A 57,671-nucleotide genomic window follows, 5' to 3' on the forward strand; every position below is an offset into this window, starting at 1 on the left:
ATCGCGTCTTCCTCGGTGTCGAACGGGATCACCACGAGCACCGGCCCGAAGATCTCCTCCTGGGCGATGGTCATCGAGTTGTCGACGTCGGCGAAGACGGTCGGCTGCACGAACCAGCCCGAATCCAGGCCCTCGGGACGGCCACCGCCGGTGACGATGCGGGCGCCCTCCTCGACACCCTTCTTGATGTAGCCCTCGACCCGCTCGCGCTGCTTCTCGGAGATCAGCGGGCCGATCATCGAGGCCGGGTCGTCGGGCAGACCGACCGGCATGGCGGCGACGGCGGCCGAGAGCTTCTCGACGACCTCGTCGTACCGCGACCGCGGAGCCAGGATGCGGGTCTGGCCCACGCAGGCCTGGCCGCAGTTCATCAGGCCGGAGAACACCAGCATCGGCAGGGTGGAATCCACGTCGGCATCCTCGAGGATGATCGCCGCGGACTTGCCGCCCAGTTCCAGCGTGCAGGGCTTGAGCTTCTCGGCGGCGATCTTGCCGATCTCCTTGCCGACGCCGCTGGAGCCGGTGAAGGTGAACTTGTCCAGCTCGGGGTTGGCGGTCAGGGCGCGACCGGTCTCCGGGCCGCCCGGGACCACCGAGAGCACGCCCTCGGGCAGGCCGGCCTCGGTGAGCACCTCGGCGAACAGGTTGGTGGTCAGCGGGGTCTCACCGGCCGGCTTGAGCACCACGGTGCAGCCGGCGAGCAGGGCCGGGCCCAGCTTGTTACAGGCCAGGAAGAAGGGCACATTCCAGGCGATGACGGCGCCGACGACACCGATCGGCTCCTTGATGACCAGGGTCTGGCCGTAGATGCCGTCGCGGATGTCTTTCCAGTCGTACTTGTCGGCCGCACCGGCGTAGTACTGCAGGCTCGAGACGCCCGCGCCGAACTGCATCATGTCGACGATGGTCGGCGGCTGGCCGGTCTCCAGCTTCAGCAGGTGCTTGAAGTCCTCGGCCCGCTCGTTGATGAGCTCGACGGCCTTGGCCAGCACGGCCTGGCGCTCCTCGGGGGACATGTGGGGCCACGGGCCCTCGTCGAACGCTTTGCGGGCCGCGGCGCACGCGGCGTTGACGTCAGCCTCGGCAGCGAGTGGCACCTGGCCGACCTTCTCGCCGGTCGCGGGGGAGAACACCTCGATGACCTCGGAGGTAGCGGGTTCCACCCATTGGCCGCCGATGAACAGCTTGTCGAATTCCGTCCTGATGGCGGCTGAACTCTGTGTCATGAGCGTCACATTACCTAGATTTCCTAGAAAAACGAGAACCTGTTCCAGTGAACGGGTCAGGACGGCTGAAGAACCAGCACCAGATTGCTCACCAGGAACTCCCGCAACCCAGGTACCGAGGTCATCCACCACGCCCATCGTGGGTGGTAGCGGGGAAAAGCGGCGATGAGGGCGCCGGTGCTGGCGGCCCATTGCAGGCCGTCGCCCGCCGACACCGCGAACAACGACGAGCCGTAGTCGTTCTTGGGTCGATGCCCGTGTTTGCGGGTGTACCGTTCGGCCGCCCGGGCTCCGCCCAGATAGTGCGTCAACCCCATCTCATGGCCGCCGAACGGGCCCAGCCACACCGTGTAGGACAGCACCACCAGCCCGCCGGGCTTCGTCACCCGCAACATCTCGTTGCCCAACCGCCACGGGTGCGGGACATGCTCGGCGACATTGGACGACAGGCAGATGTCGACACTGTCGTCGGCGAACGGCAGGGCCATCCCTGAGGCTCGGACGAAGGTGCCCTCTGCCGCGCCGGCGGCCGGGCCCGCGTGCATTTCACGAGGATCCGGCTCTACCCCGATGTAACGCATGCCGGCGTGATCGAACGCCGACGCGAAGTAACCGGGCCCACCGCCCACGTCGAGCACCGTGCGTCCGGCGGCGGATTCGCCGGTGGCCGCCGTCCATAAATCGGTGGTCATGGCGACGGTATCGGCGGCCAGCGCCCCGTAGAAACGGGCCGGTTCGCTCTGCTCGAACCGGAACTGCGCCAGCAGACGCACCGATCGGCTCAGGGTCGCCCGGCGGGCGAAGCGCGCGGAGATGTCGCTGGGCTGCACCCGCCCAACCTACTGACCGGTACCCTCAACACGATGTCTGCCCGTACTGATCCACGCCTGCGGAGCGTCCTGCTCTTGTGCTGGCGCGACACCGGGCATCCCCAGGGCGGCGGCAGCGAGGCCTATCTGCAGCGGATCGGCGCGTGTCTGGCCGACGACGGCGTCAACGTCACGTTGCGCACCGCGCGTTACCCGGGGGCGGCCCGCCGCGAGGTGGTCGACGGTGTGCAGATCAACCGGGCCGGTGGTCCCTACAGCGTGTACATCTGGGCCGGGCTGGCCATGGTGGCCTCCCGCGTCGGCCTCGGGCCGTTGCGCGGGGTCCGGCCCGACGTGGTCGTCGACACCCAGAACGGGCTGCCGTTCCTGGCGCGGCTGGCGTTCGGCCGCCGGGTCGCGGTGCTCGTGCATCACTGCCACCGGGAACTGTGGCCGGTGGCCGGCCCGGTGCGCGGCCGGATCGGCTGGTTCGTCGAGTCCAAACTCTCCCCGCGACTGCACCGTCGCAACCAGTACGTCACCGTGTCACTGCCCTCGGCCCGCGATCTCAATGAGCTCGGGGTGGATTCCGGCCGGATTGCGGTGGTGCGCAACGGGCTTGACGAGGCTCCCGGTCCGACGCTGGAGCTGCCGCGGTCGACCAGCCCGCGGCTCGTTGTGCTGTCACGGTTGGTGCCGCACAAGCAGATCGAAGATGCCCTTGAGGCGGTCGCGGCACTGCGTGCCGAGGTCCCCGGGTTGCACCTGGACATCCTGGGCGGTGGATGGTGGCAGCGGCGGCTGGTCGAGCACGCCGAACTTCTCGGCATCTCCGATTCGGTGACGTTCCACGGTCACGTTGACGAAGAGACCAAACACCGTGTGCTGCAGAAGAGTTGGGTGCACGTTCTGCCGTCGCGCAAAGAAGGCTGGGGACTTGCCGTCACCGAGGCCGCCCAGCACGGGGTGCCCACCATCGGGTATCGCGCATCCGGCGGGCTGACCGACTCGATCGTCGACGGGGTCACCGGGTTGTTGGTCGAGGATCGCGACGCGCTGGTCGCGGGGATCCGTCAGCTGTTGAGTGACCCCGTGATGCGCGTCCAGCTGGGCAGCAAGGCTCAGACCCGCAGCGACGAATTCTCCTGGAGGCTCAGCGCGGACGCGATGCACGCCGTGCTGGGATCGGTGCACGAGGGCCAGTACGTCAGCGGGCTGGTGTAGTCAGCGCGGCCGCCAGTCGGCGTGGTGGTCACACCAGTCACAGCTTTCGGAGCGATATCCGATGTGCCCGGCTGTTAGCGACAATCCAGCGACAGGTGGCACTCCTGTAACGCTGGACCCACTAAACCCATTGCCGTTGCGCATTTTTGGCACTTGAGCATCATCGACCCCGTGAACCACAGGGGTCCAGTGTCCACCTATCAGCGACTCTGTCGCTGATAGCCGGGCAAGCCCAAATCCGTTACGTGCGAGCCGGTTGGGGCTTCAGTGACGTGAGTACTGATCGACCGTGTGACGAACAGTGCTCACGGTACGCATGAGGTGATTGTCGCTGAAAAGTCGCGCACAGCCGGGCAACTCGGCAGTTGCTTCCGCGCTGCGACACGCCGGGGTTAGCGCGTTTCTGATCCTCGGCGTCCTCGCCAGGCGCTGACCGCCATCCCGGCCGCCCCGCCCACCAACACCCCCAACCACACCAGGTGTGCGGCGATCATCACGCCGCGTTGTGAGGCGGTGGGGGCCGAACCACCGACTCGGTGCACCGAGACGTCTCGATCGGATTCGCGCACCACCCAGCCCACCCCGGCCTCGGCCAGTTGCTGATCGGAGGCTCCCGAGAGCACCAGGTCCTGTACGGCCCGTGCGCGTACCCCTTCACCGGGCACCGTCTGACCGCCGATGGACAGATCCCCGGTCGTCAGCACCTCGGCGCGCAGCCAGCGGGGCAGCGGATCGAGCACCGGACCGGCAGGCGCCCAAGAGAATTCACGCATGCTGTCCGGCGGCAGCGCCACCACGGGTCGGGGCTCGGCGTTGATCTGCGCCGCCGCGGCGGCCCAACTCTGCGGATAGTGCACGGCGCGCACCTGATTGCCCACACCCCACGCCAGGTCGGGCAACACCGCGATCAGTGCAGCACAGCTCACCGCGGCCGAAGCGGCCAACGGCACCCGCAGCCGTCGCAACGTGACCGGCGCGGCGGCCGCGGCCAGCACGTAGCCCGGCATGGCCAGGGCCACCCATTTCTGCCCGTCACGCACCACGCCGAGGCCGGGCACCGCCCGGATCGTCGCATCGACGAACGCGAGGCCGGGGCCGGTGGCCATGGCCGCCGGAATCAGTACCGCCGTCGCGGCCAGGATCAGCAGCGGTGCCGCCGTGCGGTTGCGCACCACCACAGGCAGGCCGAGCGCGACGATGCCGAGCAGCACAGCGGTGGCCACTACTGCGAAAAGCGTTGTACGCGAGCCGGGTACGGCGTCGCCGTTCCAGATACCGCCGAGGCCGGCCAGGCTGCCCAGGGTGGCCAGACCGGGCTCGGCCCTGGCTGCGAAGGCGTGAACCCCGGCCGGCGACTCCGGAGCTGCCACCGCGCCGCCGACAGCCGCGGCCACCAGCCACGGCGTCGCGGCAAGTACAGCGGATCCCAGTGCGAGGGCGGCGACCCGCAGGCGTCTCCAGCCGGTGCCAGGGGCCGCAACACATACGAGCGCGACCGTCGCGGCCAGCATCAGGCCCGTCGGCGTCAATCCGGCCAGCGCGGTCCAGAACGCCAGGCCCCACGCCGGCCCCATCCCGGAACCGGCCCGCAGGCGCAGCACGCACACCGCCACCCAGGGCAGGCAGCCGTACCCGACGAGCAGGCTCCAGTGCCCCTGCAGCAGCCGTTCGGCCACAAAGGGATTCCAGATGGCCAGCGTCGCCGCGATGAACTGGCCCGACAAACCCGATCCCAGGACGGTGGAGGCCAGCCGGGCGGCTCCCCAGCCGGCCACCCACAGACCGGCCACCAACAACACCTTGACCACCACCCCGCCGTCGAGCACGGCAGAGGTCAGGGCGATGAAGAAGTCCTGCGGCAACGCCCGTGGTGCGGCCTCGGACAGTCCGAGTGCGGCATCCGTCAGATACGACTGGGGGGTGGACACCGCGTCGCGTAAAAGCAGATAACCGGGCGCCAGCAGCGGCCCGGTTATCAGCAACGACAGTGCCAGCGAATACGCCGGCAGCAGAGCAGAGCGCAGGCTCAGATCGGCCGGTCCGGTGGTAGGTCGGACGGTCGTTGAGCGGGCAGTTTCTCGGTCTTGGCCTCGGCACCGGGAACCTGGAAGCCCTGGGTGTCGAAGAAGCCGTGATCGGCGGTGTCGAGTCCGGGATCGATCAGAGTGGACTCGGCGCGCACCGCGAACGAACCCACGACGGCGCCACCGACCAGTGCCAGCAGGCCCAGCGCGGTGAACGTGATCGGCAGGACACGGGTCCACAGTGACACCCGGTCACGCTCGTCCTGAGCGGCCGCGACCTGAGATTCCACGGTCTCCTCGTTGTAGGTGACCTTGTAGTCGACGTAGGTCACCTCGGGCTTGAGCGCGTCCCGTGCGTAGTACTGGTAGCCGTGATCCTGCGTCTTGACGATGGTGCCCGACACCGGGTCCACCCAGAAGGTGCGCTGCGCGGCGTAGAAGCGGTCCATCGTGATCCGCTCGTCGGGTTCGCCGGGCACACCCCACATCTCGGGGCTCGCCGTGACGGTGCTGTCGGCGTCGTCCTCGTAGAGCGAGGAGTACTTGATGGGCTCGGCCAGCTTGCCGTTGGAGTCGTAGCCCACGTTCTGGATGAACCGGTAGGCGGTCAGCCCGTTGACGTCTTCTTCACCGTCGTAGTTCGCGTCGAACGCCTTCTGGGCGATCGGGTCGAAGAACGGGTAGGTCTTCTTCTCGGTATCGAACGGGAACCGGTAGGTCAGGCCCTCGTGCGGAAGCGCGACGTTCGTCGGCGGCTTCTCGTCCTCGATGGCCCGCGGCTTCTGCAGCGCCCCGCCCGGGTTGTTGTCGCTGGACACGGCCAGCGCGGTGCTGCGGTTCATGGTGACGGTGTCCACCATCGCCAAGAGCAGGCCGGAGTCCTTCTGCTGGTCCGTCCGCCGCAGCGTGCTGCCCACCTGCAGCGTTACCACGTCGGCGTTCGACGGTGATTCCACGCTGACCTGTTGCTGAAGTGCCACCGGCACGTTGCGGTCCACGGAGAATTTCGGGGCCACCAGCGATTCCGGATCGAAAGCGGTCGCGGTCCCGTCGCTGACCAGGCTGGCATCCAGGTTGAGCGGGATCTTGGCGATCTTGCCCTTGGTGTACGTGGTCAGCAACAGTGCGGCAATGAGCAGGGCTGCACCCAGCCCCATCAGTCCGCATGCCGCGATACGCAGCGCCACTGCGCGGTTCAAACCGTGCCTCCTTCAGTGTGGGCCAACTCGTCGTGAGGCAAACCCGTTCGACCCTAACAGCACTATTTAAGGCCATCACTTACTCCGGTTGCACGTCGCGGGTGCGTTGACCCGCAGTTTGGCGGGGTTGCCATGGCGCGGCACACTGGTCGCCGTGGCGACCGGAGCATCGGACCCGGAAACCGGTCCGGAGGCGGTCGGGGGAACACGTGGTTTCCTTCCGGCCGTCGAAGGCATGCGCGCATGCGCGGCCATGGGTGTGGTGCTCACCCACGTTGCCTTCCAGACCGGTCACACCACCGGGGTGAGCGGCCGGTTCTTCGGCCGATTCGACCTTGCGGTCGCGGTGTTCTTCGCGCTCTCGGGGTTCCTGCTGTGGCGTGGTCATGCCGCAGCCGCGCGAGGTTTGCGCCCCCGCCCCCGCACGGGTCATTACCTGCGATCCCGCATCGTGCGCATCATGCCCGGCTATGTCGTGGCGGTCGTGGTGATCGTCCTGCTCCTTCCGGAGGCAAAGGCCGATCTGACGGTGTGGCTGGCGAACCTGACCCTGACCCAGATCTATGTGCCGCTGACCCTGACAGCGGGGCTGACCCAGATGTGGAGTCTGTCGGTCGAGGTCAGTTTCTATCTGGCGTTGCCGCTGCTGGCGCTGTTGGCGCGGCGGCTGCCGGTGCGGGCCCGTATCGGTGTGATCATCGCCCTCGCAGCGTTGAGCCTGTTGTGGGTGCGCATCCCGTTCTCCGGCACCACCGGGCTCAACCCGTGGAACTGGCCGCCGGCGTTCTTCTCCTGGTTCGCCGCGGGGATGGTGCTCGCTGAACTCACTGTGAGCCCATTCGGCTGGGTGCACCGGTTGGCCCGGCGCCGGATTCTGATGGGCGTCATCGCCGCGGTGGCGTTCGCGATCGCGGCCTCGCCGCTGGCCGGCCTGGAAGGGCTGCGCCCGGGCTCGGTCGGCCAGGTGACGCTGAAGACCGCGATGGGCGCGATCGTCGCGGGCGCGTTGCTGGCCCCGCTGGTCCTCGACCACCCCGGCACCAAACACCCGATTCTGGGCAACCGGGTGATGGTCACGCTGGGCCGCTGGTCTTACGGTCTGTTCGTCTGGCATCTGGCGGCGTTGGCCATGGTGTTCCCGATGATCGGGGAGTTCCTGTTCAACGGGCAGATGCTGGTGGTGTTGGTGCTGACCCTGGTGTTCGGCTTCGCGCTGGCCGCGGTGAGCTACGCGCTGGTGGAATCACCGTGCCGGGAGGCGTTGCGGCGCTGGGAGTACCGGAACGAGAGCCCGGTGCCGCCGCTGGACAGCTCGATCACCGACGAGCCCGAGCCTGCTCCAGCCGCGCGATGACCTCGTCCCGCACCGCGGTACGACGGGCCTTGCCTGCGTCGTCACGCAGCGGCGTGTCGACGAACTCCACGTCAGCGGGCACCTTGTAGCCCGACAGGCGCTCGCGCAGGAAGGCCTGCACCGCAGCGGCATCCAGGTCCGACGCACCTGTTGTCTGCACCAGAGCGTGTGGCACCTGGCCCAGGTCTTCGTGGGGTACGCCGACGACCAGACAGGACAGCACGTCGGGATGGTCGGCCAGCGCGGATTCGATCTCGGCCGGGTAGACGTTCTTCCCGCCGACGGTGAACATGTCCACCCGCCGGTCGTTGAGGTAGAAGAAGCGCTCGGGGCCGTCGTCGACGTAGTACCCCAGATCTCCGAGCGAGTCCCACCCGTCCCGGCTCTTGGCCGTACTGCCGACGTAGCGGTAGGTGGGCGCGCTGCCGGGTCCGGGCCGCATGTAGATCTCCCCGGTGACGCCGGGCGGGCATTCCCGGCCGTCGTCGTCGAGCACCTTCATCTCGCCGGCCACCACCACACCGATCGATCCGGGGTGGGCCAGCCACTGCTCACCGGAGATGAAGGTCAGCGCCTGCAGTTCGGTGCCGCCGTACAGTTCCCACAGCGCGTCCGGGCCGAGCAGATCGATCCACGCCTGTTTGACGGCCGGTGGGCAGGGTGCGCCGACGTGCCAGAACCGGCGAATGCTCGACAGGTCATAGGCTTTCGGGTCGGCCCGGTAGACCGGTAGCAGCCGCTGCATGATGGTGGGCACCGTGGTCAGGAACGTCACGCGGTGTTCGGTGACCAGCCGCAGGAACTCGGCCGGGTCGAAGCGGGGCATGAGTACCAGGTGGTGGCCTTGCAGCAGCGCGATCGCGAATGTGGTGAAACCGGTGTTGTGGCTCAACGGCACGGACATCAGCGTGACGTCGTCGGGTTGGGCGCCCAGCGGGACGCCGATCAGGGCCGGCACCCGGCTGTCGCCGCCCGCCTCGATCAGCTTCGGGCGTCCGGTACTGCCGCCCGAGGCCATCGACTTCCACGTCGGTGCGACCGCCTCGGGTAGCGGTGCATCGGACAGCGTGGCATCGGGGGTGAAACCGGTTGGCAACCATGGTGTTTCACCGGCTTGGCGGCCGACCACCAGGGCCCGGGGGCGCAACGCCAGGATTCCGGCGAACTCGGAATCGGGCAACCGGGGCGACAGGGGTTGCGGCACCGCGCCGAGCTTCCAGGTGGCCAGGGTGGCCTGCACCCATTCGATCGAGTTGGGCAGACTGATGGTGACGTAATCACCCTGTCGTACACCGTGTTCGGCGTAGGCACGGGCGAGTCGATTCGTGGAGCGGTCCAGCTCGGCTCGGGTGAGCGTGATGCCCTGGCACGTCACCGCAGGCCGGTCGGGGTCGGCCTCGGCCAACTGGGTGAACTGGGTCGGGATCGTCGGGATGGCGTCGGTCATCTCAGTACCCGCCCTTGCGGTCGAAGATCCGCCGCGGATTGTCCACCAGCATCGTGGTGATCTGCTCCTCGGTGACCCCGCGCTCACGTAGTGCCGGCAGGACGTCTTTGTGGATGTGCAGGTAGTGGCTGTTCGGAAGGGCCTGGGCGGTCAGTTCGTCGGGCAGCGCGTCGAAGTAGCACCAGGTGTCGTGCGAGAGCACCATCTGCTCGGCGTGACCGCGCTCGCACATGGTCGCGACGGTCGCGACCCGCTGCTCGAACGGAAGGTAGACATCGACGCCGAAGCGGTCCATGCCGATGTAGGAGCCGTTGGCGATCAACTCCTCGAGGTAGCCGATGTCGGTGGTGTCGCCACAGTGGCCGATGATCACCCGGGACAGGTCGACCCCCTCCTCGGCGAAGATGCGCTGCTGTTCCAGGCCGCGCCGGCTGGCCGCATGGGTGTGGGTGGAGATCGGCACACCGGTCTGCCGGTGGGCCTGGGACACGGCCCGCAGGACCCGTTCGACGCCCGGGGTGACGCCGGGTTCGTCGGTGGCGCACTTGAGGATCGCGGCCTTGATCCCGGTGTCGGCGATGCCGTGTTCGATGTCGCGGACGAACAACTCGGTCATCGGTTCGGGCAGGCCCACTGCGGGTCCGCTGAAGTGGAACGTCAGCGGCAGGTCGTTATAGGTGTAAAAGCCGGTGGCGACGACGATGTTGAGGTCAGTGGCCTCGGCGATCCGGGCGATACGCGGAATGTAGCGGCCGAGTCCGATCACCGTGAGATCGACGATGGTGTCGACGCCGTGGGACTTGAGTTCGGTGAGCCGCGCGATCGCGTCGGCTTCCCGGCTGGCGTCGTCGCCCCAGGACTCGGGGTAGTTCTGGGTCAGCTCGCTGCTCATGATGAAGACGTGCTCGTGCATGAGCGTGACGCCGAGGTCGGCGGTATCGATGGGTCCGTGGGCGGTGTTGACTGTCGGCACGAGCCCGATGCTAGGTGTGTCAATCCGTTGTGTTCGGGGATTCGGTCCAGTCACGGGCAGTGGTGCCGGCACCGTCGAGTCCCCAGCTGATGATCCGGCGCGGCACGATGCGGATGACGTCGCCGGACAACCCGCCGTCAGTGGTGCCCGCGTCGGGCAACGCCGTTGCCGTACCCCGAATCTCGATTCCGTGGGCCTGGGGTGGTGTCACCGAGGTCACCGTGTCGACGATAAATGCCACCTGCGGGTTGCGAAGTACGTTGCGCCACTTCTGTGTCGACGCCAGCGCGCGTCCGACGATGTCGATGCCGGCCTCGTCGGGACTGAGGTGGACGCCGACGGGGCGGATCTGCGGATCACCGTCGCGGCCGACGGTGCTCAACCGCCCGATCGATTGCTCGCGCAGGTAGGCCAGTTCGGCGGGGGTGAATGTCATGGGTTCTGCTTTCCGTCGTCATGTTGCAGGAGATCGGTCTGCAAGTGGGTGTGCAGCCTGGTGAATACTCGCTCGACACAGTCGAGTTCATCGGGCCGGATGTGGTCGAAGAACAGTTCGCGCACTGATTCGCTGTGGAGTGGCACGGCGACGCGCAGCGCGTCGGCACCGGTGGCGGTCAGCACCGCGCGGTAGCCCCTCCGGTCCTCGGGGACCGGTTCGCGCAGCACCAGGCCACGCTTGGTCATCGAGTTGATCTGATAGGTGATCCGGCTGCGGGAGAACACCATCTTCTCGGCGAGTTCGCTCATCCGCAGGCGGTGATCCGTGGCATCCGCCAACATCATCAGCAGGTGGTAATCGATCAGGCTGAGATCCGTGGCCTCCCGGAGACGCTCGTCCAGCATCGTCTCCAGGCGCAGGCTGGACTCGATGTAGGGCCGCCAGGCCCTCTCCTCGGCTGTGGACAGCTTGCGCGCCATCTTCCTCCAATCGGCCAACTGGTTCAGGTTTGAACAGTCTGAAGTATCGCCTTGTCACCGGGCCGATCTCGACCTACAGTCAATATAGTACAAATTTGAACTAAAGGAACGGAGACGGACGACATGACTCACCGGATCGATTGGGACGACGCCTACCGGCAGCAGCAGACCCCCGCCTGGAGCATCGGTGCACCGCAGCCGGAATACACCGCGATCATCGACACCGACGGTGCCGTACGTGGTGACGTGCTCGACGCCGGCTGCGGTCACGCCGAGCTCGCACTGGCACTGGCGGCGCGTGGCCACACCGTCGTCGGCATCGACCTGAGCCCGACGGCCGTCGCTGCCGCGGCTGCGGCCGCCGAGGAACGCGGGCTGACCAATGCCACGTTCGTGGCCGCCGACATCTCGTCGCTCACCGGGTACGACGGGCGGTTCACCACGATTTTCGACAGCGGGCTACTGCACGCCCTGCCGGACGAACTGCGCGACGGCTACCTGCGCTCGATGTACCACGCGGCAGCTCCCGGGGCGCGGTTCTACATTCTGGCGTTCGGCACCGGGGCATTCGGCGATCACGACGGGCCGGGCCCCACCCAATTCACCGAAGACCAATTGCGCGAAGAGGTTTCGCGGTACTGGCAGGTCGACGAGATCCGGCCGGCCCAGCTGCACGCCGCCCTGCCCGAAGGCCGCGCACAGATGCCGGGCTTCCTGGTGACCGCCACAAAGGTCTAGTTGGCGGCTTCGACCACGGCCAGCACCTCGGGGGTGACCGGGTCGAGGATGTCGTCGAAGTCGTGGTGGGTCTTGACGTACTTGGCGACATACGGGCACACGGCCACGATGCGCTTGCCGGCCGCGCGGGCATCGGCCAGCGCGGCCGACACCAGCTCGCCGGCCAGGCCGCGTCCGCCGAACTTGTCGTCGATCTCGGTGTGGTAGAAGATGCGCTGATCGCCCGAGTCGACATAGGCCTCGAGGCCGGCATGCTCACCGTCGACGGTGATCTCGTACTGGCGTGCTTCGGGAATGTTGCGGACTTCAGCCATGTCCTCACTATGCCGCAGTAGCGCTGGCACGATCGGGTAGATGGCCGTCACCGCAACGTCGACGTGGGCGCCGCTGGCGTCGCCGGTCTACCGGGCGCTGTGGATCGCGCAGTTCGTCTCCAACCTGGGTACGTGGATGCAGACGGTCGGCGCCCAATGGATGCTGGTCGGGGATCCGCGCGCCCCGGTGTTGGTGCCGTTGGTGCAGACCGCCACCACGCTGCCGGTGATGCTGCTGGCCCTGCCGTCGGGTGTGCTCGCCGACCTGGTCGACCGGCGCAGGCTGCTGCTCGCCACCCAGGGTGCGATGGCGGCCGGGGTCGCTGCGCTCGCGATGCTGACCGGTGCCGGGCTGGCCACCCCGGCGGTGCTGCTGACCCTGCTGTTCCTGATCGGCTGCGGGCAGGCGCTGACCGCGCCGGCCTGGCAGGCGATCCAGCCGGATCTCGTTCCACGCGAACAGATTCCAGCTGCTGCCGCACTGGGCAGTATGAGTCTGAACGGCGCCCGGGCGATCGGTCCGGCGATCGCCGGGGCGCTGGTATCCCTGTCGGGCCCGACGCTGGTGTTCGCGCTCAACGCGGTCTCGTTCGCCGGCATTGTCGTGGTCCTGCTGCTCTGGCGTCGCCCCGCCGCCGAGCATGTTTTGCCCGCCGAGCGACCATTGGCCGCGCTCAGCGCGGGTGGCCGGTTCATCCGCAGATCGCCGATCATCCGGCGGATCCTGCTGCGCGCGGTGCTGTTCATCGCGCCGGGCAGCGCGCTGTGGGGCCTGCTCGCCGTCGTCGCCGAACGTCAACTGGGCTTGTCATCGTCCGGGTACGGGCTGCTACTGGGTGCGCTGGGCGTAGGCGCGGTGCTCGGTGCCCTGGTCTTGGGGCGACTGCAGTCGGCCTTCGGCCTGAACATCCTGCTGATCGTCGCGGCTTTCGGATTCGCCGGAGCCACTGCGGTTCTGGCTCTGGTCCACAATTTCGGCATCGTTCTCGCGGCGCTCGTCGTCGGTGGTACGTCGTGGCTGCTGGCGCTGTCCACGCTCAACGCGTCCATGCAGTTGAGCCTGCCCGCCTGGGTGCGGGCTCGTGGGTTGTCGGTGTACCAGCTGACCTTCATGGGCGGCCAGGCGATCGGCTCGCTCGTATGGGGCCTGGTTGCGGGTGCGGCCAGCACCGTGACGGCCCTGCTGATCAGTGCCGGCCTGTTGGTGGTGTGTGCGCTCTCGGCCTGGTGGTGGCCGCTGCACGAGCGCACCGGCGATCTGGACATGACTCCGTCCGCGCACTGGCCTGAACCGGCCCTGGTGTTCGAGCCGGAGCCGCCCGATGGTCCCGTATTGGTGCTGACCTCCTATCGGGTGGAGCCCCGGCACGAGACCGAATTCTTCGCTGCGATGGGCGTGCTCGGCCGGTCCCGGCAGCGCACCGGGGCCACGCAATGGCGGCTGTTCCGTGCCGCGGAGCGCGAAGGCGTGTTTGTCGAGGCGTTCGTGGTGCGGTCCTGGGACGAGCATCTGCGACAGCACCGCACCCGGCTGACCGGCCACGACCTGCTCATCGAACAGTCGGTTGAGCGGTGGGTCGACGGCGAGCCGGTTTCGCACCACCTGATCGCGGTGAGAACTCCTTGACTGTGAGCGCCATCACAGTAATATGACCAGTGGTCATACAGGCTGGAGAGTCAGATGCCGACGGTCACCTGGGCACGTTTGGATCCCGCTCGCAGGGATGCGATAGTCGCGGCCGCCGAGGCGGAGTTCGGGGCCCACGGGTACTCCCGTGGCAGCCTCAACGTCATCGCCCGGCGGGCCGGCGTCGCGAAAGGCAGCCTGTTCCAATACTTTGCGGACAAGCGCGACCTGTATGCCTTCATCGCCGACATCGGCAGCCAGCGAGTGCGCACCTACATGGAGGAGCGCATCCGCTCGCTCGATCCGAACCGGCCGTTCTTCGATTTCCTCACCGACCTGCTCGACGACTGGGTGGCCTATTTCGCCGATCACCCCAGGGAACGGGCGTTGCACGCTGCCGCCAGTTTCGAGGTTGACGTCGACGCCCGGGTCAGCGTGCGGACGGTTATCCACCGGCACTACCTGGACGTGCTGCGACCTCTCGTGCGGGACGCGCAGAACCGGGGTGACCTGCGGGCGGACGCCGATACCGACGCCATGCTTTCGCTGTTGCTGATGATCTTCCCGCATCTGGCGCTCGCGCCGTACGTCCGTGGGATGGATCCGATCCTGGGCCTCGATGAGCCCAGCCCTGAGCAGCCAGCTCTCGCCGTGCGCAGGCTCGTCGCGGTGCTGGCGTCCGCCTTCGCGGTACTCAAATCGCCGGCGGCCACCGAAGCAGCCCACCAGACCTGAGGAGGTCAATTCCCATGTCACACACAAATTTCGGCTCGCTCGCCAAGGGCGGTCTCAATTGGGACAGTGTGCCGTTGCGGCTGTTCGCCGGCGGGAATGCGAAGTTCTGGAATCCGGCCGACATCGACTTCTCCCGCGACCGGGCGGACTGGGAGGCGCTGACGGATCGGGAACGTGAGTACGCCACCCGACTGTGTGCCGAGTTCATCGCCGGTGAGGAGGCGGTCACCAAGGACATCCAGCCGTTCATGGCCGCGATGCGGGCTGAAGGGCGCCTGGGCGACGAGATGTACCTGACCCAGTTCGCTTTCGAGGAAGCCAAACACACGCAGGTGTTCCGCATGTGGCTCGACGCCGTCGGGATCAGCGACGATCTGCACAACTACTTCGACGAGCTTCCGGCCTACCGGCAGATGTTCTACGAGGAGCTGCCGGCGTCGCTGGATGCGTTGTACACCGACCCGTCGCCGGCCGCCCAGGTCCGGGCGTCCGTGACGTACAACCACATCGTCGAAGGAATGCTTGCGCTCACGGGATACTATGCGTGGCACAAGATTTGCGTTGACCGAGGGATCCTGCCCGGGATGCAGGAGCTGGTCCAGCGGATCGGGGATGACGAACGTCGCCACATGGCATGGGGCACCTTCACCTGCCGGCGTCACGTTGCCGCCGACGATGCCAACTGGGCGGTTTTCGAGAACCGGATGAACGAGCTCATCCCGCTGGCGCTGCGTCTCACCGAGGAGGGCTTCGCCCTCTACGCACCGGACATCCCGTTCGGCCTGGTGCAGGACGAGTTCATGCAGTACTCCGCCGACAAGGGCATGCGCCGGTTCGGCACCATCAGCAGTGCCAGGGGCCGGCCGCTCGAGGAGATCGACCTCGACTACTCACCGCTGACGCTGGAGGACACGTTCGCCGACGAGGATGCCAAGGCTTTGGCGGCCACGGCATAGCTCCGGGCAGTGCGGTGTCGGCGAACCCCTCCATCGCCGACACCGCAGCCGTGCGCACCGCATAGTGCGCAGCCACGCGAACACGGCCAACCCAGATGGTCTGCCTGTCAACTGACTGCGTAGTTACTGCATCCAGTCGGGCGCAATCCAGGTCCGTAACCTGCGATCCCCCACACAGCAAAGTGTTTCCGGGACTGCGTCACGCGTGCCGGTACCGTAAGTACCGCATACCCGTGTTGTCAACAGCTCCGCCGGATCTTTCGGCGCAAGCCCAGTTCAGCCGTGGTCGGCGGGTGCCGCTGCCGGCTGCGTGACGGGGTCCGATGTCCGCTCAGGGGTTCGCGGCGGCGTGATCGTGGAGGCCGCGACGAAGGTGACCGACAACAGCGCGAGCAGCTGCACCCACGGCGAGTGGCCGACGTAGCCGTCGACCGACCGCCAGGGGTACTGACTCAGCGTCGCGCCGGCCAGGATGAGTCCACCCGCGGCCACTGCCACGGTCAGGTTGTCGCGCCAGCGGTCGCGGTCGCGCAGCGCGTAACGCACACCCAGCGCGCCGCCGGCGACCAACAGCCCTGGCAGGCCGGAGATGGCCGTCCCCACCGCGAGTACCGCCGCCCCGGCGAGCGCCGGGGCCGGTTGCCATGGTCGCACCGGGTCGAGATCCGGACTGCGGCGCCGGGCCGGCCACAGTGCCAGCAGCGCCAGCACCGGCAGCAGCGCGAGCCCGCCGATCAACCCGATGCGGTACGGCCGGTTCGAGGGGAACGACAGCGTCACGGTCCCGCCCGGGCCGGCCGGCACCACCCAGCCCTGCTGCCATCCGTTGACCTTCACCGGGGTCAGCGCGACACCTTCGGCGTTGCGCGCGATCCAGCCCGGGTTCACGCTTTCGGGGACCACCAGGACGCGGGCGTCGGCGGCCGCCGGCACCTGGACCTGACGACGGTCCGGTGTCCATACCGGGGTGTCGACGGGAGTGGTTGTCGCCGTGCGTAGTTGGGCGGCTGCCTGGGTGTTCAGTACGACGCCGTCGACGACGAACGCCGAGCCGGGGCTGACCAGCAGCTCCTGTTGGCCCGCCGGCAGGGCGATCGGGCCGGTCCGGCAGGGATGGGCAGGAATCGGATCTCCGTCGAGCAGGGCTCCCACGGTGGTGCGCACCGAGGTCTGGACGAACTGCCCGGCCACGCCGATGATCGGACCCTTCCCGCATGGAAGTGTCACTGAGCGTTTGCGATTGGCGGCGGAATCGGCCGCGGCGATGGGCTTGCCGTGCACGTCGAGCACGGTCAGCTCGGCAAGCCCGGGCGGCTTGAGCTGATCGAAACCCAGTGAGGTGCGGTCGATGATGTCGTTCCAGCCCAACAACGACACGGTGATGGTGTCGGTCACCCGCAGTTTGAGCTTTGCCGTCTGGACGTCACTGTTGCCGGCCAGCTCATGCATCTGCGGGCCGTCGCCGAGGTCGATCGCCACCAGTGTCGGGTGCGCCGGCGGTTGGTTGGCGCCGGGATCGATCCGCAGTGCGCCGACTTCGGTCGGTGCGGGCAGTTTCAGCGTCAGCGTGGGCGGTGCCTTGAACTGGACGACGCGTTGCGGCGCAGTCCAGGATGTTCGCGGGTCACCGTCGGTGGCGGCGTAGGACGAGCCGAGCACGTCGATCGGATCGGCGTCACCGGAGGCGCGGGTGGTCCCGGGTTGGGCGACCAGATCGGCCAATTGGGGTCCCTGGCGTGACCGGATCCACACCGTCGGCTCGACCTCGGTGGGGGTGGGCACCGTCAGCGTGCGGCTCAGGTTGACGGGCTCCTCGGAGGACAGCGCCAACGCCGCCGCGCACCGTACCCCGACCGGACTGTCCGCGCACCCCGGCCTGCCGAGCAGTTCGGTCCCCAGATCCCATTGAGCGACAACAGAATCCGCCGGCGGCGCGGGGACTTCCACGGTGTGCCGCAGGTTGACCTGGTGGGCGAAGCCCGATGCGTCGTACTGGGTCACCGACAGGTCGGTGATGCCGAACTGAACACCGGGAGAGCCGTCGTTGGTGGCGACCGCGGTGATCCGCACCCACGGGGTCTCGCCGACCGGCAGCGGGATGGTCAACTGCTGACCCGCGGTGTCGAAGCGCAGACTGCTGGTGCCGGTCGCGGTGGCCACCTCGATGCGGCGTACCTGGGCGCCGACCGCGGTCGCGCTGGGGGTGATGGTCAGCGTGGCGTTGGTGACCGGGTGGTCGAAATCGACCTGCAGCCACTGGCCGACAGCGGCCTGTAGGGCGTTGGACACCCATGACGTCGAACCGTCGCTGTCGATGGCCGCGACGGGCCCGGTGGCCGGTGCGACGTTGGGAAGCGCGGTGGAGTCCGCCGCGGAACTCGACACGGATACCCGTCCGCCGGTCCACTTGCCGTAAACCGGCGCGGCCCTGTCGGCCGGATAGTCCGGGACTCGGTTGTGGGTGTGGCGGGCGTCGTCGGGGGTGCGGATCGCCGAGGCATGGTCGTCGACGCGGCCGTAATCGATCTCGCGGGCCGTCGGGGTGTCGGTGACGATCACCCCGGCGGATCGGTCCGGCTGTACCGGCAGGCCGGCCCGCTCGGCGTCGGCGGTCAGCAGCATCGGCCCCAGCGGAGGCTGGCCGGCGAGGCGCCGGCGCTCGTCCAGGCGCAGCAGCGCCTCGGGTGCACCAGCCACCCGTGTCATTGCGTCAGCGTCGACCAGATACGGCGCGGCCGGGTTGGTTCCGCCGGTGTCGACGCGGTAGATCTCGACGGCGGGATACCGTGGCCGCAGGCCGCTGTCCGCGACGAAGCCTTCCAGCGTTCCCGGTCCCGACGAGTCGCCGAACTCCGCCACCTTCGTCAGTCCGGGTGAACCCTCGATCGAGCGGTGCACCAGCACGGGGCGGGCCGACCGGGACACGTCCGGATCCAGGTCGTTGCGCAGTACGACAAAGGAAATGCCTTGTCGCGCAAGGCTGTCGGCCAGTCCTGCGGAGGGGCGGCCGGCGGCGAACAACCGTTGCACCGAGTCCAGGGCGCGGATGGTCTCCGGCGGGGTCAGCGGGATCGAATCCCGTACACCCCACGGGCTGGATCCGAGCACCTGCAACGGCTCGTCGTGGCTGTTGCCCCAGGTCTGGGTGGCGAACGGGGCGCCGGGAGCGACCAGGACCCGGCCCCGCTCGGTGTTGTGCGCATCGAGCCAGTCCGCGGTGTCGTGCCAGTACTGCGGGATCGCGGTGAACGTTCCGACCGGCGCGATACGGCCGGTCCAGGCGATCGAGGTTCCGGCGGCCAGGGCTGCGAGGACCACGATCGCGACGGCGATGCGCTTGTCGCGTTCGGGCCGGGAGAAGGCGCGCACCCACACAATCCGAGGTGCGCTGCCCGGCAACGGAATCCGCCCCAGCAGATGAGCAAGGCCCAGCGCCAGCGGCAGTCGCAGCACCGGATCGAGTTTGGCCAGGTTGCGCAACGGCGTGCCGGTTCCGTCCAGGAAGTCCTGAACGGCCGCACCTACGGGTGAGCCCAGTCCCCCGGAATAGCCCAGGGCCAGCAGCACCACGCCGACCAACAGCATGGTGATCAGCCGGCCCCGCGCGGGCATCGAGCGCAACGCGAGCCCGGCCAGCCCGGCGGCTGCCACCAGGGTGGTGGCCAGGACCGCGACCGTGCTCGTCACGAGCGATGCCGCCGCAGTCGCGGTCGACGCCACGAACGGGGTCCAGGTGTGGGTACCGCGCAGCATCTCGGTCAGCGACATCCACTGGGTGGTGACACCCGACGATTCGATGAAGTCCAGGAACGGTGGGCTGATCCGGCCCAGCAGCACCAGCGCCACCACCCACCAGGTGACGGCCAGCACCCCGCACAGGGCCCACCATGCGGTGAATCGCCACCACAACCGATTCGGCCGGTGGCAGGCCCACCAGATGATCGCGGCCAGGCAGCCCGTCAGGGTGGCGACCGCGTTCACCGCGCCCATGAGCGCCACCGCGCCCGCGGACCGGGCGGCCAACATCCGTAGGTTCCGGTCGCCTTGACCGGATGTCGCCGCCGGGGCGGCTCCCCGGAACGCCAGGATGACCGGCAGCAGCACCCACGGCGCCAGCATCACGGGCAGCGTCTCCGACGAGATCGCACCGAGGGTGGTCAGCACCCGTGGTGACAGCGTGAACGCGAGTGCACCGAGCACGCGCGAACTGGTACTGCCGATGCCCAAGGCCTCCGCGACCCTGATGAAGCCCCAGAAACCGACGGTCAGCAGCAGTGCCCACCACAACCGCTGGGTCACCCAGCCGGGAACTCCGAGCAGATCACCGGCCAGGAAGAACGTGCCGTGCGGAAAGAGGTAGCCGTAGGCCTGGTTCTGCGCCTGCCCGAACGGCAGATCGCTGTTCCACAGATTGAACGCGCGCGCCAGGAACCGCAGTGGATTAGCGGTCAGGTCGAGCTTTGTATCGGGTGATATCTCTCCGGGCGACTGGGCGAAAGTCAGGAGCAGTGTCGCAGCGGCGACCACCCACAACCAGCGCCGCGACAGTGGCGAGTCAGGTGCCCGCCGCGTCAGCGGCACATCCAAGCTAGGACCGGTCGCCGTACTCGACCCGGTTGAGCACCGATGACGCCGGGTCGCCCGCTTGCAGCGGAGGCTTCGTGTCCTGCTGCACCATTAGCGTCACACCGAAGACGGCAGCCGCCCCCAACAGCAGGCCGACGACAATGCTGGCCGCGGAGGGTACGACAAACCGGTTCACCCGGCCAACCTAGCACGGCGATACCCCTAATCCGTGCGAGGTGGACCTGCGTCGACACGCAGAGAATCGATTACCGCTTGCCCAGCGGCTAAGGTCGGGGCCCATGGCTTCACCGCGTCTCGTCGCAACTTTCGCAGCGTTGTCCGGGCTGTTGCTGGCCTGCTCTCCGAGCACCCCGGCGCCAGAGTCTCAATCCTCGGACACGAAGCCGATGTCCACCCACGCGCCGATGCCGGCAGCCCCGGTGTGTGATCTGGCCGCCCTGTCACCCCGCGACAAACTGGCCCAACTGCTGACCGTCGGCATCAAAGATGCGGCCGACGCCCGTTCCGTGGTGTCCGAGCAGCACGTCGGCGGAATCATGATCGGCAGCTGGACCGACCTGTCGATGCTCACCGACGGCTCCCTGCCCGATATCTCGGCCGCCGGCCCGGTGCCGCTCGCGGTCACCGTCGATGAGGAAGGCGGCCGGGTATCACGGCTGGCCTCGTTGATCGGCGAGCAGCCGTCGGCGCGGGTACTGGCCCAGACCAAATCCGTCGACGAGGTGTACGGCATCGCGCTGGACCGCGGGAAGAAGATGCGCGACCTCGGAATCACTGTCGACTTCGCGCCCGTGGTCGACGTCACCTCGGATGCCGACGACACCGTCATCGGTGACCGGTCCTTCGGCGATGACCCGGCCAAGGTCACCGAGTACGCCGGCGCCTTCGCGCGTGGGCTGCGGGACGCCGGCGTGCTGCCGGTGCTCAAGCACTTCCCCGGCCACGGTCACGGCTCGGGCGACTCGCACACCGCCGGTGCCGTCACCACGCCGCCCCTGGCCGAACTGCAGAACAACGACCTCGTGCCCTACCGGACCCTGACCACTCAGGCCCCGGTCGCCGTGATGGTCGGACACCTGGAGGTGCCCGGTCTGACCGGATCGGATCCGGCAAGCCTCAGCCCCGCGGCCTATGACCTGCTGCGCTCGGGCAACTACGGCGGACCCGGCTTCAACGGCGTCATCTACACCGACGACCTGTCCAGCATGGCGGCGATCAACCAGCGCTACGGCGTGGCCGCGGCGGTACTCAAGGCATTGCAGGCCGGGGCGGACAACGCGCTGTGGATCACCACCGACGAGGTGCCCGCGGTGCTGGACGGGCTGGAGAAGGCATTGGCCGACGGCCAGCTGAACCAGGCCGCGGTGGACGCTGCCGTGCAGCGCAATGTCGATGCGAAGGGCGGGGTGCACTGCTGAGCGCACTGCTCACAGCGAGTACACGCGCTGGGCATTGCGCACCCCGATGAGATCGACGAAGCGGATCGCGTCGTACTCGCTGCAGTCGCCTGCGCGTACCCAGCCGCCCAGCACCAGTCCCATCGCGCGCCGCCACAGCACCGAACCCAGCAGATGTAGTTCGGGTGGGCCGAAGGCGTCCGACGAGTAGAGCTGTTTGGCAAACGGCGCGGTTTCCAATGCCTCGGCGACCAGGCCGGTCGACCGCGCCCCGAGATGGTTGATGCCAAGGCCCACATCGAAGTTCACGTTGTCGAAGGCCTGCGCCAGGTAGCCGGCCTGCCGGTGGAATGGATAGCAGTGCAACAGCAACACCGGCACCGGGGGCATCGTGCGGAGCAGGGGCAGCAACAACATCGGGTCGGTGCGGTGCAGGTCCAGATCGCGGTCCCCGAATCCGACATGCACCTGCAACGGCAGTCCCAGCTCGGCGCTCTCGTACACGCCGAATGCGATCAGGGCCGGGCTGTCCGCCCGGATCGACGGCCGGTCGGCGAGTTCCCGGGCGTGCTCGACGACCACCGCATCGTCAGGGCGGGCCCAGTCGATGTCGAATGAGGTCCGATAGGCCGCGATGGTCTTGGCGCCCACGACGGGTGCGGCCGTTGGGGTTTGGGTGGCATCGCGCAGCGCGGAGCGGAATGCGTCGGGAAATTCGCCGGGTGCGGTGCCGGCTTCCAGAAGCTGTTCGGTGAGGCGCTCCAGACGCAGGATCTCTGCGGACGGGCGACCACTGAGCTCAGTGAGCCGCTGCGGGGACGTGATCAGATCGCCTTGGAATCCGGTGTCGACGATCCAGCGGTCGACCCGAGCCTGCGGCAGCAACAGGGAGGCCAACTCGGCCGGGGTGAACTGGCTGCGCCGGTCCCAGTACGCGTCGGCATCGGCGTGAGCGGGTAGGCCGAGCAGCGGGGCGCACCAGCGTCGGATGGACAGACCCAACGGCGAGTCGAACTGGGTCATGAAGCCGGGGATCGGACTGGTGGATGCCTCGTTGATCGACGCCTCGAATCCGGCCCGGTCGATCGGCCCGTCGAAGGCACCATGCACGTGGTGGTCGATCAGCGCGACTGTGCGCAGGTGCTCTGCCAGCGCCTCGGGAACCTCGGCATCGACACCGTCGAAGATGTCGGCGAGTTCACCATCGGGCATCGCGCGCCACCTCCGGTGCCCAATACACCACATCAAACCTGCCAGCGCGCGGGTACGAGCGGTTCTGGCGACGCTTATCCTGGTCGGATGGCAGGTGGAACGAAGCGGCTGCCGCGGGCCGTGCGTGAACAGCAGATGCTCGACGCTGCGGTGCAGATTTTCTCGGTCAACGGCTATCACGAAACCTCGATGGACGCGATCGCCGCGGAGGCCGAGATCTCGAAGCCGATGCTGTATCTCTATTACGGCTCCAAGGAGGAGTTGTTCGGCGCCTGCCTGGACCGCGAGCTGACCCGTTTCGTGGATGTGGTGCGCGGGGAGATCAACTTCACCCAGAGCCCCAAGGACCTGCTGCGCAGTGCCGTGCTGGCGTTCCTGACCTACATCGACGCCAACCGGGCCTCGTGGATGGTGCTCTACACCCAGGCCACCAGCTCGCAGGCGTTTGCGCACACCGTCCGTGAGGGCCGCGACCGGATCATCGACCTGGTGGCCCGCCTGCTCAGCACCGGTACGCGAAATCCTCAGCCCGACAGTGACTTCGAGATGATGGCGGTGGCGCTGGTGGGTGCCGGCGAGGCGATCGCCAGCCGGGTCAGCACCGGGGACGCCGATGTCAACGAGGCCGCCGAGCTGATGATCAACCTGTTCTGGCGCGGTCTGAAGGGCACGCCCTCTGAGGTTGCGCCGAGCCTGCACTCAGATCACGTTTCGGCCCAGAGTGGCGATCTGGGCGCAGAGTCGGCGCACTAGCGGACTGAAAACTGCTGTCCGGAGACCCGTAAGAGTGGCATTACGCTGCCACTATGGGTTCTGAGCTGAAGGTCGCTCCGGCAGCGTTGCGGTCGGCCGCCGCGGCCGAGACCGCCGCGGGCGAGGCCGTCACCGCACTGGCGGTGGCGCAACCGTTGAGCGCCGCGGCAGCGGCCATGCCGGGCCTGCAGAGCGGTGCCGCCTGCGGCGAGGTTTCCTCGGTCGTGGAGGCTGCGGTCAAGGCTGCCGGCAGCGAGATCAGCGCGCATGCAGGCAAACTGACCGACGCCGCCAATGCCTACCAGGGCGCCGACGACGAGTACGCGAGCCGGCTGAACTCCGCCCAGCCGCCGGATTGACCCGCGGATGAGGTTCAGACAGCCACACCCTCGACGAGGCTGAACGGGGACGCCGTCTCGACCACGCGGGTGAGCCGGAAACCGGCCTGTTGGTAGAGCTTTCGGTAGTCGTCCGCGCTGCGTTCCCGCGCCCCGGTGACGATCAGCATTTCCATATCGGTCCACTTGCCCATGAAGGCCCGGTCGTGGTCGGGGATCACCCCTTCGATCAGCAGCAGGGTGGTGCCCGGCGCAGTGGCCGCCCGCACATTGCGCAGGATGGTCAGCGCCTCGTCGTCCGGCCAGTCGTGAATGATGTTCTTCAGCAGATAGGCGTCGGCGCTGGCGGGCACACTGTCGAAGAACGACCCCGGAACCACCTGGACGCGATCGGCCACCCGGTAGCTGCCCAACAGTTCCGGAGCCCCGGCGACCACGTCCGGCAGGTCGTAGAGCACTCCCTGCGCGCCCGGCGTCGCCCCGAGCACGGCCGCCAACAGTCGGCCGTGCCCGCCGCCGATATCGGCGATGGTGCCGAACCGGGTGAAGTCGTAGGCCGCCACCACCGGGGCGATGGCCAGCTCGGAGACGTTGGTCATGGCGTCGTTGAAGATCACCGCGAGTTCGGGGTGGGAGCCGAGGTAGTCAAATGTCTCCTGGCCGCGGAGCTTGGGGATGACGGCCTCACCGGTGCGCACCGCATCGGTGAGGTGGCTCCAGTGTTCGCGGTGCTCTGGCGCGCCGACGAACCGGGCCATCGCACCGATGGCCACCGGGGCGTCGGTGCGCAGGGTGTCGGCAAGCGGGTTCAGCGCATAGCGCCCGTCTCGGGTGCGCTGGAAGATCCCCTCGCTGACCAGGGCCCGCATCAGCCGGTCCAGGGTGTCGCTGTTGGCGTCGACCCGGCGCGCCAGCTCCTCGGTGTGCAGCGGGCCGTCGGCCAGCGCGTCGGCCACCCCGAGCTGTGCGGCGGCAGCGATGCCCTGGGCGACCCAGGCGCCCAGGATCATCTCCAGCATCGCCGCGGGCGGCGGGACGGCACGCTGATGCACGCGACGCAGGTGATGGCGAACGCGTTCGACTGCACGAACAACGCGGGCAGGCGGCACCTTGGCGGGAGTCACCGGATGACTGTAGGGCGTATTGGTTGAGGTGTTGGTCACTATGTCGGCTTTCCCCCGGTAGCAAACCGAACTGGCACGGAACCTGTCGCGGCTGCCGCCTAAAGTGGTGCGAATGTTCACCGCGACGGAAACGCCCGGCCATGCCTGAGGCGGGCATGAGTGGCCCGTCGCTGGAGCAGCTCTACCAGCTCAATCGCGAGGTCGCCGATTCGCGTTCGGCGCGCCTGCTGGTCACGAACAACCTGGCCACTTACCTCACGCTGATGGAACGCCACCTGGACCGCGGCGCCAAGCTCACCGAGATCGAACTGGTGGTCCGCCTGGAACGTGACCTGGCCGACCTCGGCTCCGAGACCGACCAGTCGGGCCTGGCCCTGATCAAGTACTGGGCCAGCCAGGGTTGGCTGCACCGGATCACCGAGCAGTCCGGCGACACCGAACGCAATGTCTGTTACCTCACCTACGAGGCGCGCGCCGTGCTGGATTTCGGCCGCCGCATGCGCCGTGAGGACACCATCGCCACCGGCGGCTCGATCACGGGCATCGCTGCGGGGCTGCGACGGGTGGCCGGACAGGTCAGCAACGATCCCGAGCGCATCCGCGCCGACATCGAAGCCGAAATCGCCAGGCTGCGTGACGAATTGGATGCCCTGGACCAGGGGCAGCGCCCCGAACCCGACCTGGTCGACGTCGAGGACGAGGCCCGTGCCATCGCTTTGCAGATGGAGCAGATCGTCTCCGATATCGGCCAGTACGGCAGCATGCTAAACCGCATCACCACCCGGTTGCTCGACGCCTCTGCCGACACCGATCTCGGGTACCGGGAGCGTCAGCGTCAGTTGTTCGACGATTACGAGTCACTGTTCGCCTCCCGGGAGAGTGCCTCCTACACCGCCTTCACCCGGATGATCCAGGATCCCGAGCAGCGGGCCGCGCTGGTGGCCGACATCGAGGCGGTGACCCGTGAGCTGCCGCACCTGGATCCGGGCCTGCGTGAGGTGATGACGGGGTTCTTCAGCCTGGTGTCGGCGCAGACGGCCGAGGTGGGCCGGACCCGGCAGCGTTGTGCGCGCCGGATCAAGCGCTTCGTCGCCTCCGGCACGCTGGAACACAGCCGCGGCGTCACCCGTCAGCTCAACGATGCATTGGCCGTCGCGCATGAACTCCTCAGCGTCTCGCTCGCCGACAGCCGGATCGGCATCGAGGTGCCGTTGGTCCGAACGGACTTCAATTCGATTGGCGCCGTTGCGTTCAAGATCCGTGACGCGATCCCGCCGTCGCAGGCCGAGTCCTCGGAGGGGGAGGTGAACCTGTCGGCGTTCTCGGCGCTGGCCTCCCAGGTGGACGCCGCGGAGCTGGCCGACCTGATCAACGGCGCGGTGGCAGCCGGGCCGTTGTCGCTGCCCGATGCGATCGGAATGCTGGACTCGGCCTATCTCGGGCACGTGATCGTGCTGTGGTCCTGGGCGCTCAAACAACAGACTGCCGACGGTGCCGAATCCGTTCGGGTGCGCTTCCGATCCCTTGAGGGCGCCGACCGCGAAATCGAAATCCCCCGACTGGTTTTCACCGAGTCGATCCCTACTGCCACCGAGAGCATGCTATGACCGACACCCCGGACACGTCGCCGGTAACTGACACGTCGATCGATTTCGATGCGCTACCGAGCATCGATGCCGTCGAGCGGTCCACCGACCAGCGCCGCGCGCCCCGCTTCGACGGGGATGTCAGCGAACTGCCCGACCGGGCCTGCTGGGCACTGCAGCACCTGCTCTCGCGTCGCTACGTCAGCAAGGACAACCACTCCGAGCTGTGGTCGTGGGTGACCCGGTACCGCGCCGAGCTCACCGTGCGGCTGTCGGAACTCGATATGCGGCTGTGCATCTCGGACGATCACGACATTGCCTACGTCGAGCAGGCCGACTACGAATCTCAGTGGCGGCGCCGGTTGCTGCGACGCGAGACGCTGAACACCTACGACTCGATCCTGGCCCTGCATCTGGCCAAGCTCATGCGCGGGGCGGCGCGCGACGAGAACGTTCTCATCAGCCGCGACGAGATCCATGAGTTGTTCGCCGGGGTCAACAACGACACCGACCGCGACACCGCCTCGTTCGACAAGCGGATCGACAACGCGATCGAGCGGCTGACCGATATCGAGATGCTCGGCCGCAACCGGGAGGACGAGGACAGTTTCACCATCAGCCCGGTGGTCAACGCGATCATGACCGCGTCGATGATCACCGAACTGCAGCAGCAGTTCGAGCAGCTCAAGCGGGCTGCGAACGGCACGATCGATGATGCCGGCGATGCTGATGCACTTGTACGAGTCGAGGACGAGGTGGACGCCCATGGCTGAACCGACCAATCAGTTCTCCCTCTCGCGCCTACAGGTGATCAACTGGGGCGTGTTCGACGGGTACCATTCGATCCCGTTCAGTCAGCACGGCACGCTGATCACCGGATCCTCGGGCAGCGGCAAATCCTCATTGCTGGACGCGATTTCGCTGGCTTTCCTGCCGTCGCACCGTCGTAACTTCAACGCCTCCGGCGATACCACCGCCGCGGGTTCGGGCACCGGCAAGCGCACCGTCGACAAGTACGTCCGTGGTGCCTGGGGTGAGCGACGCGAAGGAACCAGCCGCCAGATCATGTACCTGCGCGGGACCGGCCCGGCCTGGTCGGCGGTCGCCGTCACGTACAGCGACCGTACGGGGCGTTCGGTCACCGGGTTGGTACTCAAATGGCTGGCCGCTGAGAAGACCTCGGATCCGGGCAGCCGCTACTACCTGATCAACGACGACCGCGACATCTTCGGCCTGTGCAACCGGTGGGCGGCCAACGGGTATGACGCCGCGGTGTTCCGCGACGACGGCTGGACCGGCGGTCGCAGTGAGAGCCAGTACCTGGCCCAGCTGTACTCCAGCATCGGGATCCGCGCCTCCGAGGCGGCCCAGCAGCTGCTCGGCAAGGCCAAGTCGCTGAAAAGCGTTGGTGGTCTTGAGCAGTTCGTGCGCGAGTTCATGCTCGACGAGCCGGTCAGCCTCAGCGGTGTGGAAGAGGCGCTGGAACAGATCAATCCGCTGGTCGAGGCCCGCGGCCTGCTCGATGTGGCCCGGCGCAAGCGGAACACCCTCGGCAACATCGCTGCGGTACAGGCACGTTACGCCGACGAGGCCGCCAAGTTCGGCGTGATCGACACCATCGACAACGCGATGATCCGCGACTACGTCGACCACCTACGGCTGGCCCAGGCCGGCCCGGAGATCGACAACCTCGACGATCAGATCACCCAGCTCGGCGCCCAGCGTGACGAGTTCGGTTCGCAGCAGCGCCAGCTCAAGAACGAGCACAACTCGCTCATGGCGCAGATCAACACCGTCACGGTGGATTTGGTGCCGCTGCAGCAACGTCTGACCGAGGCCGAGCGGCTCAGTGAAGAGGTGTCGCGCCGTCGCACCGGCTATGAAGACAAGGTCACCTCACTGGGTCTGACCCCGCCGGACGACGGCGAGGAATTCTGGTCGCTGCGTGAGACGCTGATGGACGAAGCCGACCGGCTGCACCGGGAGTTGTTCACCGGCAACCAGCCTTACGTCGAGGCGTCGGCGAAGGAAGTCCGGGCCCGTGAGGCCCGGGAGAGCGTCGAAACCGAGCTGGAGCGGGTGCAGCGGCTGGGTTCCCCGCTGCCGCGGACCGAGTATGAGATGCGGGCGCGCATCGCCCGGGCCCTGGACATCTCCGAGCGCGATCTGGTCTACGTGGCCGAACTGATGGAGCTCAAGCCGGACGAGTCGCGGTGGCGGCTGGCCGTCGAAAAAGTGTTGCGCGGAGCTGGATTACGCCTTCTGGTGCCCGATGCCTACATGGAACGCACACTGCGTTTCGTCAACGAGAACGACATGCGCGGCCGGATCCAGCTGCAGCACGTCCAGCATGGTGCGCAATTGCGCACCCCGCCTTCGGGCACGCTGGCCACCAAACTGCAACTCGCCGATCCGACGCACGACAGTGCCGTGGAGGCGCTCAACGTAATCGCCGCTGTCGGTGACTACGTGTGCGTCGACGGACCGGGGGAGTTCACCGAGCAGTCCCGCGCGGTCACCGATCAGGGCCTGCGCAAGGACAGCGGCCGGCTCTCGATCAAGGATGACCGGTCGCGGCTGCGGCCATCGGACTACATCTTCCTCGGCGGGACGGCGGCCAAAGTCGAAGCGCTGCAGGATGATCTGGCTGCCGCGCAGGATGTGTACCAGGTGGCGCGCACCGCGCGTGAGCGGCTCGACGAGCACCGCGGGCAGCTGCAATCCCGCGAGCGGGCCTGCCGGGCATTGTGTGACCAGTTCATGCAGTGGAGCGACATCGACACGGATTCGGTCGACGCGATGCTCGAGCGGCTGCAGGACGAACACGAACTGCTGGTCTCCGACAACCCCGACGCCGAACGGCTGCAGCAGCGCGCCGACGAATGCTGGGAGCGCGTCGAGAAGGTCATCCAGCAGATCGGCTCGCTCAACGAACGCGAGACCACGCTGGACCGCAGGCGCACTGCGCTGCTGGAGCTGAGCGAGCTCCTGACCGAACGCCTCGGGCCCAGCGAGTTCCCGTCGCACGCCCGCGACACGATCGACGGCTACGCCGCCGACGTCGCCCTGACCCTTGAGTTGCTCGAATCCGAGCCGTACCGAAGCGAATTGACCCGCGTCATCAGCCGCGAGCGGGACCGGCTGCGGGCGGACCGCAACCGATCGCATGACGAGTTGGCCGGCATCATGGCCGCCTACGACAGCTCGTTCCCCGATGCGATCCCGAACGACAGCGACGTGTTCGACGAGCGGGTGCATGACTACGTGGGCCTGTGCCGGCGGATCGACGAGCGTGAGCTGCCCGATGCGTACGAGCGCATGCAGCGGCTGATCACCGAACAGGCGCCGGGCGCGATCCTGAACCTGCACATGATTGCCGACAACGAGGCGCGGCGGATCACCGAGCAGATCGCCCGGGTGAACACCGGCCTGGGCGCGGTGGAGTTCAACCGGGGTACCCGGCTGACCCTGCACGCCGGTACCCGGCATCTGGCGGCGGTCGATGAGCTGAACGAGAAGGCCCAGCGCATCTCCTCCCGGGTATCGCTGGTGAGCTTCGGCGACGAGACTGCGATGTTCGATCAGTACACCGACATCCTGCAGCTGCGAAAGTTGTTGGCCGGCACCACCCCCGAGGACCGGCAGTGGACCCGTGACGCCCTGGATGTGCGCAACCGGTTCGTGCTGTACTGCGAGGAGCGTGACGCCGAGACCGGCGAGGTGATCCGGACCTACAGCAACTCCGGTGACAACTCCGGTGGTGAGCAGGAGAAGCTCATGGCGTTCTGTCTGGCCGGGGCGCTGAGCTTCAACCTGGCCAGCCCGGACAGCAATGACACCCGGCCGTTGTTCGCCCAGCTGATGCTGGACGAGGCGTTCTCCAAGTCGGATCCGCAGTTCGCCCAGCAGGCGCTGTCGGCGTTCCGCAAGTTCGGTTTCCAACTGGTGATCGTGTCGACCGTGCAGAACAGCACGACCATTCAGCCCTACATCGACAACGTGGTGATGGTGTCGAAGTCCGATGCCTCGGCGCCCAATGCCCGGCCGGTCGCCTCGGTCACCTCGGCGTCGATCTCCGAATTCGCCGATCTGCGAAAGACTTCGGGGGACGCGGTACCGAGCGCCTGATCTTGCACCGAATGGGTCAGGACCAGCTTTCGCGGTGTCGCTCCAGTCCATCGAGGATGAGGTCGAGCCCGACGTCGAACTCCTCGGCATACGCGTAGCCAGGCTTCAGGGCACGGTCGACGATCATCTCGGTGAGATGCGGGAACTCGTCACCGGGCATCTGCTCGAGAATCGAGCCTCCCACGTCCGCGAGCTCGGCGGATGATTGGAAGGGCAGGCTGAGTTCCTGCAGCGTGGAACCGTAGATGTAGCTGTCCAGAACCGAGAACGCGTGTGCCGCACCGGCAATGGAGAAGCCACCCGACCGGAGGCAGCCGATGGCCGCGTTGTGCTGGCGCAGGGTCGCGGGACCGGGGTTTGTCCGTGAGTCCATCAGGCGGATCGCCCACGGGTGACGGATCAGTGCGCCGCGCATCGAAACTGCCCGCTGTCGCATCGCTGTCCGCCAGTCGGCGTCGTCCCGTGGGAGTTCGATCTCGTCGAAGACGATGTCGACCATGCCGTCGAGGATCAGTTCCTTGTTGCGGAAGTGGTGGTACAGCGACATCGATTCGACGCCGAGCCGCTCGCCGAGCCTGCGCATACTCGGCACACCGCTGTCGGCCTCGTCTGCCAGTGCGACCGCTGTGCGAAGCACCAGCTCCTTGTTGAGCGGGTTACGGCGGGCGGCGGGCGGGCCGGCTGTGTCGGTGGTCAATGAAGGTCCTCCTGTCGCGGTCCAGAAGACGCTTGACAACCTTACGCTGCAAGGCTGTACCTTACGGCGTAAGGCTAGCGGGCGGCGCGAGCAGAGGAGTGGATCGTGAAACCGATCGGGTCAGATGGAGTCGGCAAGACGGGCGCGGGGAAAAAGGTGTGCATCGTCGGGGCTTCCGGGAAGCTCGGGCGCTACCTGGTGAAGCACGCATTGGACCGTGGATACGAAGTCGTGGGTGTCTGCCGCGAGCAGAGCGTGGCCAAGCTCGCCGACTTCGAGGGGCAGATCACGGTGATCCCCGGAGCGACCGACGACCAGGCGGTTATCGCACGGGCGGTGCGCGGATGCGATGCCGTCCTGACTGTCCTGGTGCCGTGGGGGATGAACCATTACGCCTCCGGTACGGCCCAAGCGGTGCTCGACCACGCCGGCCCGGATGCCCGCCTGGTGTTCTCGTGCGGGTGGCACATCACCCGCGACGGCCAGGACCGCTATACCCGGAAGTTCAAGTTGTATGTGGCCGTGCTCGGGCGGCTGGCCAAGCTTGCCCGGGTCGTGGACGTGTACGACCAGGTGGAGGCATGTCGGAGGATCTTCGCCAGTGACACCCGCTGGACAGTCGTGCGTGGCAGTGACCTGGAGGAGGGCGACAGTCAGGGGCTGCCGGTCTGGAGCCGGCACGTGGGCGATCCTGTCTTGGCGAGCAACCTGACCCGTCGGGTGGACTATGCGCTTTTCATGGTCGAGGCCGTGGAGAACGACGCCCTCGTCCATGAGGCACCGGCCATCGTCGGTCGGCTGACTGCGTCTGCCCTCACCCATGCCAGTGATCCGGCATGAACGTCCGGTTCGCGTCGGCCTCGCATGTCACACCCAGGACACTGGCGAGGATCGCCGGGTGCCTCTACCTGACCGTTGCCGTGCTCACGATCTTCGCTGGGCTGGTGAACTCACGACTCGTGGAGCCAGGGAATGCAGCGGCCACGACCGTCAACATCAGTACCTCTGCCACCCTGTTCCGCGTCGGCTTCGTCAGCGAACTCCTGGGGGCTACGGCCTTTCTATCGACCGGCATGGCCCTCTACATGCTTTTCAAGCACGTCAACCAGCTGGCCGCCGCCGTGATGGTCACCTTTGTCGCGGTCAGCGTCGCGATCCAGAGCCTGAACCTGCTCAATCAAAATGCGGCGCTGATGATCGCCACCGGCCACTACGCCTTCGGTCCAACTGATTCCGACCAGCTGGTCATGCTGTTTTCCGACCTGCAACGCGATGGGTACCTCATCGCCCAGACGTACTTCGGCCTGTGGCTGCTGCCGCTGGGTTATCTCGTCGTCAGGTCGGGCTACTTCCCCAAGGTTCTGGGTGTCCTGCTGATGACCGGATGTCTCGGTCACCTCGTGGACGTGTTCGCCCGCTTCCTCGCCCCGGACTTCGGGGCGGCCGTCTCGCCGGTCGCCCTGACAGTTGCGGCGGTCGCGGAACTTTCGTTCATCGGGTGGTTGCTGACGAGGGCCGTACGTGTTCCAGGCTCAGCGTAGATCCGCTGCCGAGTGTGCGTACAGATCGCGATTTCTCGACAAAATGCGATCTGTACGCACACTCGACGCGTCAGAGAGATGCGTCAGAGCCCGGTGACCGTCGCGGTCAGGTGCGGGTAGCCCTTCGAGAGGTTGCGCAGGGTCAACTCCCAGCCCTCGGCGTCACGCTCGACGTAGAGTCCGGCCTTGGCCGGCAGCACCACCGGCTTGGCGAACCGCACCGAATACTTGACCGCATCGGGGAGCTGCCCCTCGATATTCGCCAGAACCGCTGCTGCACTGAACATCCCGTGGGCGATCACAGTGGGGAAGCCGAACAGCTTGGCGGCGATCGCGTTGGTGTGGATCGGGTTGTGGTCCCCGCCGATCGACGCGTAGTTCCGGATCTGGCCGGCGGTGATGTTCAGAACCGCGTTGGGCGGCGGCAGCTTCGGCTGCTTCTGCGGCTCCGGCTTGGGCTCACCGGACAGGCTGGTTCGCTGCTGGTGCAGGAACGTCGTCACCTGGTGCCACGCGGTGTCGTTGCCGACCTTGAGTTCGGTGACGATGTCGACGAGCAGACCCTTGCGGTGCTCACGCAGGTTCTCCGCGTGCACGGCCGCGCTGACGGCGTCGGTCACCTTGATCGGCTGGTACTGGGTGATGTGGTTCTCGATGTGCACCGAACCCATTGCGGCGAACGGGAAATCGAATCCGGTGACCAGTGACATCACCGTCGGGAAGGTCAGCGCGAACGGGTAGGTCAGCGGCAGTGTGTCGCTGAACCGCAGCCCGGTCACCTGCGCATAGGCGGCAACGTTGGCCGGGTCGATGGGCAGGTTGTCGACCGTGACGGTGCGGGCCGGCAGGGTGTCGTCGCGCGAGATGAACGGCAGGGCGCCGACGACGGCGCGCAGCATGTTGTTCACGTGCTCACGCCCCCAGCATGGCCTGGCCGCAGACCCGGATGGTGTTGCCGGTGACCGCATTCGACGCGGGGTTTGCGAAGTAGGCGATCAGTTCGGCCACATCCACCGGTTTCCCGCCCTGGAACAGCGAGTTCAACCGGCGGCCGACCTCGCGCGTGGCCAGCGGGATGGCGTCGGTCATCTTGGTCTCGATGAAGCCGGGGGCCACCGCGTTGATCGTGATGCCCTTCTCGGCCAGCACCGGTGCCAGCGCCTCGGTCAGTCCGATCATCCCGGCCTTGGTGGCGGCGTAGTTGGTCTGCCCGCGGTTACCGGCGATGCCGGCCATCGAGGACAGACCGATCACCCGACCGCCCTCGCCGAGCGTGCCACTGGCCACCAGACCTTCGGTGAGTCGCTGCGGGGCAAGAAGATTCACCGCGATCACGGAATCCCAGCGGCTTTCGTCCATGTTGGCGAGCAGCTTGTCGCGGGTGATGCCGGCGTTGTTGACCAGCACATCGACCTTGCCGCCATGCTGTGCGGTGACGTGGGCGATTATGGCGTCGACTGCATCTTCTGAGGTGACGTCCAGGGTGAGGGCGCTGCCGCCGACCTTCTCGGCGACTTTGCCCAGATCTTCGGCGGCCTGGGGAACGTCCACTGCGACCACGGTCGCGCCGTCACGCGCGAACACCTCGGCGATCGTCGCACCGATGCCGCGGGCCGCGCCGGTCACCACGGCGACCTTGCCGGCCAGCGGCTTGTCCCAGTCGGCCGGCGGGGTCGAGTCGGCGGCGCCCACTCGGTACACCTGTCCGTCGACGTAGGCCGACTTGGCCGAGAGGATGAAACGCAGGGTGGACTCCAGGCCGGTGACGGCGGGCTTGGCGTCGGCGGCCAGGTACACCAGCGACGCGGTGGCACCGTGCTGCAGTTCCTTGCCCAGTGAGCGGGTGAAGCCCTCGAGGGCACGCTGCGCGATCTGGGCGTGGACGCTGCCGGCCTGATCCGGGGTGGTGCCGATGACGACTACCCGTGCGCACGACGCGAGGTTGCGCAGAACCGGGGTGAAGAACTGGTAGAGCTCCTTGAGCCCGGCGGCATCGGCGATGCCGGTGGCGTCGAGGACCACGCCGCCGAACGAATCGGCCCAGCGGCCGCCGATGTTGTTGGACACGACGTCGTAGTCGCCGGCGAGCGCTGCGCGGAGGGGCTCGGTGACGCGGCCTTCGCCGCCGATCAGCAGGGAGCCCGACAGCGGGGGCTGTCCGGGGCGATAGCGGCGCAACGTTTCGGGCTGCGGCACGCCCAGCTGCTTGGCCAGGAACGATCCCGGCCCGGAGTTGACCACTTGGGAGAACAGGTCGGAAGCCACTTCAGCTGCCTTTCGCTTCGCAGTACTGCGTTGTCCACACCGAACTTACTCCAGAGTAAGAACAGTGGGTAATATGGCCCCGGACAACCCGAAAGTGGAGGGCAAACAGATGGCCAACAACACGACCCGGCGACGCGTTGCCGTTTTGGGTGGCAACAGGATTCCGTTCGCACGGTCCGACGGCGCCTATGCCAACGCCTCCAACCAGGACATGTTCACCGCCGCCCTGGACGGGCTGATCGATCGTTTCGATCTGGCCGGTGAACGCCTGGGTGCGGTGATCGGCGGCGCGGTGCTCAAGCACAGCCGCGACTTCAATCTGATGCGCGAATGCGTGCTGGGCAGCGCGTTGTCGCCCTACACGCCCGCTTATGACATTCAGCAGGCCTGCGGCACCGGTCTGCAGGCTGCCACTGCGGCGGCAAACGCCATCGCGCTGGGACAGTACGACTCCGCGGCGGCAGGTGGTGTGGACACCGCCTCGGATGCCCCGATCGCGTTCGGCAATGACCTGCGTCAGGTGCTGCTGGGCCTGCGTCGGGCGAAGTCCAACCTCGACCGGCTCAAGCTGGTCGGCAAGCTGCCGGCCTCCCTCGGTGTGGAGATCCCGGTCAACAGTGAGCCCCGCACCGGAATGTCGATGGGCGAGCATGCCGCCGTCACCGCCAAGAAGATGGGCGTCAAGCGCGTCGACCAGGATGAGCTGGCCGCCGCCAGCCACCGCAACATGGCTGCCGCCTACGACAGCGGGTTCTTCGACGACCTGGTCACCCCGTTCCTCGGCCTGTACCGCGACAACAATCTGCGCGCGGACTCCACGCCGGAGAAGCTGGCCAAGCTCAAGCCGGTGTTCGGCGTCAAGGCGGGCGACGCGACCATGACTGCGGGCAACTCGACCCCGCTGACCGACGGCGCCTCGGTGGCGCTGCTGGCCAGTGAGGAGTGGGCCCAGGCGCATGGCCACGAGCCGCTGGCCTACTTCGTCGATTCGGAGACGGCCGCCGTCGACTACGTCAACGGGCCCGACGGCCTGCTGATGGCACCGACCTATGCGGTGCCCCGGCTCCTCGCCCGCAACGGGCTGACACTGCAGGATTTCGATTTCTACGAGATCCACGAGGCATTCGCCTCGGTGGTGCTGGCCACGCTGGCGGCCTGGGACTCTGACGAGTACTGCAAGGAACGCTTGGGCTTGGACAAGGCACTGGGCAGCATCGACCGCACCAAGCTCAACGTCAACGGCTCCTCGCTGGCCGCGGGCCATCCGTTCGCGGCCACCGGTGGCCGGATCGTGGCTCAGCTGGCCAAGCAGCTGGCGGAGAAGAAGAAGGAGACGGGTCAGCCGGTGCGCGGTCTGATCTCGATCTGTGCGGCCGGCGGGCAGGGCGTCGCCGCGATTTTGGAGGCGTAGCTTGCGGAGCCGACCATCAGGCACTGTGGCGTAGCGAGGCCTGACCTCCACAAACGCAGGCCGCGAAAACATCCGAAAAGTTTCTTTCTCCGATGTGTAACGGCCGCGGCATAGAGGTCGATACATGGGTAGCTCCGTGTTGCCGTCTGACCCCCCGACCCGACGGCAACACGGGGCGACCTAACTTCGAATTCTCGGCAATATTCGGCCGTATTTTTCTCTGGTTTGAGGGGTACCCGAGGCGTACGATCGAGCCTACGACGGGTTCGGGAGTGACTGATCCAAAGAGTCGGTACAGGGGTGAAAGACCGGCTGCGTGAGACGAATTGAAACGCCCCCAGGTGTCCTCCCGAACCCGCCCTTTTTTGTCTGATTACCCTTCTCTTCTGGTCCCATTCGGCCCGCCCTCCGCATAGCGTGGTGCCATGCAGATCAGCCTCATCGCCTCGCTCAGTGAAACCGGCGGCCGCTCCCCGGTCGACGCCACCGTGGAGAATCTCGCGCAACTGCACGAAGAGGGATTCCGGCGGGTCTGGATGACCCAGATGCCGTATGAACCCGACCTGCTGACCGTTCTCGCAGTCGCGTTTCGCGAGGTCGACGGGATCGAGGTGGGCACCGGTGTCATCCCCATCCAGAATCAGCACCCGATGCTGCTGGCCCAGCGCGCGCTCACGCTCAACCTGATCAGCGGGGGCCGGTTCCTGCTCGGCCTCGGCATGACGCACGCGGCGGTGACCGAGGGTATGTGGGGCATTCCGTGGGACAAGCCGGTCCGCCGGCTCCGTGAATACCTGGACGGGCTGCAACCGCTGCTGGCCGGCGAGCCCGCCGACGCGCCCGGCGAGACGGTCACCACGCGCGGTGCCCTGCAGATCCCGGGGGCATCGGCGCCTGATGTCTACATCGCCGCGCTGGGGCCGCAACTGCTCAAGCTCGCGGGCCGTCGCACCGCGGGCACCGTCACCTGGATGACGGGTCCGACCACGCTGGCCGACCACGTCGTCCCGACGCTGCGCGAGGCAGCCGGGGACCGTCCGGTCCGTGTCGTCGCGGCGCTTCCGGTCAGCGTCACCGACGATGTCGACGGCGCCCGCGCCCAGGCCGCCAAGCAGTTCGCGATGTATGGGCATCTGCCGTCCTACCGGGCCATGCTCGACCGCGAGGGCTACGCCGGTCCCGAGGACGCTGCGATCATCGGTGACGAAAGCACTGTGGCAGAACGTATTCGGGCACTTCGAACAGTTGGCGTGGACGAGTATGTCGGGGTGGTGTTCGATGCGTCGCCCGAAACGCGGGCCCGTACCCGGGCACTCCTGCGCTCGCTCGACAGCTGACGGTGTGGCTAGCCACACCCCATATTGGCTGGACAGCACCATCGCCCGGTGCCAACGTATCGGGCAACGATGATGACCGTGACTACCACCGCAATCACCTCCGCCTCCGCACCCGAAGACCGGCGCCGAACACTGCGAACCCCGTTCACCGCGGCAGCCTGTCGTAGCTATCTGTATTTCCTCCTGGTGAGCGTCCTTGCCGTGGTCGGCGTGGTCTACCTGTTCGTCACCGGTCTGACCTCGGGGCTGTTGCTTGTCACCCTGGTCGGCGTACCGCTGCTGGCGCTCCTGGTGTTGTCGGGTCGACGGTGGAACGCGCTGTACCGATCGCTGGCCCGGCTGGTCGGTGTCACGATCGCTCCGCCGGCGCCGTTCGCCCGGCGGGCCGGCTGGCCGCAGACACTGGCCTCGGCCCTTACCGATGCGGTCGGCTGGCGCAGCCTGGGATTCCTTCTCCTGCAGAGCGTCGTGATGACACCCCTCGGATACGGGGTCGTGCTGGCGATCGTGATCTCGGCGGTGCTGGTGGTCTCCCCGGTGGTCTGGGCGTGCGGAATAGCGATCATCAGTTTCGGCGAACCGGTGGACTCGCTCGGCATCTACCTACTGCTGTCGGCGGGTGGACTGCTCGCTCTGTACACGTTGGCGTGGGTCATGATCGGTGTCGGGCGTGCCCATGTCTGGCTGGCCGAAGCACTGCTCGCCCCGACCGACCGCGAACGCCGGGTAGGCGAACTGGAGCGCGCCCGTGCCGATGTGGTCGATGATTCGGCGGCGACGCTGCGCCGCGTCGAGCGCAATCTGCACGACGGCACGCAGGCCAGGCTGATCGCCGTGGCGATGACGCTGGCGCGCGCCGAGGAACAGTTGGCCGATCCGGACAAGGCTGACCGGGCCCGGCAACTGGTCTCCGACGCACTGGCGAACACCAAGGACACCCTGACCGAACTGCGCGATCTGGTCCGCGGAATCCGGCCGCCTGCACTGGATCTCGGCTTGGTGCCGGCCGTGCAGACATTGGTTGCGCGTAACCCGATCCCCGTAGAGCTGGTCGATGACATCACGGTGCACCCGTCGTTGGGTGTGGAGACGCTGGCGTACTTCTGCGTAGCCGAGTTGCTCGCCAACGTCTCCCGGCATTCCGGCGCGACCCAGGCCACCGTGTGGCTGCACAGCGATGCCGATGAGCTGCGGATCGTCGTGGCGGACAACGGTTCCGGTGGGGTGGAGCCGGCCAACGGCTCGGGGCTGACGGGATTGGCCGATCGGCTGAGGATGGTTGACGGCCGGCTCGACATCGACAGCCCTTCTGGCGGCCCCACCACGGTGACAGCCGTCGTACCGGCGGGAACACAACGGTGACCCGGCTGGCGATCGCCGAGGACAATGCGATTCTGCGCGACGGCCTGACCCAATTGCTCGTCGAACGCGGGCATGATGTTGTGGCCAAGGTGGGCACGGCCGACCAGGTCCGGGAGATCGCTCAGACGCTGCGGCCGGAAGTGTTCGTGATCGACATCCGCATGCCGCCGACCTTCACCGACGAGGGCCTGGTCGCGGCGGTATCGTTGCGGCGCTCGCATCCGGATGTCGGGGTTCTGGTGTTTTCGCAGTGGGTCGAGACCCGTTATGCCGCTGAGCTGTTGGCCGGAAATCCGGAAGGGGTGGGCTACCTGCTCAAGGACCGCGTGGCCGATATCGGTGAGTTCGACGCCGCGCTGCGGCGCGTCGCCGACGGAGGTACCGCGCTCGATCCGGAGGTCGTGCGGCAGCTGATGGGGACGCGGCGTAGTGGTGATGCGCTGGCGCGGCTGACTCCCCGCGAACGTGAAGTCCTCGCCCTGATGGCCGAAGGCCATTCGAACAGCGCTCTGGCCGAACATCTTTCGGTTTCCGAACGTGCCGTGGAGAAGCACATCGGCAGCATCTTCACGAAACTCGACCTACCGCCGTCGACGGCGCATCATCGGCGCGTGCTTGCCGTCGTCACTTACCTGAACTCCTAGGTCCGGGATGATTCTCGCCGATCTGTCGGTTGCAACCCATGCATCACCGCAGAAACGGAGGCCACAGTGCCCGCAACACCGCCAACGGCAGACAGCCTGAGCATTCTCGTCATCGGGACAGGCGAACTCGGCGCCAGTGTGTTGTCCGCTCTCACCCGTCACCTGGCAATCCATCCCGGCGCCGCAAGCATCGCGGTGCTGCTGAGGCCGCCGGCATCACGTGCCGATATGAAACGCGATGCGCGCAGCGAGGAACTGACCCGGTCGGGTATCACCATCGAGCATGCCGATGTCGCGACGGCGTCGGTGGCCGAGCTCGCGGCCATAATGCGGCGCTACGACACAGTCATAAGCTGTGTCGGTTTCGCGGCCGGGCCGGGGACACAGCACAAACTCGCTCAATCGGCCCTCACTGCCGGGGTATCGCGGTTCTTTCCATGGCAGTTCGGCGTCGACTACGACGAGATAGGGCGCGGTAGCGCGCAGACGCTGTTCGACGAGCAACTCGACGTGCGCGACCTGCTGCGCGGCCAGCACGCCACGGAGTGGGTGATCATCTCCACCGGCATGTTCACCAGTTTCCTGTTCGAACCCGAGTTCGCCGTCGTGGATCTGTCGGCCGAGACCGTGCATGCGTTGGGAAGCTGGGACAACCAAGTCACCCTCACCACCCCCGAAGACATCGGCGTGCTCACCGCCGACATCGTCTTCGCCGAACCGCGTATTCGCGACACCGTCGTCTATCTCGCGGGCGACACCGTCAGTTACCGGGAACTCGCCGATATCGTCGACCGCGTCCGTGCGACATCGGTTACCCGCACGCTGTGGACCACCGACGTCCTGACCGACCGGCTACAGCAGGATCCCGAGGACACGATGAGCAAGTACCGGGCGGTGTTCGCCCGCACCAATGGTGTTGCCTGGCCGAAGGATCAGTCGTACAACGCTATTCGCCGCATCAGGACGACGACTGCCGAGGAATGGGCCAGAGCGAACCTGGTGTGACACCGGCACACATCGGAGGCTAGTTCGACGTGGTTGGCTCGGGCTCCGGGTCGAGCAGTTCGCGAACCGAGGTGCGAGTGCCGTAGGGGCGCAACATGCGGCTGGCCGGCCGCGGCCGCACGATCTGTGGCCACCAGAACCACCGGCCGAGCAGGGCCGCGATGGACGGTGTCATGAACGACCGCACGATCAAGGTATCGAAGAGCAGGCCGAGGCCGATCGTGGTGCCGATCTGCCCGAGGACGATGAGATCGCTGAAGATGAACGAGGACATGGTGGCTGCGAACACCAGACCGGCCGCGGTCACCACCCGGCCGGTCCCGGCCATGGCGCGGATGATGCCGGTCTTGAGCCCTGCCCCGATCTCTTCCTGGAACCGGGATATCAGCAGCAGGTTGTAGTCCGCGCCGACCGCCAGCAGCAGGATGATGGCCAGTGCCAGCACGATCCAGTACAACTGGATGCCGAAGATGTACTGCCACACCAGGACCGACAGGCCGAACGACGCTCCCAACGACAGCACGACCGTCCCGACGATGACCATTGCGGCGACGAGGCTGCGGGTAATGAACATCATGATGAGCAGGATGAGGCTGATCGCGGCCAATGCGGCGATGAGCAGGTCGTATTTGGCGCCGTCCTGAATGTCCTTGTACGCCGAAGCGGTTCCGGCCACGTAGATCTTGGCGTCCGACAGGGGAGTGGCCTTGATCGCGTCGAACGCGGAGTCCTTGATCGCGTCGATGTGTGAGATGCCCTCGGGCGTGGCGGGAGTGCCCTCGTGCGTGATGATCATGCGGGCGGCCTTGCCGTCGGGCGAGAGGAACAGTTTCAGGCCGCGCTTGAAGTCGGGATTGTCGAAGGCTTCCGGAGGCAGATAGAACGAGTCGTCATTCTTGGCCGAGTCGAAGGCCTGTCCCATCGCGGTCGAGTTCTCGAGGGCTTCCTGGGACTGCGAGTTGGTTCCGGACGTGGTGGCGTAGTTGGACAGCGTCAGGTCACGGTTGCGCTCCTGGATGGCGATCTGCGGCGGGAGCAGCGCCACGAGTTTCGGCTGGAGGGCGTCGAGCTTGTCCAGGCTCGCGGTGATCTGCCCGAACTGATCGCTGAGTTTGTCGATGCCGTCGAGTGCGTCGAACACCGATCTCAGCGCCGCGCACATGGGAATGTCGAAACAGTGCGGTTCCCAGTAGAAGTAGTTGCGCAGCGGGCGGAACTGATCGTCGAAATTGGCGATCTTGTCGCGCAGGTCGTTCACGATCGCGACGGTGTCGTGGAACGCCTGGGTCTGCTCGTGGGTGGCAGCGGCACTGGCCTGCTGCAACGTGACCTGCTGCTTGAGGATGTTGATCGTGTTCGACAGTTCGTTGGCCTGCTTGAGCAGATCGGCGGCGCGGTCCTGCTGGTAACCCAGATTCATGATCTGGCTGGCGCTTTGCGCACTGATCTGAAACGGGATGGAGCTGTGCTTGATCGGCGTGCCCAGAGGCCGGGTGATCGACTGGACCAGGGCGATGCCGCGGGTGTGCAGAACGGCTTTGGCGATGCGTTCGAGTACCAGCATGTCCGCGGGGTTCCGCATGTCGTGGTCGGCTTCGACCATCAGTAGCTCGGGGTTCAGCCGGGCCTCGGAGAAGTGACGTGTCGCGGCTGCGTAACCGACGTTCGCCGGTGCCGATTCCGGTAGGTAGGGGCGGCCGTCGTAGCTGGTCTTGTACCCCGGCAGGGCGAGAAGGCCGACGAGCGCGATCAGGCACGACACCACCAGGATGGGGCCGGGCCAACGCACGATCGCGGTACCGATGCGGCGCCATCGCGGTGCCCGTGGATTGCGTTTCGGCTCAAAGAGTCCGAACCGGCTGGCGATGGTCAGTACGGCGGGCCCCAGCGTCAGTGCCGCTGCCAACGTCACGAGCACGCCGATGGCGGCGGGTATGCCCAAGGTCTGGAAGTAGGGCAGCCGGGTGAAGTGCAGGCAGGCCACGGCCCCGGCGATGGTCAGCCCCGAGCCGACGATGACGTGGACGGTGCCGCCGAACATGTCGTAATACGCGGCCTCGCGGTCCATCCCACGGGCGCGTGCCTCGTGATACCGGCCGATGACGAAGATGCCGTAGTCCGTGCCCGCGGCGATTGCCAATAGCGTCAGCAGGTTCGTCGAATAGGTGGACAGGCCGATGACCCCGGAATGCGCGAGCGCGGCGACGACGCCGCGCGCGGCGGCCAGCTCGACGGCGACCGTAACCAGCATGAGGAGCATCGTGACCAGCGACCGGTAGACCACGAGCAGCATCATCGCGATCACCAGAAAGGTTATGCCGGTGACCTTATGGGTTCCCTCGCTGCCGACCTCGAAGTTGTCGGTGATGAGCGGTGCGGCACCGGTGACGTAGGCCTTGACCCCGGGCGGCGGAGGGACGCTCGCCACGATCTGGCGGATGGCGTCCACGGATTGGTTGGACAGCGCTTCGCCCTGGTTGCCGGCCAGGTACACCTGCACCAGCGCGGCCTTGCCGTCCTTGCTCTGCGAACCGCCGGCGGTGAGCGGATCGCCCCAGAAGTCCTGAATGTGCTCGACGTGTTTGGTGTCCTCGGCCAGCCGTTTCACGAGGGTGTCGTAGAAGCGGTGGGCGTCGTCGCCGAGAGGCTGATCGCCTTCGAGCACGATCATGGCCGCGCTGTCGGAGTTGAACTCGTCGAAGACCTGGCCGATGTGCCGCATCGCCATGGTCGACGGCGCGTCGGGCGCGTTCAGTCCCACCGAGCGCGCTGCACCGACGACTTCCAGTTGTGGCACAAGGATGTTCGTCAGCGCGGCGATGGCGACCCATACGAGCACGATCGGCACGGCGAGCAGACGGATGGTTCGCGCCGTCCGGGAACCGGCGGCTTCACCTTCTGCGTGCCGGGTGCTCATGCGGACTTGTCCAAGCAGGCGATGTAACCGTTCACGTTACTGGTCGACCTTTCGTCCTTGACCACGCCATTGACGGTGATGCGGCACCCGATGGTCGCACCGTCCCCTTGCGCCCGGAGGTCGGCGAACAGCGTCGGATCGTCCGTGACCAGGGTTTGCGACCACGGCAGGGTCGCATCCTCGACCCGCTGGGGTTGTGCGTCGATATCCAGATAATTGATGGTGGCGACCGAACCCGGTGACCCGAACACTTCGAACAGAACCCGTTTCGGGTTGTAGCCGGTGTTCTCCAGGGTGTCGGCGCTGGGGCGCGACACATGATTGTCAGACCCGAATATGCCGTGCAGTCGACTGACGGTGAACGCGACGACGGCCACCACGAGGACAGCCACGATCACCGTCCAGCGCCGCCTGACCAGGCTTCCTACCGAGATCCCCTGCATCTCAGAGCCTTTCGACAACGGACGCGTAGCGCGCCGTGAGGCGATAGTCTTTGGCCGTCCTAAGTATCTGAACGGTACCGTACGGTACTATTCTGAACCGGGCAAGACCTAGGACAGCTTGGCTCCCGGCTAAGGAAAGGGTTTCCCGCGTGACTTCCGCCTCGACGCATCCCGTCTCACCGCCGGCCGCGGCGTCGCAGTGGACTGAGCGGGAGGCCGAGTTGTTGGCGGTGACCCTGCGGCTGTTGCAGCAGCACGGATACGACCGGTTGACCGTGGAAGCCGTAGCGACCGAGGCGAAGTCCAGCAAGGCCACCATCTACCGCCGGTGGCCGTCGAAGGCCGACCTCGTCCTGGCGGCCTTCATCGAGGGCACCCGGGTGCAACTGGTCCCGCCCTGCACCGGCTCGTTACGCACCGACCTTCTGAGCATCGGAACGTCGGTGTGCGAGCAGGCACGAGAGCACGGCAGCACGATGAGCGCGATCATGTCCGAGGTGGCGCACAGCCCGGAGTTGAGTGCGGCCCTGCAGAATCAGTTCGTAGTCCAGCGCAAGAAATTGATGGCTGAGGTTCTGGCCGATGCTGTCGACCGGGGCGAGATCGAGGCCGAGGCGATCCATGACGAACTGTGGGACGTGATGCCGGGGTATCTCGTGTTCCGGTCCCTGATTCCCGGACGTCCGCCGACGGAGGCGACGGTTCGCGCACTCGTGGACGATGTGTTGATGCCGAGTCTGACTCGCTTCTGACTCCGCCGGTCAGCGCAATCCGCGTATCGCCCAGATCGTCAGATAGGCCAACCCGAAGAACGCCGCAACGGCTATCGCCACGCCCGTCGACTGTACGTAGGACAGCGGTGCGCGCACCCAGTCGAGCGTCGCCGCGACCACCGCATCGGGCCGGGTCACCAGGTCCCAGGAGTTCCAGCGTTGAAAGCGGCCGATGACGACCCCGACGGCGCACAGCGCGACGGACAGTACGACGGCCAGCCAGCCCCAGAATGAGCCGAACTCGTCGTCCAATCGCTGATGCACGAGCAGCAGCGACACCACGCCGAGCAGGATCCCGGTCCATGCGGCGAACCCGTACTGCAACACATGCCGCCACAGTTCATAGCCCTCGCCGAGGTGGACCAGATCGGTCACCAGATAGGGCGCGTTCGGCAGGAACGCCAACCAGCCGAGGCCCAGGGGCAGCAGCCACAGTCGGCGTTCAACCAGATCGAACGCGATCGCGAAGACCATCGGGATCCAGGCCAGCACCAGGTTCCACACCAGGAACTTGGTCGGGTAGGACATCGGTGCGGCCGGATCGGTGATCCCCAGAGCGAGGGTCAGCGCGGTCGTCGCCATCAACGAGACGACCAGCAGGATGCCACGGGCTTCGGTCATGGGATCAGTTTGCCTGTCGGTGCGAGCGCGGGCCCAAGTGCCACTACGTCCACCCCGTCAGCCGTCTCCGCCCTCGACGACGTGTACCTGCACTCCCGCCGCCCGGATCTGATCCAGCTGTTGCGGGTCCGCGGTCGAGTCGGTCACCAGATGATCGATCTGATTGGGCAGCACCATCTTTCCGAGCGTCGTGTTGCCGATCTTGGAACCGTCGACTGCGACGACGACACGTCGAGCGTTGGCGGCCATGGCAGTCGCGGTCCTGGCTTCGGCTTCGTCGAAGGTGGTTGCGCCGACCTCGGCCGACATTCCGTCGGCGCCGAGAACTGCGGTGCCCACGGTGATCATCTGAAACGCCTGCTCGGACATGGGGCCAACAGCCTCAAGGGAATTGGATCGCACGACGCCACCGGTCATGATCACCTTGAGGTGGGCGTGGACGGCGCAATCGGTGGCGATCGTCAGCGAGTTCGTGACGATCGTCAGCTGAGGCCGTCCGCGCAACGCGCGGGCCACCTCGCCGGTGGTGATACCGCCGGTGAGGGCAACCGCCTGTTGTCCTGTCGGCACCAGGGCGGCGGCACGCTGGGCGATCCGCCGTTTGACGGCCACCATCCGGTGATCGCGAAGTCGTACCGGGATCTCACTGTCACTGGGGTCGAGTGCCTGGGCGCCCCCGTGCGTGCGCACCAGCAGACCCTGTTCCTCGAGTTCGCTGAGATCGCGGCGAAGCGTCGCGGCCGACACCCCCAACTCTGCGCAGAGCACCGGGGAAGCAACTTCACCGCGGTCACGCAGGAGCGAGAGCACTTCACGCATTCGGTCGGTGCGCTTGATCGACATGCTCACGACTCCTTGGGCGATGGTTGAGGCAATCAGTTTTACTGATCGCTTTACGGTTTCATCTTGCGCGCTTTGAGCGAGCTTCTCATGATCGACGAATGTTCGACACGACCGATACCCGACATCGGGTGGCAATGTGACCCTGGCCGCCACCGCCGATCTGCTCGCTTCGGCAGCTGTCGAGCGCACCGCAGTGCTCGCGTTCAACGTCATCACCATCGAGCACGCAGAAGGCATTTCCGAGGGCGCGGAACGCGCCGGTGCCGCCGTGCTGATGCAGATCAGCGAGAACACCGTGCGCTTCCACGGCGGTCGGATCGAGCCGCTGGTGTCGGCCTGTGCGCGTATCGCGGAGAGCTGCGCGGTCCCGATTGCCCTGCATCTCGACCACTTTCACGATGTGACCCTGCTCGACGAGGCGGTCGAAATCGCACCGGCGCTCGGCGTCACCTCGATCATGGTCGATGCCGCCCATCTGCCGTATCGGGACAATGTCGCCCGCACGCGAACCTTCGCCGAGGCTGCACATGCCGCGGAGTTGTGGGTGGAAGCGGAGTTGGGAGAGATCGGAGGCAAGGACCACGCAGCCGTCAGCGCGCATGCGCCCGGTGTCCGAACGGATCCGGACGAAGCGGTGGCTTTCGCCGAGCAGACCGGGGTGGACGGCCTCGCGGTGGCAGTCGGGAGCACCCATGCGATGACCACCCGCGATGCCTGCCTTGACGTCGCTCTGATCCAGCAACTGGCGGCCCGCGTGCCGGTTCCGCTTGTCCTGCACGGGTCATCCGGAGTGTCTGACGACCAGCTCTGCGTCGCGGTTCGCGCCGGCATCCGCAAGATCAACGTCGGAACCGCGCTGAACATCGCCTACACCGGGGCCGTGCGCGAGGCGCTGGCCGGTGATCTCACAGCCACCGACCCCCGCAGATACCTGAAGGCCGGGCGGCAGGCCGTCGGCGACACCGTGGCCGATCGGTGCCGTGCCGTGCAGTCGCTTGCACCGGCGCGCGCCGGGGAGCGTGACGCCCGATGATCCAATCAACATCGGACGCTTCGAATGCGTTGCCGGACAACATGTCCGCACATTTCCCGCGGCCTGCCAGTGGGATCGCCGAGACCATCGAGTGGCATAAGGCCGGCGCTGCGGTGGGCATTTATTCGGTGTGCTCAGCGCACCCCACGGTGGTGGCGGCGGCCATCGCGCAGGCCGCGGCCGACAACAGCTATGTGTTGATCGAGGCCACCTCGAACCAGGTCGATCAGTTCGGCGGCTACACCGGTCTGCGACCGGCTCAGTTTCGTGACCTGGTTCTCGGCATCGCCGACGAGAACGGATTCCCTCGGGACCGGGTCGTGCTCGGCGGTGACCACCTCGGGCCGAATCGTTGGCAGGGCCAACCCTCCAGTGCGGCAATGGCTCACGCCGAGGTGCTGGTCGCCGCCTACGTCGAAGCCGGATACAGCAAGATCCACCTCGACTGCAGCATGTCCTGTGCAGACGATCCGGCGGTGCTGTCCGACGAGGTGGTGGCGAGCCGCACCGCACGGCTGCTGCGGGTCGCCGAAAACGTCGCCGGAGAAACCGCAGGCGGCCTCGGTGCCGACGGCCCGGTGTACGTGATAGGCACCGAGGTGCCGGTCCCCGGGGGAGCGCACGAAACGCTGAGTCAGCTCACCCCGACCCCGGCCGAACGGGCCAGGCGAACCATCGCGGCCCACCAGGCCGCCTTCGCCGAGGTGGGGCTCTCCCACGTGTGGCCGCGCGTCGTCGCCCTGGTGGTGCAGCCCGGTGTCGAGTTCGACCACCTCAACGTCATCGACTACCGGCACAGCGCCACCGAACAGTTACGGAAGGTTCTCGACACCGAGGACAACCTGGTGTTCGAAGCGCATTCCACCGACTATCAGCGGCCCGCCCAGCTGAGTGAGCTCGTTGAGGACCATTGGGCCATCCTCAAAGTCGGGCCGGGCCTCACATTCGCCATGCGTGAGGCGCTGTTTGCCTTGAGCCTCGTGGAGGCAGATCTTGTCGCGCCGCCGGCGCGGTCGAACCTCATCGAGGTCATCGAGCGCAGGATGCTGGCCGAGCCCGGGTACTGGCAGGGTTACTACGAGGGTGACCCGGTCACCCAGCGCACAGCCCGCCGGTACAGCTACAGCGATCGGTTGCGCTATTACTGGGCCGACGAAGAGGTGGAGGCGGCCCGGCGGGCGCTGCTCGCCAACCTCGACCGCACCGGCATTCCGCTGCCGCTGATCAGCCAGTTCCTGCCCGCTCAGTACGAGCGGATCCGCTCCGGTGATCTGGAACCCGATGCCCAGTCGTTGGTGATCGATCGCATACGCGACGCGTTGCGGCCCTACGCCAGCGCCTGCGGTACCGCCCGACACCTTTCCCGCGCCCTGACCACTGGAGGTGCCGATGACTAGCTCGCAGGTTCAATATCCCGACCAAAAAAACGGTGGCGCAACGATAGTCGAGATCGGCCAGCAGCCAGGAGCCTGGCGGGAGGTTGCCGGCCGGCTCGGTGAGGACACCGGAGCCTTTCTGCGCGGCATACTCGAAAGGCCTGACCTGCGGGTCATTCTGACCGGGGCCGGCAGCTCGGCGTTCGTCGGTGACATCGCGGCGCCGGCGTTGCGCCGGCACCTCAACCGCCGTGTCGAACCCATTGCGACGACGGACATTGTCGCCAACCCGCTGGACCATCTGGAGCGGGACACCCCCACGCTTCTGGTGTCCTTCGGCCGGTCGGGCAACAGCCCGGAGAGTCTGGCGACCACGGCGCTGGCCGACGAGCTCGTCACCGACGTATGGCACCTGATCTACACCTGCGACCCCGAGGGCGAACTGGGCCGCGCACACCGAGCGCGGGAGAATTCGCGCGTCGTCTGCATGCCGGAGCGCACCAACGACACCGGATTCGCGATGACGTCCAGTCTGACCTCAATGTTGTTGTCGTGTCTGCTGATGCTGGGTCCGGCGCGGCCCGGCAATGCGCATGCTCTCGCCCGCGCCGCCGAACACGTGGTGGGCCTGCAGTCCGACATCCGGGCCCTGGCCCAGACCAAGAAGCAACGATTTGTCTACCTCGGCAGTGGGCCGTTGGCTGGCCTCGCCCAGGAATCGGCACTCAAACTCCTGGAACTGACCGCAGGAGAAGTCGTCACGTACTTCGATTCTCCATTGGGATTCCGGCACGGACCCAAGTCCGTCCTCGATGGCGATACCTTGGTGGTGGTGTATGTTTCGACCGATCCGCACACCCGCCGCTACGACCTCGACATCATCGCCGAGATCCGCGCTCAGCTGGGCCGGGACGCGGTCACGGTGATCAGCGCCGAGCCGATCCCGGAAGCGCTGGGCCCGAGCGTCGTGCTACCCGACCTCGGCGGGCTCGATGATGCCCAGGTTGCCCTTCCGTACCTGGTGTTCGCTCAGTATCTCGCGTTGTTCTCCGCGCTGGCATACGCCAAGACACCGGATAATCCGTTTCCATCCGGCGAGGTGAGCCGAGTCGTCAAGGGTGTCACCATCTATCCGATGACGCCCGCCGGCCATCCGGCTGCGCGGTGACCTGCGATGGCCTGTTATCTCGGGGTTGACGGTGGCGGTTCCAAGACCGCGTTCGCCCTGATCGACGATCAGGGCCGCGTCTTGGCCCGCGCCACCGCACCGGCCTCGTACTACTTCAACGACGGTTTCGATGTCGTTGAAAACGTGCTGAGGCAAGGGGTTTCCGTCATCTCCGAGCAAGGGGGAATCGAGCCCTCCGGAATCGACGCGGCCTTCTTCGGCATCCCCGGCTATGGCGAGGCCAGCGCTGACATCGAACGACTGAATGCGGTCGGGGCGCGAGTGCTCGGTCACGACCGCTATCGCTGCGACAACGACATGGTCTGCGGGTGGGCCGGCTCGCTGGCAGGCGAGGACGGCATCAACGTCATCAGTGGAACCGGTTCGATGACCTACGGCGAGCGACGGGGCGTCGGACACCGGGTCGGCGGCTGGGGCGAACTGTTCGGCGACGAAGGATCGGCGTACTGGATCGCCACCCGGGGACTCAACGCATTCAGCAGGATGAGCGACGGCAGGCTCCCATCGGGTCCGCTGCACACACTCTTGACAGAGCGCCTGCAGCTCGACAGCGACCTCGACATCGTCAGCCTGCTGATCGGCAAGTGGTCCGGAAAACGCACCTCTATCGCCGCGTTGGCCACCACGGTGTGCGAGGCGGTGCGGGCCGGTGACGACGCGTCGATCCAGATTCTGTCCACCGCGGTCGACGAACTCGTCGCACTCGTCGAAACCACCCGCGTGCTGCTCGGATTCACCGAACCCGAAACGGTGCCGGTGTCGTACTCGGGCGGGATGTTCTCCGACGACGGCTTCCTGGGGATGTTCGTCGCCGCACTCCGGGAGCAGCCGGCCAAGTACGAACTGCGGCGCCCGCTGCTCGACCCGGCGCTGGGGGCCGCCCTCTACGCCGCCAGACACAGTGGCCATCCGTTGAGTGCGGCCGCACTGCACCAACTGGCCACAACCCCAGCCTGACAACCGAAATCGCGCAGCCAAGGAGCCGGACGTGTCACCCACCATCGTCATCATCGGAGCGGGCAGTGTCGAGTTCACCCGCGAACTACTCGGGGACATCCTGTCGTTCCCCGAACTGCGGTCGATTCGGATTGTGTTGCATGACATCGACTCCGAACGCCTCGAAACCGCGGAGGCGATCACCCGTGCGACCGCCCGTGCGGCGGGTGCCGATCCGGAGGTGATCGCCACCCTCGAACGGCGCCGTGCGCTCGAGGGCGCTGACTACGTCATCAACGTCATTCAGGTCGGCATGCACGAGGCCACGGTGCGCGACTTCGAGATCCCGGCGCGGTACGGGCTGAATCAGACCATCGGTGACACCATCGGCGTCGGCGGAATCTTCCGCGGCCTGAGGACTTTTCCGGTTCTGGCCGGTATCGCACACGACATGGAAGAGGTGTGCCCGGACGCCTGGCTGCTCAATTACACCAATCCGATGGCGATGAACGTCACTTTCCTGCACCACGTCGCGCCGCGGCTCAAGGTTCTCGGGTTGTGCCATTCCGTGTACTGGACGATGGTCGGCCTGTGTGAACTCATCGAGGTGCCCTACGAGGAGGTGTCCTACTGGTCGGCGGGTGTCAACCACCAGGCGTGGGTACTGCGCTGGGAACGTGGCGGCCGGGATCTGTATCCGCAGTTGGACCAGCGCATCGCCGCCGATCCGGAACTGCAGCGTCGCGTGCGGGTCGACATGTACCGCCGCCTGGGGTATTACCCCACCGAGACCAGCGAGCACTCCAGCGAGTACGTCCCCTGGTACGTCCGCGACCCCGAGGAGGTCGCACGCCTGCGGATCAATGTGGGCGAGTACGTCTCCATCAGTGAGGCCAATCTGGCCGAGTACGGTCGCGTCCGAGCGGAATTGGCCGACGCCCACACCCTTGCGATCGACAACGGGTCCACCGAATACGCGCCGCAGGTGATCCATTCTCTGGAGACCGGGACGACCAGAGTCATCTCTGCCAACGTCGTGAACCAGGGGTTGATCACCAATCTGCCCGACGGTGTGGCAGTCGAAGTCCCGACGATGCTCGATGCCCTGGGTGCCCATCCGATGCGGGTGGGCGATCTGCCGCCACAATGCGCCGCGCTCAACCGGAACTTCCTCGGACCGGTCGAGCTGACCGTGCGCGCCGCGATCGACGGTGATCCGCGGCTGGTCCGCGCAGCGGCCATGGTCGATCCCAACACCGCGGCCACGCTGACCGTCGACCAGATATGGGAACTGTGCAACGAATTGACGATCGCGCACGGAGACCTGCTGCCTGAGCCGCTGCGTTCGAAGCTGGCGCTGTGAGAACGGCCGGTCGTGAAACACATGCACCATCACACCCAGATAAAGGAGTGTCTACCGTGATTCGACGCAGGCTGTGCATCGCATTGATCGCTGTCCTTGCCCTCGCGCTCACTGCATGCGGTGGCTCCTCCTCAACCGGCCCGACCGAGATCGCGGTGTGGCACGGCTACCAGGACACCGAAGGGGAGGTCTTCAAGGGCCTGGTCGACCAGTACAACAAGGAGCATCCCGACGTTCAGGTCAAGGAGCTCTACTCGAGCAATGACCTTGTGCTGCAGAAGGTGCTGACTGCGGTGCGAGGCGGCAGCGCCCCCGACGTTGCTTACATGTTCGGCTCGTGGTCGCCGAACATCGCCAAGATTCCGCAGGTCGTCGACATGTCCGAGGCGGTCTCTCAGCCCGATTGGAACTGGGATGACTTCTATCCGGCCGAGCGGGCAGCCGCGACCGTCGGCGACAAGATCGTCGGCGTGCCCGCCCTGGTGGACAATCTGGCGATCGTCTACAACAAGAAGCTCTTCGCCGATGCCGGGGTGGCGCCGCCGACGGCCGATTGGACCTGGGAAGATTTCCGGTCGGCCGCGGCGAAACTCACCGATCCGTCGAAGGGGCAGTACGGCTGGTTGATGCCTGCCGATGGCAGCGAAGACACGGTGTGGCACTACATTCCGATGCTCTGGGAAGCCGGCGGCGAGATCCTCACGCCCGACAACAAGCACGCTGCGTTCAATTCGGAGGCAGGGGCGAAAGCGCTGACCACGCTGCAACAGATGGCGGTCACTGACAAGTCGCTCTACCTCGACACCACCAACGAGAACGGTCCCAAGCTGATGAACAGCGGCAAGGTCGCGATGCTGGTCACCGGCCCGTGGGATCTCAGCCAGCTGTCCGACATCGAGTACGGCGTGCAGGTGATGCCCACATTCGCCGGCAGCGGCCGCGCTCACCAGTCGATCTCGGGCCCGGACAACTGGGTGGTCTTCAACAACGGCGACAAGCGCAAGCAGGCGGCGATCGACTTCGTCAAGTGGATGACCGCATCCGAGCAGGTGAAGGCATTCTCGTTGGGGACCGGCGATTTGCCCACGCGTCAATCGATCGGTCAGGATGCGGCGTTCCGTGACCAACTGAATGAAAAGCTGCCCGGCAGCGCGGCATTCGTGGAGAACCTGTCCAACGTAAAGTCGGTGCGGCCCACCGTCGAGCAGTATCCGGCGATCTCGGAGGCGCTCGGGCAGGCAGTCGTAGCCGTCATGCTCGGCAAGGAGCAGCCCGCTGACGCGCTGAATTCGGCGGCCAAGGCCACGGACGCGGCACTGGCCGGGGAATAGGCCCACGGGGAGTCGCACGCACATGTCTGAATTAGCTTCAACGCGACAACACGTCCCCCGGTTCAGGCGGCTCGGCCGCTCGGAGACCGTGGCGGGGTGGGCATTGGTGAGCCCCGCCGCGGTGCTCATCGGCGCCTTCGGTCTGCTGCCGGTGCTGATGTCGCTGATGCTGTCGTTCCAGCACTCGGATCTGCTCACGCCGGAGACACCGTGGGTGGGGTTCGATAATTACCGCAAGCTGGCCGACGATCCGCTGTTCGTCGACGCGATCAAGCACACCATCATCTACACAGCGCTGTTCGTGCCCGGCACCATGGTGGTCGGTCTGTTCGTGGCCGCAGCGTTGAACCGTTCGGTCCGCTTCATCTCGGTGTACCGAACCGCGGCGTACGTCACCATGGCGGTCTCGACCATTTCGCAGGGCATCATCTTCCTGTGGTTGACCGACCGCGACTACGGTGTGGTCAACGCGGCCCTCAATACGGTCGGGGTACCCGCGCAGCCCTTTCTGTCATCACCGTCGCAGGCCCTGTACGTCATTGTGGCGATGACGATCTGGGGCTGGACCGGGTTCTCGGTCATCGTGTACCTCGCTGCATTGCAAGGGGTTCCAGTCGAGCTGCACGAGGCCGCGTCGATCGATGGAGCGAGCGCGTTCACCCGCTTTCGCACCATCACGGTGCCCCTGCTGGGTCCGGCGAACCTGTTTCTCGTCGTCTGGCTGACCATCAACGCGCTGCAGTTGTTCGACGAGGTCTACGCCACCACCCGGGGCGGACCGCTGCGCGCCACCACCGTCATCGTGTACTACCTGTGGGACCGCGCCTTCATCAAGTTCGACGCCGGATACGCCGCTGCGATGGCCTACGCGTTGTTCGTGGTGATCCTGCTGATCACCGCTGTCCAGTTCCGTCTCGCCCGTAAGCACGTGCATTTCTCATGACCACCACACCAGATACTCGCGTTGAAACCGTTGCACCGCAGTCACAATCGCAGCGGCCACCCCAATTGTCGAAGCATCGTGTCAGGTTCCGGCTGCCGTTCAGCCCGTGGCATCTGATTCTCATTCCGTTGACGTTCCTGCTGGTGGTTCCGCTGTTGTGGATGCTGGTCACCTCGTTGGAGACCGAAGGCGAGGCGAACCGCTTTCCGCCGGTGCTCCTGCCCGAAAGCCCGCGGTGGGAGAACTACACCGAAGCCTGGGCCGCAGCGCCGTTCGGCCACTTCTTTCTCAACAGCCTGCTGGTGACATCGGTGGTGCTGGTAAGCAACCTGATCGTGTGCAGCCTGGCCGGCTATGCGTTCGCCCGCATCCGATTTCTGGGCCGCGGAGCGCTTTTCGTTACGTTGATGGCAACCCTGATGGTGCCGTTTCAGGTCACGATGATCCCGGTGTTCCTGATCGTGAAATGGTTCGGTGACAACGTGTGGGCCGGGCTGGGGATCGATCACATCGGCGCCCTGATGCTGCCCAACCTGGCCACCGCATTCGGGATCTTCTTCCTGCGCCAGTTCTTCCAGACGGTTCCGGTGGAACTCGAAGAGGCGGCCCGGGTGGACGGAACCTCGCGCCTTGGCGTGCTGTTCAAGATCGTGCTCCCGCTGTCGCTGCCCGCATTGTCCACACTGGCGGCGCTGACGGTGCTCACGTCCTGGAACGATTTCCTGTGGCCGCTGATCGTGATCACCTCCCAGGACCAGATGACGATTCCGTTGGGGCTCAGCTATTTCCAGGGAGCACACCGGGTCAAATGGCCCCTGCTGATGGCGGCGAACGTGATGAGTCTGTTGCCGATGTTGTTGGTGTTCATCGGTGCGCAGCGCTATTTCGTGCAGTCGGTGGCCAGTACCGGATTGAAGGGCTGAACCTTGGCAGAAGTAGAGTTTCGTGACGTCACGCGCCGGTTCGCGGGGGGAGTGGACGCGCTCAAGGGCCTCAATCTGACGGTGGCAGACGGGGAGTTCCTGATCCTGGTCGGGCCGTCGGGCTGCGGAAAGAGCACCGCGCTGCGCATGCTCGCCGGTCTCGACAAGCCGACATCGGGTGAGATCAGGATCGGCGGCACCGTGGTCAACGACCTCGCGCCCGGACAGCGTGATATCGCGATGGTGTTCCAGAACTATGCGCTGTATCCGCACATGTCGGTCTACCGCAACCTCGCGTACGGCCTGCGGCAGCGACGGACCCCGCGCGCCGAAATCCAGCGCCGGGTCCGTGAAACCGCTGAACTACTGCAGATCACCGAACTGTTGGATCGCAAACCCGGCCAGCTGTCCGGGGGTCAGCGGCAGCGGGTGGCCATGGGCCGTGCGTTGGTACGCGAACCACAGGCGTTTCTGCTCGATGAGCCGCTGTCGAATCTGGACGCGAAATTGCGCAACCAGGTTCGCGGCGACCTCAAGCGTCTGCACCGTGAAGTCCCGGTCACCTCGATCTACGTCACCCACGATCAGGTGGAGGCGATGACGCTGGGTGATCGGTTGTGCGTGATGTCCGACGGTGAAGTGCAGCAGATCGGCACCACCGATGACATCTACAACCGCCCGGCGAACACCTTCGTCGCGGCCTTCATGGGCAGCCCGCCGATGAACCTGATTGCCGGGGCCATCCGCTCGGGGATGCTCCACATCGGCGGCGCAGAGGTGACAACCGTGGCGTCGCCGGATGGCCCGGTGACCGTCGGTGTGCGCCCTGAGCATCTGCAGTTGCACGGCCACTGCGGCGCCGGCATGGTGCCGGCCCGAGTCGATTTCGTCGAGCCGCTGGGCAGTCACGTCTTGGTGACTGCGCTTGTCGATGTCAGCAGTGATGCGTCGAATGCACCGGCGGCTCAGACCCGGGTGATCGTCCAGGCTCCGGCGGACACCGAGTTGGAGTCCGGGGCCCGGATCGGTCTGGCGATGCCGCCGGAACGGACGTACTTCTTCGACGCCGAGACCGGTGAGGCCCGGCGCCACCGTGAGCGCATTTCGGTATGAGCGCCGGTCGAGGCGCCTAGACAAACAAAGAGGCTCCCGGGGATATCCCGGGAGCCTCTTCGTATTCAGCGGTTTCTAGAACGCAGCCTCGTCGAGCTCCATCACCTCGTTGTCGATGGTCTCGATGACCTGACGGGTGCTGGTGAGCAGCGGCAGCATGTTCTTGGCGAAGAACGAGGCAGCGCCGATCTTGCCCTCGAGGTAGGTGCGGTCCTCCCCGGTGGCGCCGGCGTCGAGCTTCTCGATGGCCACGGCGGCCTGGCGGGCCAGCAGCCAGCCGAGCAGCAGGTCGCCGACCGACAGGAGGAAGCGGACCGAACCGAGGCCCACCTTGTAGATGCTCGCGGCATCTTCCTGCGCGGCCATCAGGTAGCCGGTGAGGGTGGCGGCCATGCCCTGGACATCGGCCAGCGCGGTGCCCAGCAGCTCACGCTCGGTCTTCAACCGGCCGTTGCCGGTCTCGTTCTTGATGAACTGCTCGATCTCGCCGGCCACGAAGGCAAGCGCCTGGCCCTTGTCGCGGACGATCTTGCGGAAGAAGAAGTCCTGCGCCTGGATGGCGGTGGTGCCCTCGTACAGCGAGTCGATCTTGGCGTCGCGGATGTACTGCTCGATCGGGTAGTCCTGCAGATAGCCGGAACCGCCCAGGGTCTGCAGGCTCTCGGTCAGCTTGGCGTAGGCCTGCTCCGAGCCGAAGCCCTTGACGATCGGCAGCAGCAGGTCGTTGACCTTGTGGGCCAGTTCGCCGTCGATGCCGTGGACCGCCTCGGCGACGGCCTTGTCCTGGAAGGTCGCGGTGTACAGGTACAGCGCGCGCATGCCCTCGGCGTAGGACTTCTGCGTCATCAGGCTGCGACGCACGTCGGGGTGATGGGTGATGGTGACGCGCGGAGCGGTCTTGTCCATCATCTGGGTCAGGTCGGCACCCTGGACGCG

49 protein-coding genes and 1 pseudogene (2 of these 50 cut by a window edge) are annotated in these 57,671 nt (G+C 66.5%); 29 read left to right on the forward strand and 21 right to left on the reverse strand.

The annotated features are described in order from the left end of the window. Positions 1–1,226 carry the 5' portion of an aldehyde dehydrogenase gene (locus tag ACZYZ7_RS07470; RefSeq protein ID WP_450069702.1) on the reverse strand. Its footprint begins 247 nt before the window's first position, so the window shows 1,226 of its 1,473 coding nt (coding positions 1–1,226); the start codon lies at positions 1,224–1,226; its stop codon lies beyond the left edge, outside the window. Positions 1,227–1,282: 56 nt separating this feature from the next. Beyond that, positions 1,283–2,041 (reverse strand): class I SAM-dependent methyltransferase, encoded by a 759-nt coding sequence (locus ACZYZ7_RS07475; RefSeq protein WP_450069762.1) that lies wholly within the window; start codon positions 2,039–2,041, stop codon positions 1,283–1,285. Positions 2,042–2,089: 48 nt separating this feature from the next. On the opposite strand from ACZYZ7_RS07475, the gene ACZYZ7_RS07480 reads away from it, so the two are divergent. Beyond that, positions 2,090–3,259, forward strand: a complete 1,170-nt coding sequence (locus ACZYZ7_RS07480; protein ID WP_450069701.1) for a glycosyltransferase family 4 protein — start codon at positions 2,090–2,092, stop codon at positions 3,257–3,259. 392 nt (positions 3,260–3,651) lie between these two features. Here ACZYZ7_RS07480 and ACZYZ7_RS07485 read toward each other — a convergent pair whose 3' ends face one another. Beyond that, the gene (locus ACZYZ7_RS07485) at positions 3,652–5,268 is read right to left on the reverse strand and encodes an MmpA family trehalose lipid delivery protein (protein WP_450069761.1); all 1,617 of its coding nucleotides are present in this window, start codon (positions 5,266–5,268) and stop codon (positions 3,652–3,654) included. Positions 5,269–5,285: 17 nt separating this feature from the next. Continuing rightward, positions 5,286–6,482: a cell envelope lipid trafficking protein PgfA gene (gene pgfA, locus ACZYZ7_RS07490; protein WP_450069700.1), complete on the reverse strand. Its 1,197-nt coding sequence runs from the start codon at positions 6,480–6,482 to the stop codon at positions 5,286–5,288. A gap of 235 nt (positions 6,483–6,717) precedes the next feature. Here pgfA and ACZYZ7_RS07495 point away from each other — a divergent pair, with 235 nt between their 5' ends. Further along, positions 6,718–7,836 (forward strand): acyltransferase family protein, encoded by a 1,119-nt coding sequence (locus tag ACZYZ7_RS07495; protein ID WP_450069760.1) that lies wholly within the window; start codon positions 6,718–6,720, stop codon positions 7,834–7,836. On the opposite strand, the gene ACZYZ7_RS07500 is transcribed toward ACZYZ7_RS07495, so the two are convergent. Genes ACZYZ7_RS07500 through ACZYZ7_RS07515 form a run of 4 tightly spaced genes read right to left on the reverse strand, consistent with a single transcriptional unit; the run spans position 7,799 to position 11,192 of the window. Next, positions 7,799–9,283: an AMP-binding protein gene (locus ACZYZ7_RS07500; RefSeq protein ID WP_450069699.1), complete on the reverse strand. Its 1,485-nt coding sequence runs from the start codon at positions 9,281–9,283 to the stop codon at positions 7,799–7,801. The two genes, ACZYZ7_RS07495 and ACZYZ7_RS07500, sit on opposite strands and share 38 nt — an antisense overlap. Position 9,284: 1 nt before the next feature. Continuing rightward, positions 9,285–10,256, reverse strand: coding sequence for a phosphotriesterase family protein (locus tag ACZYZ7_RS07505; RefSeq protein WP_450069698.1), 972 nt, complete (start codon positions 10,254–10,256; stop codon positions 9,285–9,287). Between the two features lie 19 nt (positions 10,257–10,275). Beyond that, entirely contained in the window at positions 10,276–10,692 is a 417-nt protein-coding gene (locus ACZYZ7_RS07510; protein WP_450069697.1) for a PPOX class F420-dependent oxidoreductase, read from the reverse strand. Then, entirely contained in the window at positions 10,689–11,192 is a 504-nt protein-coding gene (locus ACZYZ7_RS07515) for a MarR family winged helix-turn-helix transcriptional regulator (RefSeq protein ID WP_450069696.1), read from the reverse strand. The genes ACZYZ7_RS07510 and ACZYZ7_RS07515 overlap by 4 nt, the downstream gene beginning before the upstream one ends. 105 nt (positions 11,193–11,297) lie before the next feature. Between ACZYZ7_RS07515 and ACZYZ7_RS07520 the strand changes: the two genes are divergently transcribed. After that, complete coding sequence (locus ACZYZ7_RS07520) at positions 11,298–11,912, forward strand: class I SAM-dependent methyltransferase (protein ID WP_450069695.1); 615 nt, start codon at positions 11,298–11,300, stop codon at positions 11,910–11,912. Here the strand turns inward: ACZYZ7_RS07520 and ACZYZ7_RS07525 are convergent. Beyond that, on the reverse strand, positions 11,909–12,226 hold the full coding sequence (locus tag ACZYZ7_RS07525; protein ID WP_450069694.1) for a GNAT family N-acetyltransferase: 318 nt from the start codon (positions 12,224–12,226) through the stop codon (positions 11,909–11,911). The two genes, ACZYZ7_RS07520 and ACZYZ7_RS07525, sit on opposite strands and share 4 nt — an antisense overlap. Before the next feature lie 40 nt (positions 12,227–12,266). Between ACZYZ7_RS07525 and ACZYZ7_RS07530 the strand changes: the two genes are divergently transcribed. From ACZYZ7_RS07530 to ACZYZ7_RS07540, 3 genes and pseudogenes are all read left to right on the forward strand, one after another. Continuing rightward, positions 12,267–13,853: an MFS transporter gene (locus ACZYZ7_RS07530; protein WP_450069693.1), complete on the forward strand. Its 1,587-nt coding sequence runs from the start codon at positions 12,267–12,269 to the stop codon at positions 13,851–13,853. A gap of 54 nt (positions 13,854–13,907) precedes the next feature. Further along, positions 13,908–14,598 (forward strand): annotated as a pseudogene (locus tag ACZYZ7_RS07535) (TetR/AcrR family transcriptional regulator); the annotation flags it as partial. 4 nt (positions 14,599–14,602) lie between these two features. Then, positions 14,603–15,544, forward strand: coding sequence for a R2-like ligand-binding oxidase (locus ACZYZ7_RS07540; RefSeq protein WP_135451595.1), 942 nt, complete (start codon positions 14,603–14,605; stop codon positions 15,542–15,544). A gap of 276 nt (positions 15,545–15,820) precedes the next feature. On the opposite strand, the gene ACZYZ7_RS07545 is transcribed toward ACZYZ7_RS07540, so the two are convergent. Further along, positions 15,821–20,092 carry an alpha-(1->3)-arabinofuranosyltransferase domain-containing protein gene (locus ACZYZ7_RS07545; RefSeq protein WP_463741046.1) on the reverse strand — a complete coding sequence of 1,424 codons (4,272 nt, stop codon included), beginning with the start codon at positions 20,090–20,092 and terminating at the stop codon, positions 15,821–15,823. Positions 20,093–20,132: 40 nt separating this feature from the next. Further along, the gene (locus ACZYZ7_RS07550; protein ID WP_003891682.1) at positions 20,133–20,306 is read right to left on the reverse strand and encodes a DUF2613 domain-containing protein; all 174 of its coding nucleotides are present in this window, start codon (positions 20,304–20,306) and stop codon (positions 20,133–20,135) included. Positions 20,307–20,409: 103 nt separating this feature from the next. On the opposite strand from ACZYZ7_RS07550, the gene ACZYZ7_RS07555 reads away from it, so the two are divergent. Further along, the gene (locus ACZYZ7_RS07555; protein ID WP_450069691.1) at positions 20,410–21,549 is read left to right on the forward strand and encodes a glycoside hydrolase family 3 N-terminal domain-containing protein; all 1,140 of its coding nucleotides are present in this window, start codon (positions 20,410–20,412) and stop codon (positions 21,547–21,549) included. A 9-nt stretch (positions 21,550–21,558) separates the two neighbouring features. On the opposite strand, the gene ACZYZ7_RS07560 is transcribed toward ACZYZ7_RS07555, so the two are convergent. Further along, the gene (locus tag ACZYZ7_RS07560; RefSeq protein ID WP_450069690.1) at positions 21,559–22,740 is read right to left on the reverse strand and encodes an amidohydrolase family protein; all 1,182 of its coding nucleotides are present in this window, start codon (positions 22,738–22,740) and stop codon (positions 21,559–21,561) included. 87 nt (positions 22,741–22,827) lie between these two features. Between ACZYZ7_RS07560 and ACZYZ7_RS07565 the strand changes: the two genes are divergently transcribed. Further along, complete coding sequence (locus tag ACZYZ7_RS07565) at positions 22,828–23,493, forward strand: TetR/AcrR family transcriptional regulator (protein WP_135451598.1); 666 nt, start codon at positions 22,828–22,830, stop codon at positions 23,491–23,493. Between the two features lie 53 nt (positions 23,494–23,546). Further along, entirely contained in the window at positions 23,547–23,852 is a 306-nt protein-coding gene (locus ACZYZ7_RS07570) for a type VII secretion target (protein WP_450069689.1), read from the forward strand. Between the two features lie 14 nt (positions 23,853–23,866). On the opposite strand, the gene ACZYZ7_RS07575 is transcribed toward ACZYZ7_RS07570, so the two are convergent. Continuing rightward, positions 23,867–24,955: a methyltransferase gene (locus ACZYZ7_RS07575; RefSeq protein WP_450069688.1), complete on the reverse strand. Its 1,089-nt coding sequence runs from the start codon at positions 24,953–24,955 to the stop codon at positions 23,867–23,869. A gap of 155 nt (positions 24,956–25,110) precedes the next feature. Here ACZYZ7_RS07575 and ACZYZ7_RS07580 point away from each other — a divergent pair, with 155 nt between their 5' ends. From ACZYZ7_RS07580 to ACZYZ7_RS07590, 3 genes are read left to right on the forward strand one after another with little or no spacing between them, the layout of a single operon-like run. Further along, positions 25,111–26,562 (forward strand): DUF3375 domain-containing protein, encoded by a 1,452-nt coding sequence (locus ACZYZ7_RS07580; RefSeq protein ID WP_450069687.1) that lies wholly within the window; start codon positions 25,111–25,113, stop codon positions 26,560–26,562. Then, the gene (locus tag ACZYZ7_RS07585; RefSeq protein ID WP_450069686.1) at positions 26,559–27,314 is read left to right on the forward strand and encodes a DUF4194 domain-containing protein; all 756 of its coding nucleotides are present in this window, start codon (positions 26,559–26,561) and stop codon (positions 27,312–27,314) included. Before ACZYZ7_RS07580 ends, ACZYZ7_RS07585 begins: the two co-directional genes overlap by 4 nt. Continuing rightward, on the forward strand, positions 27,307–30,669 hold the full coding sequence (locus tag ACZYZ7_RS07590; RefSeq protein ID WP_450069685.1) for an ATP-binding protein: 3,363 nt from the start codon (positions 27,307–27,309) through the stop codon (positions 30,667–30,669). The genes ACZYZ7_RS07585 and ACZYZ7_RS07590 overlap by 8 nt, the downstream gene beginning before the upstream one ends. 16 nt (positions 30,670–30,685) lie before the next feature. Here ACZYZ7_RS07590 and ACZYZ7_RS07595 read toward each other — a convergent pair whose 3' ends face one another. Beyond that, positions 30,686–31,366: a TetR/AcrR family transcriptional regulator C-terminal domain-containing protein gene (locus tag ACZYZ7_RS07595; RefSeq protein WP_450069684.1), complete on the reverse strand. Its 681-nt coding sequence runs from the start codon at positions 31,364–31,366 to the stop codon at positions 30,686–30,688. A 105-nt stretch (positions 31,367–31,471) separates the two neighbouring features. Here ACZYZ7_RS07595 and ACZYZ7_RS07600 point away from each other — a divergent pair, with 105 nt between their 5' ends. Continuing rightward, a complete protein-coding gene (locus tag ACZYZ7_RS07600) occupies positions 31,472–32,206 on the forward strand; it encodes an NAD(P)-dependent oxidoreductase (protein WP_450069683.1) in 735 nt (244 codons plus the stop codon). Further along, a complete protein-coding gene (locus ACZYZ7_RS07605) occupies positions 32,203–32,907 on the forward strand; it encodes a DUF4386 domain-containing protein (RefSeq protein WP_450069682.1) in 705 nt (234 codons plus the stop codon). Before ACZYZ7_RS07600 ends, ACZYZ7_RS07605 begins: the two co-directional genes overlap by 4 nt. A gap of 83 nt (positions 32,908–32,990) precedes the next feature. Here the strand turns inward: ACZYZ7_RS07605 and ACZYZ7_RS07610 are convergent, their stop codons facing one another. Both ACZYZ7_RS07610 and ACZYZ7_RS07615 read right to left on the reverse strand, forming a co-directional pair. After that, a complete protein-coding gene (locus ACZYZ7_RS07610) occupies positions 32,991–33,806 on the reverse strand; it encodes a MaoC/PaaZ C-terminal domain-containing protein (RefSeq protein ID WP_135459733.1) in 816 nt (271 codons plus the stop codon). 13 nt (positions 33,807–33,819) lie between these two features. Further along, positions 33,820–35,172, reverse strand: a complete 1,353-nt coding sequence (locus ACZYZ7_RS07615) for a 3-oxoacyl-ACP reductase (RefSeq protein ID WP_450069681.1) — start codon at positions 35,170–35,172, stop codon at positions 33,820–33,822. Positions 35,173–35,281: 109 nt separating this feature from the next. Between ACZYZ7_RS07615 and ACZYZ7_RS07620 the strand changes: the two genes are divergently transcribed. The 5 genes from ACZYZ7_RS07620 (at position 35,282) to ACZYZ7_RS07640 (ending at position 40,931) form a co-directional block, all read left to right on the forward strand. Further along, positions 35,282–36,583 carry an acetyl-CoA C-acetyltransferase gene (locus ACZYZ7_RS07620; RefSeq protein ID WP_135459734.1) on the forward strand — a complete coding sequence of 434 codons (1,302 nt, stop codon included), beginning with the start codon at positions 35,282–35,284 and terminating at the stop codon, positions 36,581–36,583. Positions 36,584–37,008: 425 nt separating this feature from the next. Next, positions 37,009–37,920 carry a TIGR03564 family F420-dependent LLM class oxidoreductase gene (locus ACZYZ7_RS07625; RefSeq protein ID WP_450069680.1) on the forward strand — a complete coding sequence of 304 codons (912 nt, stop codon included), beginning with the start codon at positions 37,009–37,011 and terminating at the stop codon, positions 37,918–37,920. A gap of 72 nt (positions 37,921–37,992) precedes the next feature. Continuing rightward, positions 37,993–39,282: a sensor histidine kinase gene (locus ACZYZ7_RS07630; protein ID WP_450069679.1), complete on the forward strand. Its 1,290-nt coding sequence runs from the start codon at positions 37,993–37,995 to the stop codon at positions 39,280–39,282. Then, complete coding sequence (locus tag ACZYZ7_RS07635; RefSeq protein WP_135451609.1) at positions 39,279–39,926, forward strand: LuxR C-terminal-related transcriptional regulator; 648 nt, start codon at positions 39,279–39,281, stop codon at positions 39,924–39,926. The genes ACZYZ7_RS07630 and ACZYZ7_RS07635 overlap by 4 nt, the downstream gene beginning before the upstream one ends. Before the next feature lie 66 nt (positions 39,927–39,992). Next, the gene (locus tag ACZYZ7_RS07640) at positions 39,993–40,931 is read left to right on the forward strand and encodes an aromatic alcohol reductase (RefSeq protein WP_450069678.1); all 939 of its coding nucleotides are present in this window, start codon (positions 39,993–39,995) and stop codon (positions 40,929–40,931) included. 19 nt (positions 40,932–40,950) lie between these two features. On the opposite strand, the gene ACZYZ7_RS07645 is transcribed toward ACZYZ7_RS07640, so the two are convergent. After that, positions 40,951–43,848 carry an MMPL/RND family transporter gene (locus ACZYZ7_RS07645; RefSeq protein WP_450069677.1) on the reverse strand — a complete coding sequence of 966 codons (2,898 nt, stop codon included), beginning with the start codon at positions 43,846–43,848 and terminating at the stop codon, positions 40,951–40,953. After that, entirely contained in the window at positions 43,845–44,291 is a 447-nt protein-coding gene (locus ACZYZ7_RS07650) for an MmpS family transport accessory protein (RefSeq protein WP_135451612.1), read from the reverse strand. Before ACZYZ7_RS07650 ends, ACZYZ7_RS07645 begins: the two co-directional genes overlap by 4 nt. A 149-nt stretch (positions 44,292–44,440) precedes the next feature. Between ACZYZ7_RS07650 and ACZYZ7_RS07655 the strand changes: the two genes are divergently transcribed. Next, entirely contained in the window at positions 44,441–45,043 is a 603-nt protein-coding gene (locus ACZYZ7_RS07655) for a TetR/AcrR family transcriptional regulator (RefSeq protein ID WP_450069676.1), read from the forward strand. Positions 45,044–45,052: 9 nt separating this feature from the next. Here the strand turns inward: ACZYZ7_RS07655 and ACZYZ7_RS07660 are convergent, their stop codons facing one another. Together ACZYZ7_RS07660 and ACZYZ7_RS07665 are read right to left on the reverse strand one after the other, a co-directional pair. Further along, the gene (locus ACZYZ7_RS07660; RefSeq protein WP_135451614.1) at positions 45,053–45,685 is read right to left on the reverse strand and encodes a DUF1361 domain-containing protein; all 633 of its coding nucleotides are present in this window, start codon (positions 45,683–45,685) and stop codon (positions 45,053–45,055) included. Positions 45,686–45,742: 57 nt separating this feature from the next. Beyond that, a complete protein-coding gene (locus ACZYZ7_RS07665) occupies positions 45,743–46,528 on the reverse strand; it encodes a DeoR/GlpR family DNA-binding transcription regulator (protein ID WP_135451615.1) in 786 nt (261 codons plus the stop codon). Positions 46,529–46,664: 136 nt separating this feature from the next. On the opposite strand from ACZYZ7_RS07665, the gene ACZYZ7_RS07670 reads away from it, so the two are divergent. From ACZYZ7_RS07670 to ACZYZ7_RS07710, 9 genes are all read left to right on the forward strand, one after another. After that, positions 46,665–47,561, forward strand: coding sequence for a class II fructose-bisphosphate aldolase (locus ACZYZ7_RS07670; protein ID WP_135451616.1), 897 nt, complete (start codon positions 46,665–46,667; stop codon positions 47,559–47,561). Next, on the forward strand, positions 47,558–48,958 hold the full coding sequence (locus ACZYZ7_RS07675; protein ID WP_450069675.1) for a D-tagatose-bisphosphate aldolase, class II, non-catalytic subunit: 1,401 nt from the start codon (positions 47,558–47,560) through the stop codon (positions 48,956–48,958). Before ACZYZ7_RS07670 ends, ACZYZ7_RS07675 begins: the two co-directional genes overlap by 4 nt. Continuing rightward, positions 48,951–50,105, forward strand: coding sequence for an SIS domain-containing protein (locus ACZYZ7_RS07680; RefSeq protein WP_135451618.1), 1,155 nt, complete (start codon positions 48,951–48,953; stop codon positions 50,103–50,105). Before ACZYZ7_RS07675 ends, ACZYZ7_RS07680 begins: the two co-directional genes overlap by 8 nt. Positions 50,106–50,111: 6 nt before the next feature. Next, complete coding sequence (locus ACZYZ7_RS07685) at positions 50,112–51,083, forward strand: BadF/BadG/BcrA/BcrD ATPase family protein (protein WP_450069674.1); 972 nt, start codon at positions 50,112–50,114, stop codon at positions 51,081–51,083. A 31-nt stretch (positions 51,084–51,114) separates the two neighbouring features. Further along, positions 51,115–52,425 carry an alpha-glucosidase/alpha-galactosidase gene (melA, locus tag ACZYZ7_RS07690; protein WP_450069673.1) on the forward strand — a complete coding sequence of 437 codons (1,311 nt, stop codon included), beginning with the start codon at positions 51,115–51,117 and terminating at the stop codon, positions 52,423–52,425. Between the two features lie 56 nt (positions 52,426–52,481). Further along, positions 52,482–53,756, forward strand: coding sequence for an ABC transporter substrate-binding protein (locus ACZYZ7_RS07695; RefSeq protein ID WP_450069672.1), 1,275 nt, complete (start codon positions 52,482–52,484; stop codon positions 53,754–53,756). 106 nt (positions 53,757–53,862) lie between these two features. Beyond that, complete coding sequence (locus ACZYZ7_RS07700) at positions 53,863–54,699, forward strand: carbohydrate ABC transporter permease (RefSeq protein WP_286174562.1); 837 nt, start codon at positions 53,863–53,865, stop codon at positions 54,697–54,699. A 128-nt stretch (positions 54,700–54,827) separates the two neighbouring features. After that, entirely contained in the window at positions 54,828–55,622 is a 795-nt protein-coding gene (locus ACZYZ7_RS07705; RefSeq protein ID WP_286174563.1) for a carbohydrate ABC transporter permease, read from the forward strand. A 3-nt stretch (positions 55,623–55,625) separates the two neighbouring features. Further along, entirely contained in the window at positions 55,626–56,735 is a 1,110-nt protein-coding gene (locus tag ACZYZ7_RS07710; protein ID WP_450069671.1) for an ABC transporter ATP-binding protein, read from the forward strand. A 75-nt stretch (positions 56,736–56,810) separates the two neighbouring features. Here the strand turns inward: ACZYZ7_RS07710 and ACZYZ7_RS07715 are convergent, their stop codons facing one another. After that, positions 56,811–57,671, reverse strand: partial view of an acyl-CoA dehydrogenase gene (locus tag ACZYZ7_RS07715; RefSeq protein WP_450069670.1) — the 3' end only. 975 nt of this gene lie beyond the right edge of the window; only the last 861 of its 1,836 coding nucleotides appear in the window; its start codon lies off the right edge, out of view; it ends in the stop codon at positions 56,811–56,813.

This window comes from Mycobacterium sp. IDUB_17, from assembly GCF_055419465.1.

Coding starts and splice junctions, on each gene's coding strand:
- ACZYZ7_RS07480 (WP_450069701.1), top strand. CDS start 2,090: ATGTCTGCCCGTACTGATCCACGCCTGCGGAGCGTCCTGCTCTTGTGC.
- ACZYZ7_RS07495 (WP_450069760.1), top strand. CDS start 6,718: ATGCGCGCATGCGCGGCCATGGGTGTGGTGCTCACCCACGTTGCCTTC.
- ACZYZ7_RS07500 (WP_450069699.1), bottom strand. CDS start 9,283: ATGACCGACGCCATCCCGACGATCCCGACCCAGTTCACCCAGTTGGCC.
- ACZYZ7_RS07510 (WP_450069697.1), bottom strand. CDS start 10,692: ATGACATTCACCCCCGCCGAACTGGCCTACCTGCGCGAGCAATCGATC.
- ACZYZ7_RS07520 (WP_450069695.1), top strand. CDS start 11,298: ATGACTCACCGGATCGATTGGGACGACGCCTACCGGCAGCAGCAGACC.
- ACZYZ7_RS07525 (WP_450069694.1), bottom strand. CDS start 12,226: ATGGCTGAAGTCCGCAACATTCCCGAAGCACGCCAGTACGAGATCACC.
- ACZYZ7_RS07530 (WP_450069693.1), top strand. CDS start 12,267: ATGGCCGTCACCGCAACGTCGACGTGGGCGCCGCTGGCGTCGCCGGTC.
- ACZYZ7_RS07540 (WP_135451595.1), top strand. CDS start 14,603: ATGTCACACACAAATTTCGGCTCGCTCGCCAAGGGCGGTCTCAATTGG.
- ACZYZ7_RS07555 (WP_450069691.1), top strand. CDS start 20,410: ATGGCTTCACCGCGTCTCGTCGCAACTTTCGCAGCGTTGTCCGGGCTG.
- ACZYZ7_RS07560 (WP_450069690.1), bottom strand. CDS start 22,740: ATGCCCGATGGTGAACTCGCCGACATCTTCGACGGTGTCGATGCCGAG.
- ACZYZ7_RS07565 (WP_135451598.1), top strand. CDS start 22,828: ATGGCAGGTGGAACGAAGCGGCTGCCGCGGGCCGTGCGTGAACAGCAG.
- ACZYZ7_RS07570 (WP_450069689.1), top strand. CDS start 23,547: ATGGGTTCTGAGCTGAAGGTCGCTCCGGCAGCGTTGCGGTCGGCCGCC.
- ACZYZ7_RS07580 (WP_450069687.1), top strand. CDS start 25,111: ATGAGTGGCCCGTCGCTGGAGCAGCTCTACCAGCTCAATCGCGAGGTC.
- ACZYZ7_RS07585 (WP_450069686.1), top strand. CDS start 26,559: ATGACCGACACCCCGGACACGTCGCCGGTAACTGACACGTCGATCGAT.
- ACZYZ7_RS07590 (WP_450069685.1), top strand. CDS start 27,307: ATGGCTGAACCGACCAATCAGTTCTCCCTCTCGCGCCTACAGGTGATC.
- ACZYZ7_RS07605 (WP_450069682.1), top strand. CDS start 32,203: ATGAACGTCCGGTTCGCGTCGGCCTCGCATGTCACACCCAGGACACTG.
- ACZYZ7_RS07610 (WP_135459733.1), bottom strand. CDS start 33,806: ATGCTGCGCGCCGTCGTCGGCGCCCTGCCGTTCATCTCGCGCGACGAC.
- ACZYZ7_RS07620 (WP_135459734.1), top strand. CDS start 35,282: ATGGCCAACAACACGACCCGGCGACGCGTTGCCGTTTTGGGTGGCAAC.
- ACZYZ7_RS07625 (WP_450069680.1), top strand. CDS start 37,009: ATGCAGATCAGCCTCATCGCCTCGCTCAGTGAAACCGGCGGCCGCTCC.
- ACZYZ7_RS07630 (WP_450069679.1), top strand. CDS start 37,993: ATGACCGTGACTACCACCGCAATCACCTCCGCCTCCGCACCCGAAGAC.
- ACZYZ7_RS07645 (WP_450069677.1), bottom strand. CDS start 43,848: ATGAGCACCCGGCACGCAGAAGGTGAAGCCGCCGGTTCCCGGACGGCG.
- ACZYZ7_RS07650 (WP_135451612.1), bottom strand. CDS start 44,291: ATGCAGGGGATCTCGGTAGGAAGCCTGGTCAGGCGGCGCTGGACGGTG.
- ACZYZ7_RS07660 (WP_135451614.1), bottom strand. CDS start 45,685: ATGACCGAAGCCCGTGGCATCCTGCTGGTCGTCTCGTTGATGGCGACG.
- ACZYZ7_RS07665 (WP_135451615.1), bottom strand. CDS start 46,528: ATGTCGATCAAGCGCACCGACCGAATGCGTGAAGTGCTCTCGCTCCTG.
- ACZYZ7_RS07675 (WP_450069675.1), top strand. CDS start 47,558: ATGATCCAATCAACATCGGACGCTTCGAATGCGTTGCCGGACAACATG.
- ACZYZ7_RS07680 (WP_135451618.1), top strand. CDS start 48,951: ATGACTAGCTCGCAGGTTCAATATCCCGACCAAAAAAACGGTGGCGCA.
- ACZYZ7_RS07685 (WP_450069674.1), top strand. CDS start 50,112: ATGGCCTGTTATCTCGGGGTTGACGGTGGCGGTTCCAAGACCGCGTTC.